Origin of the sequence: Thalassovita taeanensis (genome assembly GCF_900110775.1) — a bacterium.
In the GTDB taxonomy this organism is placed as follows: Bacteria; Pseudomonadota; Alphaproteobacteria; order Rhodobacterales; family Rhodobacteraceae; genus Litorimicrobium; species Litorimicrobium taeanense.
In genome coordinates, this window is record NZ_FOEP01000007.1 from 111571 (window position 1) to 166321 (window position 54751).

Sequence of the window (54751 nt, forward strand, 5' to 3'; positions counted from 1 at the left end):
CCGGTGCCTAGCGAGGGCATCAAAGTAGCGCAACTGTTTCATTGTTACATTGATCATAATTAATTCTTATCATATCGATTAATAAATACAAATTAAAATAATTATAAATCGGTGCTAGAGAAGGTCCATATTTGTTGTGGAGATTCGGAATCGCGGCGGAGGAGGGGCCTAGGTCGGCTGCTCGCGTTTCTTGGGTTTTTGAATCCCCGCGTTGCCAATCAAAAGCCAAGGAGAAGAACCATGGACGGAAACGATACTCGCACTGGAAAATGTCCTGTCATGCACGGTGGGATCACCGAGACGGGAACGTCCGTGATGGACTGGTGGCCCAACGCGCTCAACCTCGACATTCTGCATCAGCACGACTCCAAGCCGAACCCGATGGGCAAGGATTTCAACTATCGGGAAGAGGTGAAGAAACTGGATGTGCCTGCGCTCAAGGCCGATCTGAACGCGCTGATGACCGACAGCCAGGAGTGGTGGCCCGCCGACTGGGGGCACTATGGTGGCCTGATGATCCGCATGGCTTGGCACGCGGCTGGCTCTTACCGTCTGGCTGACGGCCGTGGCGGCGGCGGCACCGGCAACCAGCGCTTTGCGCCCCTGAACTCATGGCCCGACAACGTCAGCCTCGACAAGGCGCGGCGTCTGCTGTGGCCTCTCAAGAAGAAGTACGGGAACAAGGTCAGCTGGGCCGACCTGATCATTCTCGCAGGCAACGTTGCGTATGAATCGATGGGGCTGAAAACCTTCGGCTTCGGTTTCGGTCGCGAAGACATCTGGCATCCTGAGATCGACACCTATTGGGGCGCCGAAAAGGAATGGCTCGCGCCGAGCGATAGCCGCTACGGTAGCGTTGACGATCCCTCGACCATGGAGAACCCGCTGGCTGCCGTGCAGATGGGCCTGATCTACGTCAATCCCGAAGGCGTGAATGGCAAGCCGGACCCGATCATGACCGCAGGTCAGGTGCGAGAGACCTTTGCGCGCATGGCGATGAATGACGAGGAAACCGCTGCGCTGACTGCGGGCGGCCACACCGTTGGAAAGTGCCACGGCAATGGCGACGCCGACGCGCTCGGCCCGGACCCGGAGTCTGCAGCGATCGAAATGCAAGGCTTTGGCTGGGAAAACCCCAACATGCAGGGCAAGGCCGCAAATGCGGTCACCTCGGGCATCGAAGGAGCATGGACCGCCGAGCCGACCAAGTTCGACATGGGCTATTTCAAGCTGCTCTTCGGCTACGAATGGGAGCTGAAAAAGAGCCCGGCCGGCGCGCAGCAGTGGGAGCCGATCAACATCAAGGAAGAGGACAAGCCGGTCGACGCTACCGATCCTTCGATTCGCCACAACCCGATCATGACCGACGCGGACATGGCGATGAAAGTGGATCCCATATACAACGCGATCTGCCAGAAGTTCATGGCCGATCCCGAGTATTTTAACGACACCTTCGCGCGTGCCTGGTTCAAGCTGACCCACCGCGACCTGGGCCCCAAGGACCGTTACATCGGCCCCGAGGTTCCGCAAGAAGATCTGATCTGGATGGATCCGGTTCCCGCCGGTTCCACTGGCTATGATGTCGCTGCGGTCAAGGCGAAGATTGCCGCAAGTGGCCTGAGCACCGCTGACATAGTCAGCACCGCATGGGACAGCGCTCGGACCTATCGCGGCTCCGACATGCGTGGCGGGGCCAACGGCGCGCGTATCCGTCTGGCGCCGCAAAAGGACTGGGAAGGCAATGAGCCAGAGCGTCTGGGCAAGGTGCTGTCGGTTCTCGAACCGATTGCCGCCCAAAGTGGGGCCAGCCTTGCGGATGTGATCGTGATCGCAGGCAATCTCGGGGTGGAACGGGCGGCCAAGGCCGCGGGTTTCGACATCGAGGTGCCCTTCGCGCCGGGCCGCGGCGATGCGACCGACGAGATGACAGATGCCGATTCGTTCGACGTGCTTGAACCTGTCGCCGACGGCTTCCGCAACTGGCTTAAGAAGGACTATGCCGTCAGCCCCGAAGAGTTGATGCTGGACCGCACCCAGCTCATGGGCCTGACCGCCCCCGAGATGGTGGTCCTGGTTGGTGGGATGCGGGCGATGGGCACCAACCATGGCGGCACCAAGCATGGCGTCTTCACCGACCGCGAAGGCGCGCTGACGAATGACTTCTTCGTCAACCTGACCGACATGGCCAACACTTGGAAACCTGTGAGCGAAGGCACTTACGAGATCCGCGACCGCAAGACCGGCGCGGTAAAGTGGACGGCCACGCGCACAGACTTGGTCTTTGGCTCGAACTCGATCTTGCGGGCCTATTCCGAAGTCTACGCGCAAGACGACAGCGCCGAGAAATTCGTGAAGGATTTCGTCGCTGCCTGGACCAAGATGATGAACGCTGACCGGTTCGATTTGGCTGCGTGATCTGCACTAGATCTCTCCGCGCGACGCTTCGCGCGGAGAGATGCCGACGCTATAGTACTGGGCGCAGCCTTGTTTGAGCTGTGCGGTGCGGTCTTCGAAATGGGCATAGGTGCATGGCGACGCGGAAACCGACTTCCCGTCTTTGATGCGTTTCATTTTCTGGAGAGGAGGTCGCAAAATTGCACACAATCGGGTCGAACCTCGTACTTGAACGATATCCTAGGCGGTGAGAGAGTGAAAAGTTAACGAGCTAGGGGAAAGCGATGATCGGTTATTTCACACTCATATTGGTTTGCCAACTCATGGGAGAACTTGTCGTTGGCACGCTTTCTATCTCGATACCCGGCCCTGTTCTTGGAATGTTGTTTCTCTTCATTCTGCTTTTGATGATGGGGGAGTTGCCCAAGAGTTTGGGACAAACGGCAGATGGGCTTTTGCGCGCGATGTCGCTGCTTTTCGTGCCCGCCGGGACCGGCGTCATGATGCATTTCAAGCTGCTGGGCGAGGCGTTGGTGCCTCTTAGTGCTGCGCTTGTCGTCAGTACGGTTTTGACCATCATTGTCACCGCACTTATGATGCGCTGGCTGAACCGGGCTGGCTCGGATGCATAGCCTTCAGGAAACCTGGGTCTATCTGAATTCTTCGCCACTTTTTCACCTGACGCTGACGATGGTCGCGTTTCAGGTAGCAAGCTGGGTATTCGAAAAGGGCGGCCGCAATCCACTGCTTAACCCTGTATTGGGCGCTGTTATTCTGGTCGTTTCGGTGCTGCTTTTAAGTGGCACTGACTACGGCACCTATTTTGAGGGTGCGCAATTCGTCCACTTTTTGCTGGGCCCGGCGACTGTCTCTCTGGCAGTACCGCTATACCGACAATGGCATAAGGTGCGCGGCTCGGCATTAGCAATTGGGGCAAGCCTTTTGACTGGCTCTCTGGTCGCGATCCTCTCTGCGGTCGGAACGGCATGGCTTGCGGGTGGGTCGGAAACATTGATTGCCTCGATCGCCCCGAAATCTGCAACGGCCCCGGTTGCAATGGCCATTTCAGAGGATTTGGGAGGCCTGCCTTCGCTCACCGCTGTGCTGGTGATCGTCTCTGGAATTTTAGGTGCGATGTTTGGTCCGATGCTTTTGAACCTGATAGGCGTAAAGGACTGGAGCGCACGTGGGCTTGCCATCGGCACAGCGAGCCACGGTATCGGTACGGCTCGGGCCTTGCAGGTCAACGAAACGGCGGGGGCATTCTCGGGACTTGCGATGGGGCTAAATGCTATAGCCACGGCTGTGCTTGTGCCAATCCTTTGGCGGCTCCTGTTTTGAGCATATCAAGAAGTGCAGCATTCAGCAGAATGCCCGCTTGGTCCGGTCGCCGAGCTCGAGCGGCAGCGGGGGGCAATAGCGGCCGAGGACGCGTTCAGTCGGATACCGGACGGTTCTGCACCACCACCGGGGTCTCAAAGTACTGAAAGCGCGGCGTGCTGCCAAAGGTCTCGGCGACGCGGACCAAAAACGCCTCTCCGTGCGCCTCTTGCGCGTCGGCGACACTGTCCCAAGTATACACGCCGCCCGCGATGCCAGCCTTCGGGTCGTAGAGGTAGTTCTTGCGGTGCAGCTTTGGGTGCGCTCGCCAGATCTCGGCGCTCTGCTCAAAGAGTGCGACGACGCGCTCCCGCCCCATGTCCTTGTTAATCTCGAACGTTACGATCTCAGTGATCATCGTTGGTCCTCCTTGTCACGGAAGATGATGGCACGCGCCTTGGCGCATTGCCAGCCGCGAGGCAGGGTGCGCAGACCTTGGCATGCCTATCAGATCGTGCATTCGCGGCGAATGCTCGGCCTCATGGTCGGCAACGCGGCATTAACGCGAGCCAATGAATATTGACACCGGGCCAGTACCCTCATTTCTACTCGGTTCAACTGATAGATCATTGTTCATATCTTGACGCCCAAAAAACAATGAAATAGTACCGGTGATTGATGAGCGGGCGTTGTGTAATGGTAAGACCTTAGCCTTCCAAGCTAATGACGCGGGTTCGATTCCCGCCGCCCGCTCCAAAGCTTTCCAACTGACGTATCTGATAGGCTTGCCTCGGGCTCAAACCCCGACTGAGAGCGCGATTTTTGCCCCCCACACGATCAGCACGCCGCCTGCCAGAAGATCAAGCCAGCGCAACGCCGCAGGCGTAATCCTCGTGCGGGCAAAAAGTGCGGCATGGACCAGAAACAACCACCACAGGGCTGAGCCCAAGAAGACCCCCGCCACCAGAACATAGGCCGCATTTGCGCTGCCACTGGCGGCGCTGCCCAGACCAGCAACCAACCCGGCAAAGGCCAGTATCGTCATCGGGTTCGACAACGTCAGCACGTAGGTCGAGGCGAACGCGCCCAGCACCGAGCGGGCGGGCACATCGGCGGGTTTTGGCGCCGTCTTGGCGAAAAAACCACGCAGGGTCATCACGCCCAGAATGCAGATCAGAAGACCGCCAACAAGCTGCATTTCGCTTGCGTGGCGCATCAGCAGGCCAGTGGCGGAAAATCCGGCGGCGACTAGCAAGCCATATGTGGCGTCCGCTGTCGCGGCCCCCATGCCGGTGGCCATTCCTGCCGCGCGGCCCTGTGCCACGCTGCGGCGAATGCACAGCAGCCCGATCGGCCCGACCGGGGCTGCCACGGCAAGCCCCACGCCCACGCCTTTGAGGAAGACCTCGATCATTCGGACCTCCCCGCCAAGGGAAGCGCGGCGGTTTCCTTGGCTGTATCGAGTGTTATGATGGATTCGGTGCGCAGTACGGCGGGCAGGGGTTTGACAACCTGCGTCAGGAATGTCTGCAAGGCCGCGGTGTCCCGCACCCGCAACTTCATCAGATAGGAGTGTGGCCCGCTGATGTGGTGTAGTTCCTGCACCTCGGGTTGCGCGCTCAAGGCGGCGACGGCTTCGGCTTCGCCCTCGAACCGCATGTCGATCAGCACAAAGCCGCACAGCCCGATGCCGAACGTCGCAGGGTTCAGCGTAGCGCGCCAGCCGGTGATCACGCCTGTGCTTGCCAGCCGCCGGACACGTTCATTTGCGGCCGAGACTGACAGACCCACCGCCAGCGCGATTTCAGTACTTGAAGCGCGACCGTCTTCTTGAAGGAGGTCGCAAATTTTGCGGTCTGTTTCGTCCATTGCCGTAACCTATACTGAAGCATTTCGAATCCTCAGGAATATTGCCTGTTGCATCCGAACTTTCAATAGCATTCCGGTTTGTGCGGCGTCAGGTCATATGCGCCATGCGAGCATGCGTTTTTCCACCCAACCGATGACGGCGGATGTCAAAACCCCCAGCGCAGACAGGATGACCACCCCGGCAAACAGCCTCTCAAGATCGTAGAGCGATCCGGCTTCGAGGATATAGGCGCCGATGCCATATTGCGCGCCCAGCATCTCGGCGGCAACAAGCAGGATGATCCCGATGGCAAGGCTGATGCGCAGCCCCGACAGGATGCCGGGCAGTGCGCCGGGCAGCACGATTTTGCGCACGATTGACCACCACGACAGACCAAAGCTTTGTCCCATTCGGATCAGCGTGCGATCTACATTATCAACAGCGCCATAGGTGGCGACCACGGTGGGGGTGAACGTCCCAAGTGCGATCAGCGCGTATTTTGATCCCTCATCAATGCCAAACCAGATCACGAACAGCGGCAATAGCGCGATTTTCGGGATCGGAAACAGCGCAGCAACCAACGGGACCAACCCGGCACGTACCATGCTGAACAGGCCGATGATCACGCCAACGCCAATCCCGATTGTCACCCCCAGAACCGAGCCGACGGCCAGCCGCGTCAGCGACGGGATCAGGTGCTTCCACAGTAGGCCGGTGTCATACAGGTCGCGGAACGTCGACAGCACATCCGAGGGGCGTGGCAGCGTCAGGTTGGAAATCCAGCCCGCCCGCGTGCCCCATTCGGCAATGGCCACCAGCGCCAGAAATACCGCCAGTCCGACAAAGCGGATACGCTCGGGTTTGAACCCTCCGCCGCGAAAGGGAACCGGGGTTGTTGCAGCATTTGGGTCAGACATTTGACAGTTCCTTATCGGCGGCCTCTGCCTCTTCGCGCATCAGTTGCCACAGTCGGGCCTGATGTGCCTCCAGCGTTGGGTTGCCGGCGCGGCGCTGATCCAGCGGCATGTCGATCTCGACCACATCGCGGATGGTGCCGGGGCGGCGCGACAGAACCACGATCCGGTGACCCAGCCGCACGGCCTCGGCCAGATTGTGGGTGACATAGACCGCAGTGAACGGTGTGCGGGTCCAGAGCGAAACAAGGTCGTCCATCAGCAATTCGCGGGTCTGCGCATCCAGCGCCGACAACGGTTCATCCATCAGCATCACCGCCGGGCTGACGGCCAGAGCACGGGCGATGGCCACGCGCTGTTTCATTCCGCCAGACAGCTGCTTGGGCAGGGCGTTTCGGAAGTCAGACAGCTTGGTGCGGATCAGAACATCGTCGATGATCCGGGCCGCTTTGGCGCCTTTGATCCCATGATCTTCTAACACCAGGCTGATATTTCCAGTCACGTCGCGCCATGGCAGAAGGGCGAAATCCTGAAATACATAGGTCAGTGGGTTCAGGCAGCCGTCGGGCAGGGGGCCTGATTGCAGCACTTTCCCCGCGCCTGGGCGCTCGAGCCCGCCAAGAAACCGCAACAGGGTGGATTTGCCACAGCCCGACGGTCCGACGATGCAGACGATCTGCCCTTCTGGGATGGTCAGGGACACGTCTGAAAGCACACGCACATCGCCATAGCGGTGCGAGACGGAATCGAGGATCAGCTGCATGAAAGTCTTTCGGTTGGGTGGTCAGGGCGGGGATGCGCCCTGACCGCAGGGTTTACATCGTTTCAACATAGGATGGGTCGACGAGCGTCTCCATCGTGATGTGGCCTTTGATCAGCCCTTCGGCGATAAACCAATCCAGTTGATCCTTGACCGAGGTGGTGTTCAGCGCAGCACCTGCATTGATCCGCATTGCGCCGTTAACGATACCCGGCTTGGCCTTGTCATAGGGGCGGTCGGCATAGACGTATTTATGCACGAGTTTGACCATCTCTTCGGCGGCGTCATCGCCTGCGGTTTTGTCGACCAGAGCGGCGTTGAAATCGGCGGCGCCTTTGGCAAAGGCGGCAAGGAACGCGGCGGATTTCGCACGCTCGTTGGCGGCATTGTTGGCCGAGGTGAAGACGCTGGTGACCTGATAGTCGGGAATGTAATCCGCGACATCGCCGATGATATGCACCGCGCCCGAACCGGCAAGCGGCTTGGCGATGTGGGGCACGATCGCCCAGGCATCGATCTGACCGGATTTCAGCGCGCCGATGACAGCGGGCACTTTTTGCAGCGGGATATAGTTCAGATCGATCCCTTCAGCGGCGGCCATCTTGGCCCCCATGTAGTGGAACGAACTGCCGGATTGGGTAATGCCGAATTTCTTGCCATCCAGCAGCTTTGGTGTGGTGATGCCCGCCTGATAGGCCGCATCGGACACCAGAATTTTCTGCCCGTCGATGCCTTTTTCTTCGCTCAGTGCGCCGCCGATGACTTTGGTCGCACCTTTTTCGGCCAGCGAGATCAGCCCACCCGAAATCGCAGTAACGCCGAAATCTGCGTCGCCGCTGGCAATGGCCACGGCCATCGGCTGTGCGGCCTGAAAGAACTTGAAATCAACTTCCAGCCCAGCTTCGGCGAAATATCCGCGCTCATAGGCGACAAAGCTTGCCGCATGGCTGGTGAAGGCCAGCGCACCAACGGTGACTTTGGTGTTGGCCAGTGCGGGCGTGCCCAGAACCGGCAGGGCCGCAGCCCCGCCCAGAAGCGCCATCGCGCCCCGGCGTGTCAAATGTGTCATCAGGTAATCCTCCCATAGAAATGAAAACGTCTTGGCGCGGCAGAGCCTGCCGGTTCGCCGGGCGTTTCCCTTGCCGCGCGATTGTGTCTTTTTGGCGGGGGAAATCAACCCTTCGCAAGCGGAGCGTTCATTGGGGGCGCGACACCCGCGCCGCTTGCCCATAGGGCTCATGTCGCATAAACCCGCGGTCGCAGGATCAGGAAGGAACGCACATGGCCCGCGGCACCACAGTAACCGGCGATCAGGATCGCGAGAAATCCAAACGTGTGGGCGCGCTGAGTGAACTCTGGCCGTTCCTCAAGCCCTATAAAATCATGGTCGTTCTCGCCGGGATGGCTTTGACGTTGACGGCAACCGTTTCGTTGGTGTTGCCGCTGGCGGTGCGGCGAGTGGTCGATAATTTCGGCACAGAAGATGGCGCTTTGCTTGACAAGTATTTCGCAGCCGCTTTGGCGATTGCCGCGTTGCTCGCGGTGGGCACCGGGTTGCGCTATGCGTTGGTGACCCGTCTGGGCGAAAGAGTTGTGGCTGATATTCGCAAAGCGGTTTTTGCCCGCGTGATTGGCATGAGCCCGGCGTTCTTCGAAAACATCATGACCGGGGAAGTGCTGAGCCGGATCACCACCGATACCACATTGATCCTGTCAGTGATTGGCAGTTCGATCTCAGTCGCGCTGCGCAATGTGTTGATTTTCGGTGGCGGTCTGGTGCTGATGCTACTCACCTCGGCCAAGTTGACTGGGCTGGTGTTGCTGATCGTGCCTGCGGTCGTTATCCCGATTCTGACGCTGGGGCGGCGCTTGCGGGTGCTGAGCCGTGAAAATCAGGACTGGATCGCGGAAAGCTCGGGCACCGCAAGCGAAGCCTTGTTGAGCGTTCAGACCGTGCAGGCATTCACCAACGAAACCGCCGCGCGCCGCGATTTTTCCGATGTGACCGAACGCAGCTATGTCTCGGCGCAGAAGCGGATCACGACGCGGGCGGTGATGACTGTGATCGTGATCTTTCTGGTGTTTTCCGGCGTTGTCGGGGTGCTGTGGATCGGCGCACATGACGTGCGTGCAGGCGGCATGAGCCCAGGGGCTTTGGTGCAGTTTGTGATTTATTCGGTGATGGTCGCAGGGTCGGTTGCGGCGCTGTCCGAAATCTGGGGAGAATTGCAGCGGGCGGCAGGCGCGACCGAGCGGCTGGTCGAGCTGCTGCAGGTCGAGGATGCGGTTACTGATCCCGCTGAGCCCGTGGCGGTGGCCGAGCCGGTCAAGGGACAGATCACCTTTGAGCAGGTCAGCTTCCGCTACCCCTCGCGGCCGAATGTTTCTGCGTTGGACGAGGTCGATCTGGTGATTCAGCCCGGTGAAACCGTGGCGCTGGTTGGCCCCTCGGGGGCAGGCAAAACGACCATCATCCAGACCATTTTGCGGTTTTATGACCCGCAAAAGGGGCGGATCCTGATGGATGGAATACCGCTGGACGCGATGGAGCGGGGGGCGTTCCGTCAGCATATGGCACTGGTGCCGCAGGATCCGGTGATTTTTGCCACAACGGCGCGGGAAAATATCCGGTTTGGGCGACCGGGGGCCAGCGATGCAGAGGTTGAGGTCGCTGCAAAAGCGGCCGCTGCGCATGACTTTATTTTGGCGTTGCCAGAAGGGTATGAGGCGCAGGTGGGCGAACGGGGCGTGATGTTGTCCGGTGGTCAGAAACAACGCATCGCCATCGCCCGCGCTATCCTGCGTGATGCGCCGGTTCTGTTGCTGGATGAAGCCACAAGCGCGCTGGATGCGGAAAGTGAGCGTGCGGTGCAGGCGGCAGTTGATGAACTGGCCAAGACCCGCACTACGATCATTGTTGCGCACCGTCTGGCGACAGTGAAGAAAGCCGACCGGATCATTGTGATGGATGGGGGCCGGGTGGTCGCGCAGGGAACGCACGATGCATTGGTGGCCGAGGGTGGGCTGTACGCGCGTCTGGCGCGGCTGCAATTCACCGACGGCGCAAGCCCGGCTGCGTGATCCATCATGGTACCTGCAACGCGCAGGTATGCCCTTCTGGAAGATTGGGGTCTGCCGGTGGCAGGCCCTTGTTTTTGCCCGATAAAGGACCTTGGGCGCATCTGTCTGCGCAGGCGCTCATTCAGGTGCGTCACATTCCGCAGAATTCCCCCTTGAGTAACGCCGTTGGGCAGCGGAATATTGGCCAAACCACTTAACCTTGGAGGGAAAAGCATGGGACTGTTCAATTTCTGGAAGAAATCCGGTAAAAACGTGGGCGGAGAGCCGACAGCCGAGGCGCTGAAAAAAGAAGTCGCCGATTTGGGTCTGGACACCGAAGGGCTGGAGATCAGCGTTGAGGGAGACAAGGTCAAGGTTTCGGGCGCGGCAGTGACTCCGGAAATGCGCGAGAAGGTCATTCTGGCGGTTGGCAATGTGGACGGTGTCGCAGAGGTTGAAGATGACCATGCCGATGACGTGATCTTTCACACTGTTGAAAAGGGCGATACGCTGTCTGCCGTTGCCAAAAAGACTCTGGGAAAATCCAGCCGCTACATGGAGATTTTCGAGGCGAACAAGCCGATGCTGAGCAGCCCCGACAAGATCTATCCCGGTCAAGTGCTGCGCATTCCGCGCGACGTCGAAGTCTGATCTGCGCCATCGGCGCCGTGATTAGTCGAAAAAGGGCGCCGATGCGCCCTTTTTTGCGTTTTGACGTTGCGCAAGACCGGGGTGCGTTCTCTTGCAACCGGCTGAAAAGCCTTTCACATTGCAGGTGAAGAATATTCGGCTCCGGGAGAGGGCCGCCAGAGGGAGGAGATCACATGGGCTTTGCATCCATTCAGGACACGATCGCAATCGAAAGCGAGATGCCGTGGGAGAAGCGTGATGTGCCGGCCACGCTGTATCAGCTTCTGACCCGGACCAAAGAAAAACATGGCGCGCGCAATGCGGTCAGTTTTCAGCTTTTGAGCGGAGAGAACGACAAGGCCGAGACGCTGAGCTGGAACGAGGTGCACGCGCGCACCTGCCAAGCGGCCAACATGTTCCGCGACCTGGGCATTGGCGAGAACGATGTGGTGGCTTGTGTTCTACCCAATTGCAACGAAACGATCCTTACCATTCTAGGCGGGGCGATTGCGGGGGTCGTGAATCCGGTCAATCCTCTGCTGGAGCCAGAGCAGATTGGTGCCATCCTGCGGGAGACCAAGGCCAAAGTCGTCGTTACGCTCAAAGCGTTCCCCAAAAGTGATGTGGCCCAGAAGACAGCCGAGGCGGTGCGCCATGCCCCCGGTGTTCACACGGTTCTGGAAGTGGACCTAAATCGCTATCTATCCCCGCCTAAACGCTGGATTGTGCCTCTGGTGCGCCCCAAAAATCCCGGAAACCACCACGCTGACGTGAAGGATTTCAACAAGGAATTGCGCAAATATCCGCGTTCGTTGTCCTTTGCCGACGCCACAGGGGATCGGGTCGCGGCCTATTTCCACACCGGGGGCACGACGGGCATGCCCAAAGTGGCGCAGCACCGGTATTCGGGCATCATCTATAACGGCTGGCTGGGCGGCACGCTGCTGTATACGCCGGAAGACAACGTGATTTGTCCGCTGCCGCTGTTCCATGTCTTTGCTTGCCATGTGATCCTGATGGCGGTGGTGTACTCAGGCGCGCATGTCGTGTTTCCAACCCCAGCGGGGTACCGTGGCGACGGGGTGTTCGACAATTTCTGGAAGCTGATCGAGCGTTGGAAAATCAGTTTTGTTATCACCGTGCCAACAGCGATTTCCGCTTTGATGCAGCGCCCGGTGGATGCCGATGTCTCGTCGGTCAAAACTTCGTTCTCCGGCTCGGCGCCGCTGCCGCAAGAGCTGTTCCGCCGCTTCGAGAGCGCGACTGGTGTGACCATCGTGGAGGGATACGGCCTGACAGAAGCGACCTGCTTGGTCTCTGTCAATCCAGTGCAGGGAATGAAGAAAGTCGGCTCGGTCGGGGTTCGTTTCCCCTATTCCGATGTGCGCATTTTGCGCGAAGTGAATGGCGAGCCAGTGGAATGTGCGACGGACGAAGTTGGTGAGATTTGCGTATCAAGCCCCGGGGTTCGGGCGGGGCACACGTATACCGAAGCCGACAAAAACGAAGGTCTGTACCATTTCGGAAAGTACCTGCGCACTGGCGATTTGGGTCGGATCGACGCTGACAACTACATCTGGATCACTGGGCGCGCCAAAGATCTGATTATTCGCGGCGGCCACAATATTGATCCGGCCGAGATCGAAGATGCGTTGCTTGCGCATCACGACGTGGCGTTTGCCGGCGCGATCGGCCAGCCCGATGCCCATGCCGGGGAAATTCCCTGCGCCTATGTCGAACTGATCGAGGGCGGGAAGGTCACGGGCAAGGAATTGCTGGCGCACTGCAAGATCCACGTGCACGAGCGCGCCGCCCAGCCAAAGCATATCGAAGTGCTGGATGGGCTGCCAAAAACAGCAGTGGGCAAGGTTTTCAAACCCGATCTGCGCAAGCGCGCCATTGCGCGGGTCTATAATGCCGCGTTGGCCGAGGCCAAGCTGAACGCACAGGTCGTTTCGGTGGTCGACGACAAGACCCGCGGTCTGGTTGCGCAGGTCCGCAAAACCGGTGTGGTGCATGAAGACGAGGTGGGCCATGTGCTGGGCGCGTTCACACGTCCATGGACATGGGCAGAGTAGGCGTAAAACTGCGCCATTTCATATTTGTGCGGCTTCGCCCTCGCGGTTGGGATCAGGTGTGATCAAGTTAGGATGTCACCCAATCCTCGCTTTCAGATACTCGACCGCGAGCGCGAGAGTGGCTATCTTCGGATAGTCGCTCTCGGGAATATCGACGCCAAGCCGTTGGTGCAAAGCCGTGACGAGGTTGAGAAAGTCCATCGAGTCAATTTCAAGGTCGTCCTGAAGGTGATCGTCTGGGCCAACGCTGTCGGCGTCAATGTCCGGGGCAATTTGGGTCAGCTCTCCGAGGAAGGCTTTGCGGATGTCGGCGTCGGTCATAGGGCCTCCGGTGTCTGCAATGCCGCTTCAATTGCGGCTAGAAATTTGGCGCCGCGACGTCCGTCACTGACACGGTGATCGGCGGACAGCGTAACGATGACCGTCGTGCGGGGCGTGATTGTGTTACCGACGATCCATGGTCGGCGTACCGGCGCGCCGAAGCCGACGATGGCGACCTGCGGTGGATAGATAACAGCCGCCATGGCATCGGCGCCAGCGTCCCCCATTGCCGAGATCGTGATCGTGCCATCAGTCATCTCGGATGAGCGGAGCCGCCCGGTGCGCGCGCGCGCCACGAGGTCTCTCATCTTGGCCATCACATCGTCTAGGGGAAGGGTCTCCGCATCGTGCAGAGCGGGTGCAATGAGCCCGCCGCCCCTGAGGGCGATGGCTACTCCGGCGTGGACGGCGTTGACGGGGTGAAATCCCTCGGCGTCGTAGTTGCCATTCATTTCAGAGATCATGGCGGCCGCAAGTGCGGTGGCCTTGACGAATAGCGCCCCCATCAACAGACGCGCGCCCGGCGTACGCTTGGCGTTGGTTGCGGTAAGCCAGTCGGTGGCGGGTTGCAGGTCGATGGTTTGGGTCAGGTAATAGTGCGGAATTTCGCGTTTCGACCGGGCCATTGCATTGGCGATGGCGATGCGCATTGCGGCCATGTCGAGCCCCGGCTTGGCAGCGGCTTTGGTTGAAGCCACTTGGGAAGGGGCAGGTGTGGCAGCCTCGACATCGGCCAAAAGAACCGCACCGCCGGGGCCCGAGCCTCTGAGCGCTGAGAGCTCGATGCCGCGCTCTGCGGCAAATATACGCGCGGCGGGGGACGAGGGCGGAGTGTCGCCAGGGCGGGGCGCGACCGATATAGGTTCGGACGCTCGTGACGGCGGGGCAGGGGCCGCTTCGAGGGGCTGTGCGGGCGTCAGGGGAATGGCGTTCTCCTCGGGCCGCGTGGTGCGTGGGGTAGGGGCCGCAGGCGTTTCGACAAAAGCCGTGGCTTCCTCGCCTTGGGCGCGGAGCGTGGCAAGGGTCGCTCCAACGGGAAGTGTGGCCCCAAGCTCTGCGTCAAGTCTTTCAACGGTGCCTTCTTCGAAACATTCGATCTCTATCGCGCCCTTTTGGGTTTCGACCACGGCAACCACATCGCCACGTTTCACGATATCGCCTGGCTTGATCATCCACTCGATAAGCGTGCCCGCCTCCATATCGGCACCGAGCGAGGGCATTGTAAAAGCGCCCATGACCTCAGGCCTTTCCCAGCGTCGCTTTTGCGGCGCTGACAATGGCGGAAATCTGCGGGATCGCCGCGTCTTCCAGATGCTTCGGATAAGGGATCGGCACTTCGGCCGAGCAGACCCGACCAACCGGCGCATCAAGTCGCCAGAAGACACCTTCGGTGATCCGCGCCGAGACTTCGGCCGCAAGCGAACCCGAGCGCCAGCCTTCATCCACCACCACCGCACGGCGCGTGCGGGCGACCGAAGTCAAGATCGTCTCATCGTCGAGAGGGCGCAACGTGCGCAGGTCAATGACCTCGGCTTCGATACCGTCCTTGGCAAGCTCCTCTGCTGCCTCCAGCGTCTTGAACAACGAGCCGCCGTAGGTGATCAGTGTCAGATCCGTGCCCGGGCGGCGGATGGCGGCCTTTTCGATGTCCACCGCGCCTGCGTTCGTGGCGATCTGACCCGACATGTTGTAGAGCATGACGTTCTCGAAGATCAGCACCGGGTCCGGGTCGTTGAGCGCCGTCAACAGCATGCCGTGCGCATCTTCCAGCGTGGCGGGGGCCAGAACCCTCAGCCCCGGAATGTGCGCATACCACCCCTCAAGCGAATGCGAGTGCTGCGCGGCAAGCTGTTTGCCCGCGCCAGTGGCCATGCGGATCACCACAGGGGCCCCAAACTGGCCACCCGACATGTGACGGAGGGTGGCGGCGGTGTTCAGGATCTGATCCAGCGCCAGCATCGAGAAATTAACGGTCATCAGCTCCACGATCGGGCGCATGCCCGCTGCCGCTGCGCCGATGCCTGCGCCGGTGAAACCAGATTCCGAAAGCGGCGTGTCGCGGATGCGGTCTTCGCCGAATTCGGCCATCAGCCCCTTGGAAACTGCATAGCAGCCGCCATAGGCGCCGACGTCCTCGCCCATTAAGAAGACACGGTCGTCACTTGTCATCGCCTCGCGGATCGATTGCTTCACTGCCTCGCGATAGGTCATTTCGACATATTCGACCGGCGTCGGCGCAACAGAGGGCGCGGCGGGGCGTTCTTGCGCCATGACGTGTTTTGTCAGGGTCTCGACCGGTTCCCATGCGCCCGTTTCGGCGAACGCCACGGCTTCTGCGATCTCTGCGTCGATCTCGGCCTCGAACTTGCCGATGTCCTCAGCATGGATAAGGCCGTTTTCCAGAAGCCAAGCTTGGAACCGCACGATCGGGCCCTTCTTGCGCCAATTTTCTACTTCCGCCTTGTCGCGGTAAAGCTGGGCGTCGAACATCGAATGCGGGCGGAAGCGATAGGTGCGCGCCTCAAGGAAATAGGGGCGGCCGGTTCGCCTGATCTGCTCAACCGCGCGACGGGTTGCGGCCTCCATCGCGACCACATCCATTCCGTCGATAGCTTCCGATTCAATGCCATAGGCGGCGGCCTTGGCGTGGATGTCGATCTGCGACTCGGTGCGGGCCAGCGCCGAACCCATCGCGTATCCATTGTTTTCGCAGACAAAGAGAACGGGCAAGTCCCAAAGCTCGGCAAGGTTCATCGCCTCGTGGAACTCACCTTCAGCAACCGCGCCTTCGCCAAAGAAACAGGAGGTGATATTTGCATCGCCACGCATTTTATCAGCAAGCGCCAGACCCGCAGCGAGCGGCAGACCGCCGCCGACAATGGCATTGCCACCGTAAAAATTGGCCCCCGCGTCGAACAAGTGCATCGAACCGCCACGACCGCCCGAACAGCCGTTGGTCTTGCCATACATCTCGGCTAGGATCGGCCCCATTGGGATGCCACGCGCCAAGGCGTGGCCGTGCTCGCGGTAGGTGGCCACAATACGGTCGGCTGGTCCAAGCACCGGGATCACGCCCACGGCGACCGCCTCTTCACCGTCGTAAAGGTGCAGGAAGCCCCGAATTTTTTCGCGCGTGTAAAGTTCTGCGCATTTGTCCTCGAAGCGACGGATGCGGATCATACCCTTGAGCAGGTCGCGGACATGCGCACGCGTCAGATGTGGCTTGATCTCGGTATTCATTTCTCGTCCGCCTCCAGCGTGGAAATATCGCCTTCTGGCAGTCCGAGTTCTCGGGCCTTGAGCAGGCGGCGCATGATCTTGCCAGAGCGGGTCTTGGGCAATTGTTTGCGAAAAACAATCTCGCGCGGGGCAACTGCGGCGCCAAGCTTTTTGCGCGCAAACCCCCGAATGCTCCGCTCCAACTCGGCGGACACCTCGAAGCCGGGATTCAGCGCCACATAGGCTTTCACCACCTCGCCCGCCGTTTCATCTGGGATGCCGATGACAGCGGCCTCGGCCACCGCCTCGTGTTCGATCAAGGCGCTTTCCACCTCGAAGGGGCCAATCAGGTGGCCGGAGGACTTGATCAGGTCATCGGCGCGACCAACGAACCAGAAAACGCCGTCCTTGTCCTGCATGGCAAGGTCGCCTGAAAGGTACCAGCCATCAACGAAACATTTATCATACCGAGCCTTCTCGTGGAGATAAGCGCGCATCAACGACGGCCAGCCGGGACGCAGCGCCAACTCGCCGATCTCGCCGGGCTTGCAGTTGCGTAAACTATCGCCCTCCTGCGCAACGATCCCGGCCTCAATACCGGGAAGAGGCCTTCCCATTGACCCCGGGCGGATGTCCATGTCGGCGGTGTTGGCGATCATGATGCCGCCGGTCTCAGTCTGCCACCAGTTGTCGTGGAAGGGATGCCCAAAGACCTCTTGCCCCCAAAGAACACCCTCGGGGTTGAGCGGTTCGCCCACACTGGCCAGAAAGCGCAGGTGGGAGAAGTCATAGCCCTGCGCCGCCTTCTTGCCAGCACGCATCAGCATGCGGATGGCGGTTGGGGCCGTATACCAGACTTGGACCTTTTCATTTTGCAGAATGCCGTACCAGCGCTCAAGGTCGAACTCTGCCTCGTCAACGATCATTGTGACCCGGTTCACCAAGGGCGAAATGATGCCATAAGATGTTCCCGTGACCCAGCCGGGGTCGGCGGTGCACCAGTAAATATCGCCCGGTTTAAGGTCGAGAGCGAAGCGGCCCGTGGCCGCATGGGCAATAACGGCGCCATGGACGTGGACCGCGCCCTTCGGGCGACCCGTCGTGCCCGAGGTAAAGTGGATCAATGCCATGTCGTCTGCCGTCGTCATCGCCGTTTCGAACTGATCTGAAGCCGCAGCCATCGCCGGGCGCAGCGCCACGCAGCCCTCGGGCGCAGGGGCGTCATCAAGGATGAGTATAAGTCGTAGCGAAGGAAGGTCACGGATCCAACTGGCGACTTTCTTGCGATAGAGCGCTGCAGTCGTGACAAGGACATTGCCTTCGCCGATCTCCATCCGCGCCTTGATCGGCTCGGGGCCGAATGCGGCAAAGAGCGGGGTGAAGGTCATCCCTGCTTTTAACGTACCAAGGGCGGCGGCATAAAGCTCGGGCACCCGGCCCATCAGCGCGTAAACACGGGCTCCCGGCGCCAACCCGTGTTGAGCCAATACGTTGGCGAAGCGCGCCGCATCAGCAGAAAGTTCGGCATAGGTAAGGTCGCGCCGGTCGTTGTCTTTCCCTAGCCAACGGATCGCAACCTGCCCCCCGTGGCCTGCCGCGACATGCCGGTCAAGCGCCTCATGCGCGATGTTTAGCCCGCCGTCTGGCAACCCGTCCAACGTGGCGCGGGCCTGTTCCCAAGTGAACGCGGCGCGCACCTGATCGGTAAGGTTCGCCGCTGCACGGGTGAAAACGTCCTTGAATATTATCGGCCAAGTCATGATCCACTCCCCCATTGTTAGCCTATTCAGCGGGGAGCCGTGGCACCTTGACGTAGGTCAAGAACCGGCATTGTTGTCAACTGATCACCGAGTACCCGGCCGCAAACCGGACGCTGACGTGGGCAGAAAATTGCAGCCTGCTGATCTTCGACACGAAGGCGGTTAGCGATATCGAAACGGAAGCAACGCTATTCAGAATTTGAGGACAGGTGGCATTGAACGCGCAGAAAGGCGAAGACAGGAGCAGCGGGCTGGAGCCGTTTCGGGGGGGCATCTATCTGGTGCCGTGGGTTTGCACGCAAGTGGCTTGCCTTTGAAGCATCAGAGCGAGATGGGCTGGGACACACGCAAGGTGCTGTCGTGGCGGCTCTCAAACACGCTGCATGCTGAGTTCTGTGTCGATGCAATGAATGCGGCCACCTACAAGTCTGGTCCGACCGAGATTGTGAACACAGATCAGGGCCGCCAGTGCACGCCCTGTATGCGGCAGGAACGGTCGTGGCGATCAGGCCCCGACTATCAATGGGTGGAGTACCGGTCCTCGACAATATCTTTATGGAACGGCTCTGGAGACTCCCGAAGTATGAATGCGTCAATCGAACGATTTGGGAAACCGGGGTAGAGGCCAGGGCCGGTGCAAATATAACTGCTCAACCTACGCCAGATATTGTCCAACATTTGCGGAGTAGCTCAGACGTCGAGCGACAACACAGTTTGTTGTCAGTCGATACCGTTTGCTTGTTCCATTAGCGCGCGGATATGACGAGAGAAAATCCAAGTGGTGGGCCCCCCTATCGCAGAGCCAAGGATCATCGACCACGTTGCTGACAAAACCGGCAACCCGACCCAAGAGCCGATCAGAGAGGCAAAGAAGACATTTACCGACATGGCTCCAGCGCCGAAGGGGAAGAGCAACAGGGCAATTTTAGCCACGGACATGCTCCGCTGGTTCATGATCGCCGGACCAGCCGATGCACCGCCCAAAGCGCGGCGACCAGAGCCAGCGAGGCCAGTGCGAACCAGAATTCAGCGGTTGCGGATTGAGCTTGTGGGACCGGACGATCGAAGGTGTTGGCCAAGACCGTACCGGGAAAAACAGTTATGATCATGGATAGGATGCGCATGGGCTATGTCTCCTGTGTGAGCGAACGATAGATGTCAGGCAGCGCGCGCGTGAGGCGCTGCGGCTGTGGGAGCAGGGAAAAACTGCCTCGGCCAAAAATGCGGGCGAACCAATCTTGCCCGTCCTCGTCAATGATGACGCCGTGGACGGTTTGCCCGGCTCTGCGGGCCTCGCGGATGGCCATGTGGCTGTCTTCTATGCCGTGCTGACCCTCGTAGTGATCCAGATCATTGGGTTTGCCATCCGTCAGAATGATAAGCAGTTTCCGCGCGGCCGACTCTTCTGCCAGCAGCGCGGACGTGTGCCTGACCGCAGCCCCAAGCCGCGTATAGTGCCCGGGCCTGAGCGCGCAGATATTGTTGATGATCTCGGGGGACATCGGGGTTTCGAACCCCTTGCAGCGGGTCATGAACACACGGTCGCGTCGCAGTGACGAAAATCCCCATATGCCCAGACGGTCGCCGCTGGCGTCGATCCCGGTGGCAAGAGCGGCCAGCGCATCGCGGGCCACGTCGATGACGCTGGTATCGCCCACGGCGGCCTCGGTCGAGCGTGAGGTGTCAACGAGGAAGGCGACCGCAAGGTCACGCTCGATCTGACGGGCGCTTTGATAGATCCGGTCACTGGTGCGGCCCGTCGCACGAAGCTCGACCTGAGCGGCGATCAACGCGTCAAGGTCCAACTCGGCCCCGTCGATCTGCCGCGGGCGTAGGATACGGCGCGGGCGCAGTGCTTCGAACTGTCGGCGCACCTCACGGATGTGGCGGGCGTTGGGACGGAAACCGGAGGACGGGTCGGGATGCGCGTCGGTTTCCAGCACGCGGCAATGGTCGTCCATGTAGGCACGTGTGCGGTGGTTCCATTCAGGGTAAGTGAAGCTGCCGGCAAGCCGCTCGTGTTCGGCATCAGTGGGCGACAGGTCAAGGTGCATCCGCAGCCGCGTGGCGGTACGGCGATCATGCTTGGACAGGGTGATGTTGTCTTGATCTTCGGCGGCCTTCTGGGCGTGCTCATCGTCATTGTCATCGACGCTGCGGTTGATGTTCATGCTCTCGACCCAACTCAGGATCGACTCAAACCGGTGCATGATAAAGCTGTCCTTGCGGTTGGCCTCTGACGCGTCCTTGCGCAGCCCGATTTTGCGGGTTGTCGTGGCCGCCCCGGTAGGTGGCGCCTGGGCGTCGTCCTTGATGTCGTCTGCTGCGGCGCCCGAGCCGGGGGAACTGAAACGCAGCCATACCGGCACAGGTGCAAACGGCAGATAGCCGCGTATTTGCGGTGATGGCTCCGTACCCTCTAAGCTGTGACCATTGAGTTGGTTCCGGATCATCTGTTCCAAGGCGGCCTCGTCCGCAGGGCGGATCACGTGCGGCCGCATCAGCAAGGCTTGCGCACAGAGCCTCGCATGGGCCTCGCGCAGGCCCGGGCAGGCGGCCCACGCGCGGTCGGCGGCGTCGGTGTTGGCTCTAACCTGGGCGCGATCGGCGGCGCGAGGATTTTCCTCCACGTCTGGAACTGCAACAGTCAACGCCGCGAGAGCTGTGAGCCACAGATAAGCCGCCTTGTTCAATGCGCGGCTGTCGAAACAATCGAAACGCGGCGGGAGTCGCAGGCGCTCACCATCGAAACTGGGCACATGCTGTGTTTCGCATCCGGTGCCGATGCGGCGTTTCACGGGGCGACGGTGGTCGCAGGGCACTGCGGGAGCCTCGACAATTTCAACGCCTGCACTTCCACCCAAGGCGCGGAACAGGACCGACAGGCTTGGGCGCAGCGCGGCAAGATCAACCGCCGCATCCTCGAAAACGGGTCGCGCGCCGATCCCGCTGGCATAGTCGTGCCAGAGTTTGCCGACGGTTTCCTCCGGCTCCATCAGGTCAAGAAAATGCAAGGCCATGGCGCTATCCGAATACAGTGGTTACGAGATCGCGCAGGGCGTCCTGCACGTCCGCATCGTCACTAAGCGGTTCGATGATCGCGGCCTCGATGGCTTGGGTGACTCCCATGCCACCCTGCATCAGCGTCGCGGCATAGATCAGCAGCCGAGTGGAAACGCCTTCCTCAAGATCCATCCCCGAAAGTTGGCGAATACAGCCGCCGAGCCGCACCAGAGGGGCGGTGCGATTGGCGTCCAGCCCGGATTCCTGAACCACGACCGCGATCTCGGTCTGGGGATTGGGAAAGTCGAAAGTGATCGACAGGAACCGCTGCCGGGTCGAGGGTTTGAGCCGTTTCAGCACGTTCTGGTAGCCGGGGTTGTAGGAGGCGACCAGCATGAATTCCGGCGGCGCGACCAACTCTTCGCCGGTGCGATCGATCATCAGTGTGCGGCGATTGTCGGTCAGTGGATGCAGCACAACGGTCACGTCTTTGCGTGCCTCGATCACTTCATCCAAATAACAAATCGCTCCTTCGCGTACGGCACGGGTCAGCGGGCCATCGACCCATTCGGTTTCGCCACCGCGCAAAAGGTATCGGCCGATCAGATCTGCTGCTGACAGATCATCATGGCAGGCGACGGTATAAAGCGGGCGGTCGGTGCGGGCTGCCATATGTTCGACAAACCGGGTTTTTCCGCAGCCGGTCGGCCCCTTCAGAAGAAGGGGCAAACCATTGATTTGGGCGGTTTCGAACAGCTCGCATTCACCTGCGGTTGGTTGGTAGTGCGGGATGCTTTGTGTCTTGGTCAGGGCGTTCATGGTCATTCTCCCGGTGCGGTTGCGGCGGAACCCGGCGTGATCACCTCGGCCTTTCGCACGACCAGTTGCGAGTAGATGAACAAGAGCGCCCCGATGACAACCGCCGCCCCCGCGCCAAAGCGCATCAGGTAGAAGATCGTCAGGCTGTCCTGCACATCCATGTAGTAGTCACCGACCACGCGCTGCATATGCGTCTGGATGGTGCCGGCGAAGGTTAGCACGAAGGTCATGAAGGCCATTCCGCCAGTCATTAGCCAGAAACTCGCCATGTTGAGCACCTGATTATAGGGCGCGCGATTGCGGAGCAGGGGCATGGCGTAGCTGATGATCGCGAGGTTCATTGCCACATAAGCGCCGTAGAACGACAGGTGCCCATGCGCGGCGGTGATTTGGGTGCCGTGGCTATAGAAGTTCACGCCATGCAGCGTATGCAGGAACCCCCAGACGCCCGCTCCGAAGAACGCGACGGTGCTGGACCCCAGCGACCACAAAAGTGCGGCTTGGTTGGGGTGGTTCCGTTTGCCTCTCCAGACCATGACGAAAGCAAAGCTCATCATCAGGAAGAAGGGGATCACCTCGAAGGTCGAGAAAATCGAGCCGACCCACTGCCAATACCCCGGCGTTCCGATCCAGTAGAAGTGGTGCCCAGTGCCTAGGATGCCGGAGAAAAGCGCGGTGGCGACGATGACATAGAGCCATTTTTCGACGATCTCGCGATCCACACCGGTCAATTTGAGCAGGATGAAGGCCAAGACCGAAGCCATCACAAGCTCCCATGTTGCCTCGACCCACAGATGGACGACAAACCACCAATACATTTTGTCCAGGCTGAGGTTCTCAGGATTGATGAAGGCAAAGACCCACAGGAGCGACAGAAGCCACAGGCCCATCAACAGGACGTTGGTGATCGCCGTCTTGCGCCCGGCCAGCACCGTCATCGAGATGTTGAACAGGAAGATCAGCGCCGCAACAAGGATGCCGAATTTGACCCAAAGCGGTTGTTCCAGAAATTCGCGCCCACCGTGGATGCCGACAAGATAGCTGCCGACGGCGCCAAGCGTGCCGACAACCAACAAGACCAGTTGGATATAGGCAAGTTTGGTCGAATACAGCTCTCGTTCAGCTTCCTCGGGCACAAGGAAATAGGCCGCTCCGAAAAAGCCAAGCAGGATCCACACGATCAGCGCGTTGGTGTGGATCATACGGATGATGTTGAAGGGCAGGAGCTCGGATAGGAAGTTCGGCGAGACATAGATCCAGCCTGCCAGAAGCCCGCCCAGCACCTGAATGGCGAAAAGCGCCAGCGCACAGACGAAATAGGCCAGTGCCACTTTTTGCGATTGATATTTCATGAGGTTTACTCCTTAGCCTGCGTCATTGGGCGGCCAGCCCTGCGTGTCAGTTTGGTCAGCCCAGCGAAGGAATTCCGCCAGCGCGCGCATATCTTCGTCGGAGATGTCAAAAAAAGGCATCTGGCGGCGGCCTTCGATGTCGCTAGGCTGCGCCTTCATCCATCCATCAAGCACCTCGTGGGCACCTTCGGGATCGTCCAGAACATCCCAACGGGTCATGACGTTGCCAAGTTCGGGGGCGAAATAGGCCCCTTCGCCATGCAGCGTGTGGCAGTTGATGCAGCTGTGGCGTTCCCAGACACGCTTGCCTTGCGCGACCTCGTCGGTCAGCTCCATTCCCGCCGTCGAGGTTGTCACGATGTAGCGGTGGCTTTGAACGGTCAGCGCAATAAAGACGACCACGAAGAATAAAGATCCCCCGTAGAAGACGTTGCGCGCCCGCGATTTTGTCAGGATCTCGGCCATGCGTCGGCCTCCTTTTCGGTTGCGAATGGAGGAAGCCATAGCTTTGGTTGGCGCGCCGAAGTTTGTGCAAGCGCAACGAACTTTGAGAATGACGGCGGTAATTTAAGACAGACGTTGGTTGGGAGGCTTCTATGTCAAACCCCGAAATAGAAGACCCCGATTTGCCGGTAGGCGATATCATGCACATTTGGCCCCGCACCGTTACGGTGTTCCTGAAGCACGGGATGCTTTGCGTCGGTTGCCATGTCGCCCCGCTTCATACGGTCAGCGAGGCTTGTTTGGAATACGGTCTGGACGAGGACAGTTTTCGCGCCGAACTTTGGACCGCCGCCGGGGAAAAGATCAGCTGTCGGTGAGGATCACCAAACGGTGCGGATCTTTGACAACGATGTGTTTGCGGCGGCTTTCGACAATGCCGTCTTTCTGCCAGGCACTGAGCAAGCGGCTGACGGTGTGCAGGGTCGTGCCAGTCATTTCCGAGATGTCCTGACGCGTGATCGGAAAGTCAATCTCTATCCCGTGTTCGGTTTTGCGCCCGGTCTGATTGATCAGCCGCAACAACGCGTTCGCGATCCGCTGCTCGACATGCAAGGTCGCCATTTCAGCGATCCTGTTGTGCATCTCTCCAAGCCGATCACCGACAGTTTTGTATGTTTCGGTCGCGAACCCGTCATAGTTGGTGACGAATCCATCCCACAAACGCGAAGGCCAGCACAGCACCACAGATTCCACCGCAGTCATCGCCGTCGCCGGATAGGTGGTCCGCTGTAGCGCTTTTGCGATGCCGAACAATTGGCCGCTGGGAATATGCAATGCGATCACTTGCTCGCCTGCGGGTGTAAGACGGACGACTCGGACATACCCGTCAAGCAGAAGGAAAAACCGATCTGCGGCGTCGCCTTCGTCAAAGATCGCAACACCGGCGTCGAAACGTTTGGCGGTCGCGTGATCCAGTATCTGGCTGATCTGATCGCGCGGCAGCCGCGAAAACGGCGGAAGGGGCGACAGAAGGCTCGGATCAAGTTTCGGCACGTTTCCTCTTTTCTCTCGGCTGAACAATCTGTTGATCCACGATAGACCTCACGTTCCAAGGTGCACAACCAAATTGCACTGGCCCGTGGTTTTTGCTCAAACGCTCAATAATATTCGATATTTTCGATGCGAATTTTGTTTGTGCAAGATCAAAGAACGGGCCGCGTCACGGGTCTACCACTCCTTCCAACGACAACCGAAACACGGAAGGAATTCGGCATGTTTGGGAAATTCGCAGCAACTTTGGCAATCGGGCTCGCCTTGGCAAGCGCGGCCCCGGCTGAGACGTTTGAAGTTCAGATGCTCAACAAGGGCGAGGCCGGGAAAATGATTTTTGAGCCCGCGTTTCTGCGCGTGGCAAAAGGCGACAGCGTAAAGTTCGTCGCTGCCAACAAAGGCCACAACGCCGAGGCCATCGAAGGGATGATCCCGGATGGTGCTGCGGTTTTCAAGGGCAAGATCAACGAAGAAATTGATGTCACGTTTGATGTCGAAGGGCTCTATGCCGTGAAATGTAAACCGCACTACGCGATGGGCATGGTGATGACCATCGCAGTTGGCGACGACGTTGCAGTGCCGGACACCTTCTTTGAAGGCCGCGTTCCCAAAAAGGCGCTCGAACGGTTCGAAGCGCAAATTTCGGGACTTTGAATTATCGGCGGCGGTGCGAGGCGCATCGCCTTACCACAACTACACCAAGCTAACCCAAGGAGGTTACAATGACCAAATTCGTAAACCCCGGACTGCTTCCGACGAGCCGCCGCAATGTCTTGCGCGGGTCCGTTCTTGCGGGCGCCGCAGCTTTTACCGGTTCTATGGCCGCAGCTGCTGGTGCGCCTCGTCGTGCGCCCTTGGCATCCCAGCCGCAGGTATCGGCGGGCGCCATCAAAGTACAGGCTGATGCAATCGCCAAGGCCGCCCCGGCGGACCTTGCGGGGTATGAGCGTGTCCGGCAAGAGCTTGTCGCGCCACCCTTTGCCCCCAAGCACGATCAGGTTGCGGTCGGTGGACCGAAGATTGTTGAGATCGAAATGATCACCGAAGAGCGGCTGATGGTCGTTGACGAGGATACAGGCGCCAGCATCTGGGCACTGACCTATAACGGTTCGGTTCCCGGTCCGTTGATCATTGTGCATCAGGGCGATTATGTCGAGCTGACGCTTCGCAATCCATCCGCCAGTAACATGGAACACAACATCGATTTCCACGCCTCGACAGGGGCGCTTGGGGGCGGTGGCCTGACCCATGTCTATCCGGGTGAAGAAACGGTGCTGCGCTGGAAAGCAACCAAGCCGGGGGTCTTCACCTATCACTGTGCACCGGGGGGCGCGATGATCCCATATCATGTCTGCCACGGCATGAACGGCACGGTTATGGTTCTGCCGCGCGACGGTCTGAAGGACGGCGCCGGCAATCCGCTGGTCTATGATGAAATCGCCTATATCGGTGAGCAGGATTATTACCTGCCGATGGACGAGAACGGCGAATATCGCACATATGAAGCCGCAGGTGACGATTATTCCGACAGCATTGATGCGATGCGGACACTGATACCGACGCACTCCGTGTTCAACGGCGCCGTCGGAGCGCTGACCGGGGAAACCGCCCTGCGCTCGAAAGTTGGGAAAACGGTTCTGATGATCCACAATCAGGCCAACCGCGACACCCGCCCGCACCTGATTGGCGGCCATGGCAACTTCATATGGGAAGCTGGATCGTTCAGCGACGCACCGCAGACCGGCCTTGAAAGCTGGTTCATTCGCGGCGGGTCCTCTGGAGCGGCGCTCTACACCTTCGAGCAGCCCGGCGTTTATGCTTACGTCAACCACAATCTGATTGAGGCCGCACTGCTTGGCGCGACAGCCCACTTCGTTGTGGAAGGCGCGTGGAATAATGCCCTCATGGAGCAAGTAGTCGCCCCGCGCGCATCCGAAGCCTGAGGTTGGACCAATGAGCAAAGCGCCCGCCAAACTGATCTTTCCGATCCGCCCCATTGTCGCTGGGCTGAGTGTGATGGTTTCGGCGAGCGTGATTTTCGGGGCTGCGTCGATTTTTCTTCGCGGCCCCGATGCTGACTATATTCCACAAATGGCACTGATCCCCGTCGCCAGTTCAAGTGGCGGAGAGCTGTTCGTTCAGGCGCGCGAAGTGACCATTTCTGAATGGAATAGATGCCACGCCTCGGGCGATTGCACTTTGCAACTGCGCCCTCCCGTTGGCCACACTGGCGCCGACTATCCGGCTACTGGTCTCAATTGGGTCGACGTGAATGAATACCTAACATGGATCAATAAAAAATCCCGGCACACCTTCCGATTACCAACGTCAGGTGAATGGACGGCCATGGCCGCATCGGTGATGCCCAAAAAACCCGACCCAATCTTTACGGACCCCGAACTGACTTGGGCCTCGACCTACCTTACCGAGGGGTTGGTCAGCCGCAAACTTGAACCAAGCGGAAGTTATTCGCAGACGGTTGAAGGGATCGGCGATCTTGACGGAAATGTATGGGAATGGACGCGGGACTGTTATGCTGGTGCCAGTGAAGGTCAGCGCCTTGATCCAAATGTTTGCCCAGCCTTTTTTGTCGGCGGCGAACATGAGGCGGTTATCCCGTTCCTTGTGCGCGATCCCGCTCGGGGCGGGTGCGCAGTCGGTGCGCCGCCACCGCATCTTGGAATGCGTCTGGTCAGTGACAGTCCACTCCCGGCGCACTAGGGAAGTGGCGAAACACCGAACATAGCCGGGTGCAGCGCGATCAATACCATGTAGAGCGCCACGCCACAGCCAACGCGGATGAGAAGCCGCGCCCAGGATCGTGGTGTGGGGACAAGCGGGCCGCGCTGCACATCGGTCCAGAGGCATTGCCAACCCGTTGCCCCCATCTCGCGGCGCTTGCGCCTGTCGACGATCCACATTCCCATGAATGAAAAGCCCGCGAAGGTACCGAACAGCATGACATGTGCCAGATCTCCGTTCGGTATCAGATGCGCCATGGACCAAATGGCCAACGCTGCAAGCATCGGATGTCGGAGCCATCGAATGACACCGGGATTGTCGCAAGCGAAGATGTCATTGCGTGCGCCGCCAAAGGAAAACGGGTTCGGCCGCCGGAATGATATGGCGAGTATCAGACAGACAAGCGCCATCGCTGCCAAAGCCGCATGATTTTGCCAAGCCGCACGCCCCCACAATTCGATATATGGTGCCCGGCCTGCCGCATGGATCAGCCATCCCAGCGCAGCCAATGACAGCGCGGAATAGGCCAGTGTGAAGCCGCGCGCGCCTAACCGTGCCACCAGCCGCGTCTTGACCGGTGGCCTTAGCGGAATGCTGTGTGTAAAAAGAAACAGGGCAAATGCCGCCGCGAATACCAACCAGCCCATTAGCTAACCTTGTTTTTTGGTGTCATCAGGAGTGGACCATAGACAAGAGCAAAGCCGATGAACGCAAGGCACCAAAGCGCTGCGGATATGGAATAAAGCTCGAAGGCCGAAACCGACCATATACCTGCAGCAACCCGCGCAAAAACCGCCCCGAAGAGCGCGAGATAGACACCGGTCGTGGCACCCCCTGCTGTCAGCGCCCGTCCGGTATGTCCAAGTGTGGCGCGGGTCATGACAGCCAATGTCATCATCCCGATTGCGCCCGCCATCCACAGGTGCTGCGCTGATCCCGGTGCCACCAGATCAGGGCGCAGGATTGAGGCGCCAAGCGCAAGCGCCCCCAACGGCACAAAGGCATAGGCCAGATGCAAAACCCAAACCAGCGGCTCTGACGTCGTCCTATGTCCGGACCAGCGCGAGAGGCGGGCAAATTGGGCAAGCCCCACAAAAATCAGCGCGAAGGCGGTCAATGCATCCAACGGCCTCGCAACCCAAAGTGACAGCCCGGCAAGCGATAAAAGCAACACAGATTTGTCAAATCGCTGCATCGGTGGGATGGGGCGCGAAGGGTCGGAACGTTTGACCAACCAATTCCTTGTGAATGAGGGAACGATCCGCCCCCCAATAACGCTGATCATCATAATGCCTGCGGCTAGCCCGATCCGCAGTCCTATACCCTGCGACGGGGTTCCGCCACGGGCAGCCTCCCAATGGAAAATGGCCCCGCCGATGATCAGAAACACGACCAAGGCAAGCACGATCAGATTTTTCCAATTCCGTCCGGCAATGATCTCTCGGGCCAGCATTATCGCCAGTGAAGTCATGCAGGACAGATCAATCAGGAAAACCACGATCGGCGGCAGATACTGCGAAAAAGTGACCGCCAGCCGCCCCGCGACCCAAAGCCCTGCCAGAAAGGCAAGCCGCCATCCGACAACGGGCAAACGCCCGGTCCAGTTTGGAACCGCTGTGAGCAGAAAACCCGCCACCACCGCTACTAGGTATCCGAAAATGAATGCATGCGCGTGCCATGACACGGGGTCAAACGCAGTGGGTAGCTGAACGCCACCCGACAGCATACCAATCCACAGCACCATCGCGACTGCCGCCCAGATTGCAGCAAGCAAGAAAAAGGGGCGAAACCCGAACGATAACACCGCAGGCCCAGTCCAGGCCCGAATCTGTGCTGCAGAAGTCTTCATTCGCGCCGCTCCCAATCGGTGCCTCTGTTGGCCTAGCGCATAGGCGCAGCAGAAAGCCTCTGAGAGGGTGTGTGACGGAATTGCGATGACTGTTCCTTGCTCTTTCGCAATGAACGGTCGGGATGAGGGAAAAATTCAAATTCAAGAAAGCCCACGGCAAGACATCTTGAGAACAGCATATCCTCTGAAGGATCCTGACCAGTGCCACAACGCTGATGCTTTGCGGGTGGCGCACCTGTTCGCTTGAAAGCCATCATGCAACTCGTGCAAACAAACGGCTCCTTGTTTGAGCGATCATCATGGCTGTTCGGTGACGATGGTATCAAGGTTGCGGCCCGTCCATGGAGATTATGACATCAGCCTCAGTCAGGGTTACGGTCCATCCGGGAACACTGAACTGCGAGTCCTGATTGGTCTTCATGATCTCGTGCTGGCCGTATTTAGCGATGGCTCCATTCAGCGCCGCACCACAGAGGCTGGCGTCCGGCCTGTTCGACAGCCGCCGTGCCAGCCCCTTGCGGGCGGCACAGTTCATGATTGCCACCAGACACAGGAACCCGTCCCATCCAGCGTGTCTGATGGCAAAAGCACGGAAAGCCTGACCTCGAATGGCTACACTTTGGTCGCACACCCAAACCGCTCTTTCAGCCGCGAATGCCGAGGATGAACACAATGCGGGAACTCATATCTTTCCCGCCGATTGACCCGATGCTATCTGTTATTCCAATTTGAGCCGATTTTTTTCAATAATTTCAATCATAGGATGGGCTTCACATGCCCAACAACTATAGTCTTCAGGGCTTCGGCATCGAATTCATAGGTACCGATCAGCCCGTCTCCTTCTAGGCGCGCACCTTTGCAATCATCGGTCGCAGCGGAGAAGCGCCCGAACTGATGTATAGCTGCACCGGCAACAGCGCAGACGACACCACGGCTGAGTTCAATAGCCAAGGCATCATTTGGAGCGCGAGCGGCGGTAAGGACCTACTGCGAGACTACAGTGGTAGCGACCAGATTGACGGCGATGACGGCAATGACGAGATCACCCCCGGCACCAACACTGGCATAGACGTCGTCCATACCGGCCTTGGTAGGCGACATTGTGGACTACTCGACCTCGACCTACGGGTTTCAGGAACTCAGCTATGCGGGCGATGCCGTTCCGGTCGACGTATATATCGACGGCGAGGAAAATATCGGTGACATTCAGCAGGGGCCCATCACCATTGATATTGACCGTTACTATAGCGAGACTTATTATTTCGACCTTTCAATGCGCAACTCCTACGACGCGCTGATCAACGTCGCTACAGCGATGGATACGATCAGCAATCCGCTGGGCGGGCTCAGCATCGTCGGCACCTCGGGTGATGACTACTTCTCAGTTTCCAGCAAGATCGGTCAGTAGGTCAACTTCACCGGCGGTGACAGGATCGATTCTTACGACAGCGTGGGCGAAGGCTTGATGCGCCTGACATTCATCGGGGCGCCCGGCGGGGCCCAGGTGGACCTGAACACCGGCGTGATCGCCAACGACGGCTACGGCACCGCGACGATCATCGGCCAGCCTTGGGAGCTGCGCGGCACAGCGCAGGCTGATATGTTCACTGGATCGCTCCGGGATGAATCCTTTATCCTCGAAGGCGGCGAGGGCTTAGACCAGCTTCGCTATGACCTGACCGGTGTGGAAAATCTGAACGTCGATCTGGAAGCGATTCAGGCCACAGGTCTCTGGGGTGGAGTTTACTCATAGCATCAGCAATATCGAAGGGGGGGCACGGCAGCGCGGATCACGACGTGATCAAAGGCAACGCGGCGAACAACCAGCCGAGTGGCGCAGAGGGGAACGACGAATTGCTTGGGGGTGCCGGGAGTGACACGATCATCGGCGGATATGGTGCGGACTCGATTCATGGCGGCGATGGAGATGATGTGCCGACCGGTTCTATCATCTGGGTACTGCCGACCACGAGTCTGATTGGGTTCAGGACAATACAGCGGCGGATGGAGATGTGCTGATATTTGGTGGCGCGGCCACCCGCGACGAATTCCAGTCAACGTCTCCGAAACGGCGAGCGCGGGGACGGCGGGCGTTGAGGAGGGCTTCGTGATTTTCCGCCCCCACGGGTCAGATCTTGTGGGCGCTTGTCGATGGCGCGGCGCAGGAGGAACTCAACCTGGTAATTGTTGGCACGACCTATGATCTATTAATGTGATCCTGCGCTTTGTTGCACAAATCACCTGATGAGATTCACCTTGTGAACGCAACAAGATAGCGTGCGGTAACGAGAAACTGGACACTATCGACTTACGAGACCGAGAACTGGCTAGGCTATGATAAAGCGCTGAAGACGCTCAGATCTCTGCCCCCAGCACGTTGGGGGCAGAGATGGTTGCCGCGGGTAAACGGCAAATGTCAGACTGATACGCCACCTGACTGTTGGTGAGTTTGGTACATATGGGCGGAGTTATCGCTTCGCGCCGCCGACATGTGGCCAGTGCCGGGCGGATGAGGTTTCTAGATCGTAGGCAAGACGCGATAGCGACAGGGTCCGGGTGTAACGGTCCTCTTTGGGCAGGATGTCGGGGATCGCCGCCTGCGAGGTGGGCGTGAACGCGGCAAAGGCGGATCGGAGCACGAAGATCAGCAGGTAGACCTGCCAAACCTCGCTGACGAATGGCAGACAGAGCGAAACCGGTCATTCGTGAAAGTGCTAAAGCCACCGTGAGAACCACCCCGGATGCCCCACGTCAAACTCCAACCATTATGCGATCGGCTTGGTGTCTCGGTCATTGCGTCAGCCGATCAGCCTCGTCCATCAACCGGACGACGTCCTCATCTGATGTTTGGCCGAAATCCACATAGTGTGCACCGACCGCGATCAGCCTCTGCGGCTTTAGCAAACACACGATCTCGTCGACTTCGGAGCGGAATTCCTCAAGCGTATCCGGCGCGGCGACTGGCACTGCCAATACCAGTTTTGCCGGTTTGCGCAGCCGCACTGCTTTGAGCGAGGCGCGCATCGTCGCTCCGGTTGCGATGCCGTCATCAACAACGATGGCCGTCCGCCCCTCGATTGGGATCGACCCACGACCCTTTAGATAGAGGTCACGTCTGCGCCGTATCTCTACCAATTTGGTCTGCGCCATGCGGTCTATGTCGTCGTGCGAGAGCTCGGCATGTTCGGCGACGGCCTCGTTGATGGCGAGTTGGGGATGGTCACCATTTACGATGGCCGCCACGGCGAGTTCTGGTTGTGTCGGCACACCGATCTTGCGGACCATCACAAGATCCATCGGCGCTCGAAGCGCTCGCACGACCTCGATCGCGACGGGCACGCCGCCGCGCGGCAGCGCCAGAATGACCGGATCACCATAGCCCTTGCGGACAAGCTCGGCGGCGAGTGCTTTTCCAGCCTCCGTTCGGTTGACAAATTCGTTCATGATCCCCTCTCCGCCTGTGTGAAATGCTCTTCGAACCAAGTCCCGGCCAAGTTGACGACCTGCTCCAAGGTTCCGGGCTCTTCGAAAAGATGCGTAGCACCGGGCACGATTTCGAGCTTCCATGTGCAGGTAAGCCGTTCCGCTGCGGCCTCGTTTAACCCGATCACCTGATAGTCATCACCACCGACAATCAGAAGTACGGGCGCGTGAACCCGCGCCAGCGCATCGTCCGCCAGATCGGGGCGCCCCCCACGCGAAACCACAGCCACGACATGGGACGGCGCACGCGCCGCCGCAACCAGCGCAGCCGCCGCTCCGGTGCTTGCTCCGAAAAGCCCGATCGGTAGCGCCGGAATGTCCAGATTGGCCTGCGCCCAAGAGATCGCGTCGATCATCCGCGTGCTCAACAGCTTGATATCGAATACGTTCGAGCGATCCTGAGTCTCCTCCTCTGTGAGCAGATCGAAAAGAAGCGTGGCAATCGCTCGCTTCTCCAATTCTTCGGCGACGAAATTGTTTCGAACGCTCAGGTGGCTGCTGCCTGCACCATGGGCAAAAATCACCAACCCCAAAGGTTCCGGTGGCAGGCGAAGAAACCCCTCGAGCCCCTTCGACCCAACGGAAACAGTTCGTTTGCGTGACACAAAGATAGACATCCAAATCTCCAGAGATAATCGCGTTTCTGCCATCATTCAGCGCAAGTATCGTCGGAATGGGAGCACCCGGCATTGACGTCAATCAACGCCAAAGCGAATGTTTTAAAAACATGAAGACAATTTAAAGCCCACCTTCGGCACGCTCATCTCAGACTATCAAATGCTGCCATCCATGCTTGCCGTAGTGACGATCCACCAGCAAAGTCTACAAAGCAGCTATCCCCATAGAGGAGATGCAACATGGATCGCTTCACCGGCGGTTGCCTGTGCGGCAAAGTTCGGGTCGTGGCTCAGGGCCGCCCATATCGGGTCGGCATTTGCCATTGTCTGGAATGCCGCAAACATCATGGTGCCCTTTTCCATGCGTCGGCGGTTTTCCCGCGGGAGGCAGTGATCATAGATGGCGAAACGCACGACTACGCTGGACGGTTCTTCTGCCCTCTATGTGGCTCGTCCGTTTTCTCATGCACTTCAGATGAAATCGAAGTGCATCTTGGATCCCTCGATGCACCCGACCAACTGATACCATCATATGAACTCTGGACCGTTCGCCGCGAGTCTTGGTTGCCGTCTTTTCCGCTCAAAGGACGATACGAACGCGGTCGCGACGACACTGGTCGTTCTGAGGGCTGAAGCGCATTGTCAGCCCAGACCGGGATATACCCGGCCATCCGGTGCTATGTTGCGGGCTCTCTTGAGCGGACATCTGTGATCATTTCTACAGTTCTACAGTTCTACAGTTCTACAGTTCTACAGTTCTACAGTTCTACAGTTCTACAGTTCTACAGTTCTGCAGACGGAATGGCGGCTGAGCGGGATGAAATCGTCACTGGGCCAAGTTTGCGCGACAGCTCAAGAGCCGTTGGTCGGTCGCTTCATGGCCGCCGCTAGGGCCGACCCCAATGAGCCCTGACTTGTCCCCGCTGGTGGCCGCGCCGTTGCGGATTTCGCCACGCGGGCCGGTTTTGGTTTTTCAGCGTCGCGTCGACCCGGTGATGAGGCGGCGCTGTTGTCTTTGCGCATGGTCAGGCCGATGCGCTTGCGCGGCACGTCGACTTCGGTCACCCGGACACGCACTACGTCACCGGCTTTCACAACCTCATGCGGGTCCTTCACAAAGCGATCCGCAAGTTGGCTGACATGCACCAACCCGTCCTGATGTACACCGATGTCGACGAAGGCTCCGAAGGCCGCAACGTTGGTTACGGTACCTTCCAGCGACATGCCGGGCTTGAGGTCTGTGATGCTATCGATACCCTCGGCAAAGGTGGCGGTCTTGAAGGTCGGGCGCGGGTCGCGGCCTGGTTTTTCCAGTTCCGTCAGAATATCGCGGATGGTGGGCAAGCCAAAGCTGGCGTCAACAAACTGTTCAGCCCGCAGGCCCGCAAGCGCGCTGCTATCGCCCATGATCGCGCGGATGTCACGGCCACAGGCCTGCACGATCTTGCGCGCAACACCATATGCCTCGGGGTGAACTGATGACGCGTCAAGCGGCTCGGTGCCATCTGTGATGCGCAAGAAGCCCGCGCATTGTACAAACGCCTTTGGCCCCAGCCCAGACACCTTGAGCAGCGCTTTGCGGGTGGCAAAAGGGCCGTTGGCATCACGGTGCGCGACGATGGCCTGCGCCAGCGAGGGCCCCAGCCCCGCGATATGCGCCAGCAGCGGGGCGGAGGCCATGTTAAGATCAACACCGACTGCGTTCACCGCATCCTCGACCACGGCGGCAAGGGATTGCGCGAGACGACGCTGATCCACGTCGTGCTGATACTGGCCAACGCCGATGGCCTGCGGCTCAATCTTCACCAATTCGGCCAAAGGGTCTTGCAAGCGGCGGGCGATGGACACCGCCCCGCGCAGCGACACGTCAATGTCGGGGAATTCCTGCGACGCCAGTTCGGACGCGGAATAGACCGAGGCACCTGCCTCAGAGACGATGACCGGCGTGGGGCGCGGACTGCCTGCGGGTAAGCGTTTGATCACATCCGCGACCAGCCGTTCGGACTCGCGGCTTGCGGTGCCATTGCCAATGGCGATCAGCGCGATGCCGTGGCGGCGGATCATCTGGGTCAGGGTTTCTTCAGCGCCACGCAGGTCGTTGCGAGGCTGGAAGGGATATATCGTTGCGGTGTCCAGCAGCTTGCCTGTTTCATCCACAACGGCAATCTTGCACCCCGTCCGGATGCCGGGGTCGAGTCCCAGGGTTGCGCGCGCGCCAGCGGGAGCGGCCAAAAGCAGGTCGCGCAGGTTGCGGGCAAAGACATCGATCGCGGCCGCATGGGCGCGGCGGCGCAGGTCGGTCATGAGATCCATAAACATCGACAGGCTGAGCTTGGTATTCCACGCCCAGCTTGCAGCCCCTCGCAACCAAAGATCGCCCGGGGCCTCACCAGAAATCCCGATCTCGGTGGCGATAATGCGGACAACCCGTGGAAGACCGGCTTCGGGCTCGGGGGCGATGTTGATGGTGACGATTTCTTCCTTGGCAGCCCGCAGGATGGCCAAGGCACGGTGCGACGGGATCGTGGCCCATTTCTCGCTATGATCAAAATAGTCCGAGAACTTCGCCCCAATCTGCTCTTTTCCGGCGGTCACTCGGGCGGTGATCAGGGCCTCTTGCTGCATGACTTGGCGCAAGCGCCCCAGTAGGGCGGCGTTTTCGCCCAGTTCTTCGACCAAGATATCCCGCGCACCGGTCAAGGCGTCTTTTTGCGTAGGGACGGCATCACAGATATATGCCTGCGCCAGCACGGCGGGATCAGCGGCGCGGTGCGCGAGAATCGAGCGCAACAGCGGTTCCAGACCGTTTTCGCGGGCGATCATCGCTTTGGTGCGCCGCTTGGGTTTGAAGGGAAGATAAAGGTCCTCCAGCACCGCTTTGGTGTCTGCGGCGGCGATATTGCGGGCCAGCAAGTCGGTCAGTTTGCCCTGAGATGTAATCTCCCCAAGAATACTTGCCCGCCGCTTTTCCAGATCGCGCAGATAGTCCAGCCGCTCGGCCAGCCGACGCAACTGCGTGTCGTCCAGACCACCCGTTGCCTCTTTGCGGTAACGCGCGACAAAGGGGACCGTATCGCCGCCATCAAGCAAAGCGACCGTGGCGGTGACCTGCTCAGGACGCGCGCCGATGTCTGCGGCAATATTGCGGGCAATGCGATCTGCGGCGACGGTCATGGCGAGCTCCTTTTGGCTGTCGGATTCCCGTGATAGCGTCGCAGGCATCGGCCGCCAAGCCCTCGTTGGTTTTCTGCTGTTTTGCTTCATCGTCAACGGGCGACATCATGCCGCTGTTCGCGTGTTTGCGAGATTGATCGGAAAGCATCTCAATGGAACCGAACACATCCGGCCTTGCCGCGTCGCGTGTGACATACGCTCGTCGCCTGATCCGTTCGCGCTTCAATCGTTTGATCTCGGTGGCGTGCTCAGCGCCTTCAGTTCGCCGTTGTGGCGGCCTAAAAAACTGCACCTTCCAAGTGTAAAGCGCCTTGGTGCTAATCCCCAGCCGTTCGGCGACAGACACCGTCAACGGCTCTATCAACCACCTGAAAGGCTCAGGGTGGTTGTGGTATACGATGACTGTCTGGCAGGCGGAATATCGACTGACCGCGTTGGACTGCGTGTTCGTTAGGTGTGAATTTGCGAATTTCACGGCAGCGGGGCAGATTTTGGAAAAAACAGAGAAAGAAACAGGTTTTATCCCGTGAGATCCCAGTCTTGGGCGGTCAAGGTTCCAAGTTGGACTGGTTAGGTTCCAATTTTGACCGAACATCACACTAGGGAGTACTGGCTGGGGTGGTAGGATTCGAACCTACGATACACGGTACCAAAAACCGATGCCTTACCGCTTGGCTACACCCCAACAGTGTGGCGCTAATTACGCTGGACCGTCGCAGGGTTCAAGCCCCGAAATCAGAAAAAATGCGGTTCTATTCGCGGGGGGCATCGCGTTGCAGAAGATCGTCCTCGCGGGTGGTTTCACGTTCCTCTTTGACGATCTGTTCCAATGCCTGCTCGGCCGTGGCTTCGACATTCAATGCAGGAAGGGACGGAGCGGTGGAGGGCGGGATGTCGCGCGGGGGCGCCGCAGGCGTGTCGCTGTGGGTGATCAGTCGATAGGTGGGTTCGGGCATTTGGATATTGGCCTGCGTGAAGGCCGCCATCACCAGACGAATCGCTTCGGAGCGGGCGACGAGCAGCCCGGTGGCGGTCTGATCAATCCAGGCTGTCAGGCGCAGATTGATGGTACTGTCACCCACCGTTTCGATCCAGACAGCCGGGGCCGGGGTGTCCAGAACAAAGGGCAGCGCGGTCAGAGTGTCCTGTGCCAGAGGCAATGCCTGTGCCAGATCGCTGTCTGGGGCGACAGCGAGGTCGAAGGAAAATCGCCGCTCGGCATTGCGGGTATAATTTACGATCCGCGATTTGAAGACTGTCGCGTTGGGGATACGGATATGGTTGCCGTCATAGGACAGCAGGATCGTGGCCCGGCTGGTCAGGCGGATCACCTTGCCTTCATCGCCACCAATCTCGATCGCATCATTGGGTCGGAACGGCTGCCTGATCGACAGCATGATCGATGCGATGAAATTTTCCACAGTGTCCTTGACTGCAAAACCGATAGCGAGGCCGATGATCCCCGCCGCGCCAAGGATGGTCGAAAGCAACGCCGTGGCCCCAAGAATATCGAGCGCCACAACGATACCGCCCATCAGAAAAACCAGACGCACCACCTGCCGGTAGATGTCTGCAATAAAGCTGTTGGGGGCCAGCCGGTCCCACGGGCGTTTCATCCGCGCCAGCAACATCCCCATCATTAGAACAGCAGCAAACGCCAGAATGGCCACCGCCAGCAACGGCAGATAGGAAACAAACTGCGTCATGCGGGTCTTGAACCGCTGCATCGCTGGGTTCAGGCGCTCGACCACATCGGTGGTTTCTGTCACCTCATTGCGAATGGCAACGACCCCCGCCACCCGGCTGATCAGCTCGTTCAGGCGTTGCGCCGCGGCGCCGTCCAGCGTTGTGCCACGCAGCGTGACAATGCCCGAAGACACAGTGACTGTGACATCATCATACCCTTCAAGCTCGTTCAGGATGTCGCGGATCCGCACGGCAATGGCGGCGTCCTGTGTGGCGCTATCCTCGACTGCGATCGTGCCTGAAGGCTGCTCGATCTCTTGCGTGGCCAGAGATTGCGTCAGGGCCGGTGTGCCCAACAGAAGCGAAAGCAGAAGCAATATAAAGCGCATGTGAGTAACTTGGCTGTGAAACATGCCTCCAGCCTAGCCGCCCGCAGGGGCGGGCGGAAGAGGGGATCGCGAGGGGCCGCGTCAGTCGCGGATCTCGTCCGGCGCCACGCCCCACAGCCGCGCCTTTGGGGCCCAGCCGCGAAATCCGCCTGCCGAAACTTTACACCAGTCGGGCGTGCAGTCTTCCAGCGCGGCAATAACGCCCATCTCCAGGCGGGCGGTGGTTGCCGTGGCCTCGTCGGGGCGTACGTGCAGGTCCAGCATATCTTGATCCACAATCACCGTGCGTACACCGGACAGCAGCGAATAATGCACCCAGCCACCCGCACCGTCGCGGTCACGCACCTGCCGCCAATGGCCATATTCGGCAGTGATTTCCACCGGCATGTCCTTGCGTTTGAACACCCAGTCGATGCGATGGGTCAGGCTGGGACCGCGCCGCACATTCGCCTCAGAGGATTTCACCGAGACAAATCGGGGCAGGGGCAGATTGGTAACCGGCCCACGATCCTGAGCCAGTGCCGGGACGCTCAGAAGCAGGCCGACAAGGACGGCCCCGAGAAGAGGTGTTTTCATGATCTTTGCCCGTGCATTGCTGCTGTGCCCGTGAATTTTCGCTTGGGGTTCTTGTGCCCCGGCTTTTCATCCGCCACTCTGCCAGCAACGCGGACGATTTGAAAGAAGGGGGAGAGGCATTATGGCATCTGGACGTCTGAGTGTTGTTGTTACGCGACGCTTGCCTGAGGTTGTTGAGACACGGCTAACAGAACTGTTCGACGTGCGCCTGCGCGAGGATGACCGCCCGATGTCCCGCGATGAGCTGCTTCAAGCGGTGCGCGAGGCCGATATTTTGGTGCCAACGCTGATGGATCGGATCGATTCCACGCTGATCGCGCAGGCAGGGGATCAACTCAGGCTGATTGCGAATTACGGTGCCGGTGTTGATCATATCGACGTCAACACCGCCCGCCAGCGCGGTATTCTTGTCTCGAACACCCCCGGTGTTCTGACCGACGATACCGCCGACATGACCATGGCGCTGATTCTGGCCGTGACACGGCGCATCCCCGAAGGGCTGGCCGTGATGCAAAGCGGCAAGTGGCAGGGTTGGTCGCCAACTGCCTTTCTTGGCGGGAGGGTCAGTGGTCGTCGTCTGGGCATTCTGGGCATGGGGCGGATCGGACAGGCGGTGGCGCGCCGGGCCAAAGCGTTCGGGATGCAGGTCCATTACCACAACCGCAGGCGCCTGCGCCCCGAGACCGAAGAGGCGCTTGAGGCAACATATTGGGAAAGTCTGGATCAGATGGTGGCCCGCATGGACGTGCTGAGCATCAATTGTCCGCACACGCCTGCGACGTTCCACCTGATGAACGCGCGGCGGCTGAAGCTGTTGAAACCGACAGCGGTGATCGTGAACACGTCACGCGGTGAGGTGATCGACGAAAACGCCCTGACGCGGATGTTGCAGGCCGGGGAACTGGCCGGGGCGGGTCTGGATGTGTACGAACACGGCACCGAGGCCAATCCGTATCTGCGCGAGATGACAAACGTGGTGATGCTGCCGCACATGGGTTCAGCCACTGTCGAAGGACGGATCGAGATGGGCGAGAAGGTGATCATCAACATCAAGACCTTCGCCGATGGCCATCGCCCGCCCGATCAGGTCGTGCCTGCAATGCTGTAAGCGCTCAGCGGCGTTCGCAGCGAAAACCGGACCAAGGGCGTGCCGATCAGCCTTGGCGCTGTTTGGTATGCCGATACGCAAGGAGCGCTGCGATGAAACTGTGGATTCTTTCTGTTGCTCTCGGGCTTGGTCTAAGCGGAGCACCAGTGGCCGAGCAGGCTGCGGATGCGATCGCGCCAGAAGGCGCGGCAGGCGGCGTGCAACTGACGATTTCGCCGGATGTGGCGCAGGCGCTGGCGGCGAAACAGGCGGGCGTTCCGGTGGCTGCCGAGGATTGGATGATTGCGGCGGCCAATCCACTGGCGGTTCAGGCGGGCGCGCGGGTTTTGCGCGCGGGTGGAAGCGCAGCAGATGCAATGGTGGCTGTACAGCTGGTGCTGGGGCTGGTTGAGCCGCAGTCCTCTGGCTTGGGCGGCGGGGCGTTTCTGGTCTGGTATGATGCGGCGACGGGGCGGTTAAGCACGCTGGACGGGCGCGAAACCGCGCCGTTGGCCGCACGACCGACGTTGTTTCAGGACGATCAGGGCGAACCGTTGAAATTTTTTGACGCGGTTGTGGGGGGGCGATCTGTCGGAACGCCGGGCACGCCTGCGCTTCTGGCCGAGGCGCACCGTCGCTGGGGGCGCTTGGACTGGTCCTCGCTTTTTGACGATGCGCGTGGTTTGGCGACCGATGGTTTTGCCGTCTCGCCACGTCTCGCGGCTTTGGTCGCTGCCGATGCAGATCGTTTGGCGCGGGATCCGGCCACGGCGGCGTACTTTCTGCCGGGTGGGGCCCCCGTGCAAGCCGGTCATTTGCTGCGCAACCCGGACTATGCAGACACGTTGCGGGCCTTGGCCGAGGGCGGAGAGGGCGCATTTTATACCGGCCCGATTGCGCAGGATATCACGGCGGCGGTGCAGGGGGCCCCGGGCAATCCCGGCGTGCTTGGCCCGGTCGATTTGTCGATTTACCGCGTCGTTGCCCGTGATCCGGTTTGCGCCAGCTATCGCATTTATGAGGTGTGCGGTATGGGGCCGCCCTCGTCAGGGGCGGTGGCTGTGGGGCAAATATTGGGCCTGCTGGAGGGGGTCGACCTTGCCGCGCTTGGTCCCGGCAGTGCCGAGGCGTGGCGGTTGATCGGCGATGCCAGCCGTCTGGCTTTCGCGGATCGCGGGCGCTATCTGGCGGACAGTGATTTTGTGCCCGTGCCGGTTCAGGGTCTGCTGGCCCCGGCGTATCTGACGGATCGCGCAACGCTGCTGCGCCGCACCGATGCCTTGTCAGAGGTCACGCCCGGCAGGCCGGACTTCGATCACACGCTGAACTTGGCGGATGATGAGGCGATCGAGCTGCCCTCGACTTCGCACATCTCGATCGTGGATCGCGATGGCAATGCGCTGTCGATGACGACGACAATCGAGAATGGGTTCGGGTCACGGCTGATGGTGCGCGGGTTCCTGTTGAACAATGAACTGACGGATTTTTCCTTCCGCTCGCACAAAGACGGTGTGCCGATTGCCAACCGGGTCGAGCCGGGTAAGCGGCCGCGCTCGTCCATGGCGCCGACGATTGTGATGCAAGACGGCAAGCCGGTGCTGGTGATCGGATCACCCGGTGGTAGCCGGATCATCGGCTATGTGGCGCAGGCGATTGTGGCGCATCTGGACTGGGGAATGGATGTGCAAGAAGCCGTGGCGATGGGACATTTGGTTAACCGTTTTGGCACTTACGACCTTGAGACGGGAAGCCGCGCCGAAACCTTGGCCGCGTCGCTGGAAGCGATGGGGTTCAAGGTTGGTCTGCGCGAGCTGAACTCGGGCCTGCACGCAATTTCTGTGGGGCCGCGGGGTCTTCGCGGCGGGGCGGACCCGCGCCGCGAAGGGATTGCCATAGGCGACTGAGCGCCGCCTTATCCCTGATGCTTGATGAAGCTGCCGTTGTTCAACTCGTTGAACGCCTGCTGTAATTCGGCCCGCGTGTTCATCACGATCGGCCCATGCCAAGCCACGGGTTCCTGAATGGGCCTGCCTGAGATCAGCAAAAAACGGATACCTTCGTCGCCTGCCTGAACCGTCACCGCGTCGCCGGTGCCAAACCGCACCAGCGTGCGGTTGCCAGTCTGATCGCGGATGTTCAGCTCGTGCCCAGCGTATTCCTTTTCCACTCGCACCCCAACCGGGCCCGAGGCATCGCGGAAACTGCCGCTGCCTGCAAACACATAAGCCAGCGCGTTCGAATAGGTATCGACCGGCAGAACCTTGCGCTTGCCCGCCGGGATCGACACGTCCAGCATCATCGGCTCGGCGGCGATGCCATCCACCGGGCCAGTCTTGCCCCAGAAATTCCCGATGATCACCTTGACCACGGTACCGTCATCATCAACCTCGACCGGAATATCACTGCCGGTGATGTCCTGATAGCGTGGTGTGGTCATCTTCAACCCCGAGGGCAGGTTCGCCCAAAGCTGAAACCCATGCATCCGGCCCTGAGTGTCGCCACTGGGCATTTCCTGATGCACGATGCCAGATCCGGCGGTCATCCATTGCACCGACCCCGGCCCAAGAAGGCCTCGGTTTCCAAGGCTGTCGGCATGCTCCACCTGACCTTCGAGAACATAGGTAATCGTCTCGATCCCGCGATGCGGATGCCAAGGGAACCCTTTAGAGTACAGCCGCGGATCGTCATTGCGGAAATCATCCATCATCAGGAACGGGTCGGTCAGGGTTGGATCCCCAAAGCCGAAAACACGCTGCAAATGCACGCCTGCGCCTTCAATGGCGGGCTGGGCTTGGGTGGTGGCGGCAACGGGGCGGAAGGTCATTGCGGTTTCTCCTTTGTGTCGAGGATAAAATGGCGCAATACGCGGAAAAGAAAACAGGCCCGCGCGAACGGGGCCTGTGCGTTTTTTAGCAAAGTCATTGGCTGGTCTGAGCGCGGGATTGAGTATTTCGACCAGAAAGAAGCTAAGGCGCGTTTACTTATAGACCTGATCGGGACCGGGGAAGGCGCGGGATTTGACCTCGGTCGCGTAGTCGCTGACCGCTTGTTCAATCGCGGGGCCCAGATTGCCATAGACCTTGACGAATTTGGGTGTCCATTCGTTCAGTCCCAGCATGTCCTCCAGCACAAGAATTTGCCCGTCACACTCTGCGCTGGCACCGATTCCGATGGTGGGAATGGCGATCTGTTTGGTGATGCGGGTAGCCAGCGGCTCGACCATGCCTTCCAGTACTACGGCGAAGGCACCGGCGGCGGTTACGGCGGCGGCGTCGGCCTCAAACAGGGGCCAGCTGTCTTCGTCGCGGCCCTGAGTTTTAAAGCCGCCCATCGTGTGGCTGGACTGCGGGGTCAGGCCGATATGGGCCATCACCGGGATGCCGCGTTCGGTGAGAAAGCGGATGGTGTCGGCCATGCGCGAGCCGCCCTCCAGCTTGACCGCGCCGCAGCCGGTTTCCTGCATGATGCGCGCGGCGTTGCGAAAGGCAATTTGTGGGCTTTCCTCATAAGAGCCAAAGGGCATATCGACCACAATCAGCGCTTTTTGCGTGCCGCGCACGACTGCCTTGCCGTGGGTGATCATCAGGTCCAGCGACACGCCCAGCGTGCTGTCCATCCCGTGCATGACCATGCCAAGGCTGTCGCCCACGAGGATGAAATCGGCATATTTATCAACAATGGCGGCCGTATGCGCGTGATAGGACGTGAGCGAGACAATCGGCTCGCCGCCTTTACGGTTGGCAATCTGGGGCACTGTGGTGCGGCGGATTTTGGACTGGGCGCTCATGCTTGTACTACCTTTTGGTCAATCAGAAGAATGTCGCCAAAAGCGACGGAGATCATCACCGCGACCGGGCCTGCCAGGCGTCCCGACAACTCGGTCAGAGTGTCGGCTGCGACCGTATCCAGCCCTTCAAGTGTGGCGCGGGGTTCTGCGGCGATGGTCGCGGTGATTATGTCGCGAAGATCGCCGACCGTGGCGCCGGGGTGGGTGGCTGACGCTTCTGCGGCGCACAGGGCGCGGTTCAGGATCGTGGCGGCGGCGCGATCCTCGGGCGAAAGGCGGACATTGCGCGATGACATGGCCAAACCATCAGCCTCGCGGACGGTGGGGCCGCCAAGGATGCGCACAGGCATGTGCAGATCCTGCACCATACGCTTGATCACCTGAAGTTGCTGATAATCTTTTTCGCCAAACACCGCGACATCGGGCTGCACGATATTGAACAGCCGCGCCACAACCGAGGCCACGCCGCGGAAATGGCCGGGACGGATTTTGCCATGCAGGATATTGGCCATGCGGGTGGTTTCGACGATGGTTTCATTGCCCGGCGGGTACACTTCGGTGGCTTCGGGGAGGAACACGGCGGCGACGTTCACGGACGTGAGCAGGGCTAGATCACGGGGCTCGTCCCGCGGGTATTGATCCAGATCGGCAGTCTGACCGAACTGCGTAGGATTAACGAAGATCGATACAATTACGGCGTCGCATTCTGCCTGTGCTTTGGTGATCAGCGACAGGTGCCCATCATGCAAAAAACCCATCGTGGGGACAAAGCCAATGGTTTTACCCGTGGCGCGCAGGGCGGCTGTGGTGGCGCGGCACTCTTGAATGCTTCGGCAGATTTTCATTGCGCGGTGTATCCTCCCCAAGAAAACACCGTAGTTCTACGGTATGCGTTGTGGCACGACAAGGGCCAAGGCGCTGCGCCGTGGGTTTTGTGTGGCAGTGTCGGTTTCGCGCTATCATGGGTCGGCTGGGCTGTGCGTTTTTCGCCGCGATCAGTAAACATCTGGCCAAACCCTTTCCAACGGAGTCGCCCGCAAAATGAAGACCCATGTCAAAGCTCTGGTTGTCGGTGGTGGCGCTGTCGGCACCTCGGTCGCGTATCATCTGGCCCGCGCGGGCTGGAGTGATGTGATGCTGTTGGAGCGCGACGAGCTGACCTCGGGCTCGACCTGGCACGCGGCGGGGCTGCTGCCGCTGTTCAACATGTCATTTGCCACCACGCACATCCACAAATACTCGGTCGATTTTTACAAAACGCTTGAGGCCGAAACCGGCCTGAATGCCGGGTTTTCGGTGGTCGGCAATCTGCGTATGGCGCAGACGAAGGCGCGTATGGATGAATATATGCTCTATGCCACCACGGCGGACACCTGCGGTGTGCCGTACCAGTGGATGACGCCGACCCAGATCAAGGAACGCTGGCCGCTGGTGCGGACTGATGATCTGGAGGGCGCGATTTATCACCCCACCGATGGCTATATCAACCCGGCTGATGTGACCATGGCAATGGCCAAAGGGGCCCGTCAGCGCGGCGTGATGATCGAACGCAAGTGGCAGGTTGATGGGTATGAGTGGACCGGTAGCGAATGGTGGGTGACCTGCACGAAGATGGTCGAAAAGGGCGGCAACCTTGTGCCCTCGGACGAACAGATCATCATCACCGCCGAGCACGTCGTGACCGCCACTGGCAATCACGCGCAGCGCACCGCAAATCTGTTGGGGATCAGGATGCCCGCCATCCCGGTCGAGCATCAGTTCATCGTCACCGAACCTGATCCGGCGCTGGTGGAATACCGCAAAAATGGCGGGGAAGAGCACCCGGTGCTGCGCGACGCCGATGCCAAATGGTATGTGCGCGAAGAGCGTGGCGGCTGGATCCTTGGCCCCTATGAGCGTGGGGCGCCTGCACGGTTCCAATACGGGGTGCCCGACAGTTTCCGCGCCGATCTGTTCCCGCTGGATCTGGAGCGGATCGAAGAGGAATACATGGCGATGATCCACCGGCTTCCGACCTCAGAAAACGTGGGGCTGAAGGATGATTTCAACGGCCCGATCTGTTATACGCCCGATGGCAACCCGCTGGTCGGTCCTGCGCCGGGGCTGCGCAATATGTGGTTGGCGGAAGGGTTCTCGTTCGGGATCACGGCGGCGGGCGGCACCGGGTACTATCTGGCGCAACTAATGGTCGAGGGCGAGGCCGAGATCGACATGGCCAGCCTTGATCCCAAACGCTATGGCAGCTGGATGACCACGGATTACGCCGTGGCCAAGAATGAAGAGGCTTACGAGCATGTTTTCATCCTGCACCACCCGGATGAAGAGCGCCCTGCGGCGCGGCCTTTGCGTACTTCGCCAGCCTATGATCGTCAGGCGGCGCGCGGCGCGCAATTTGGTCAGGTCAATGGTTGGGAGCGCCCGAATTACTTTGCACCGCAAGGGTTTGACGATCACGCGGCGCGGTCGTTCCGTCGCGGTGGATGGTGGCAACATGCGGTCGAGGAAGCCAAAGCGATCCGTGAAGGCGTGGGGCTGATCGACGCCACCGCCTTTACCAAACACGTTGTCAAAGGCCCCGGTGCCACGGCGTTTCTGGATTGGTTCACCTGCAACAAACTGCCGAAAGTGGGCCGGATCAATCTGACCTATGCGCTGACCGGGGCGGGGACGACGCATACCGAATACACCATCGTGCGGCAGTCCGAGGACGAGTATTATCTCGTGTCTGCCGGAGCCTGGACCGATTACGACGCCGATTTCCTGCGTAAGGCAGCGGCGGATATGGCCGCCGAGTTCGGCTATATCGAGATCCAGAATGTCACCACGCAATACGGGGTTTTCGCCATCGCCGGGCCGAAATCGCGTGCAGTTCTGCAAGAGGTGATCCGCGATGCCGCGCCGGAAACCGCGCTGAGCAACAAGCGTTTCCCGTGGCTGTCTGCGCGCCGGATCGAACTGGGTATGTGCCCGGTCAATGCCATCCGCGTGGCCTATACCGGCGAGCTGGGATGGGAGCTGCATCACCCGATCGAGATGCAGAACTATCTGTTTGATCTGCTTGAAAAGGCAGGAGAAAAGCATGGGATGAAGCTGGTTGGTGCACGGGCACAAAACTGGCTGCGGCAGGAGAAGTCCTATCGCGCGTTTGGCAACGAGCTGGGCCGTGATGCGACCCCTGCCGAGGCTGACCTGCCGCGCTTCATTGACCTGACCAAAGAGTTCCACGGTAAGGCCGCGATGCAGGCCAAAGGCATCCGCAGCACTTGCGTGACGTTGCTGATCGACGGGCCGGATGATGCCGACCCTTGGGGCCGCGAAGTGCTGTTTGAGGCCGACGGCACGCGTGCTGGGCGGTTGACCTCGGGCGGGTATTCAGTGGCGTTCGGCAAGAGTATCGGCATGGGCTATGTCCGGCCCGATCTGGCGGTGCCGGGCACAAAGCTGAAGGTCAAGATGTTTGATCAGATGTGGGATGCCGAGATCACGGTCGACAGCCCATATGATCCCAAGAACGAAACGATCCGCAAGGATATCTGAGTGGGGATACGGGCGCGAAAAAGGGCAGGGCCGAGGCGCTGCCCTTTTGCTGTTCTGGGGCTACTTCGCCGATAGTTCGTCGAAGCATTCCAAGGCTTTAGCGGCGTACATCATGGCGGGGCCACCGCCCATCTGGATGGTCATGGCCAGCACGTCGCTGATTTCTTCGCGGGTGGCGCCAGCGCGGATCAGCGTGTCGACATGCAGGGCAATGCAGGCTTCGCACTGGGTCGAGACGGCGATGCCGAGGGCAATGAACTCTTTGGTTTTAAACTCTAGAACGCCGCCTTCTTTGACAGCCTTCCCCAGCGCACCGAAGGCGCGGGTGGTGTCGGGGATGGTTTTATTGATGGCTCGCAGTTGGTTACGGGTGTCTTCGAGTTTGGTGGTCCACGTCATTCTCAGTCTCCTTATATGTCCCGGACCGGGAAAACATGCTGCGGCGCAGCGGGCTTTGATCCTGATCAGATTGGGCGACGGGCGATGAAAGAAAGATTGTTTGCGGGCATTTCGATCACTTGCACCAGATCCAGCCAGGCCGCGTTCAGCCAGTCGATCACATCCCAATCATCCTTATAGCCAATCTCGGGATCCTGCGCGCGCAGGCTGGCGTGGAACGTGGCGTCGCCGTCCGAGGTGACCTCTCCGTCCCGCAGAAACGGGCCATAGAGGATCAGAATACCGCCGGGCGCCAGCGCTTTTGCGGCCTCGGATACCACGGTTCGGGCTTCGGGGCCGGAGATCAGGTGCAGAAGATTAACAAGTAAAATCAAGTCTTTATTGTCATTCTCTGCGGCCCATCCGGGGGCGGTGGCGTTCAGGGAAATGGCGGGCAGAACGTTGCCAAGACCGGCGGCATGAGCATCAATCGAGGTGCGGCGCTGGGCGTCGATATCGCTGGGTTGCCACGTCAGATTTGGCAGGCGTTTTGCAAGCGCCGTGACATGCTGCCCGGTGCCCGAGGCAAGTTCGAGCGCGTGGCCGGTTTCGGGGGCGTGATGGGCCACCAGATCGCAGATAAAGCCAATATTGCGGGCGGCCGAGGGGGCGTGCATCCGGCCATCATCGGCGGAAGCGGGGGCGTCGGGCAGGGAAAGTTTGCGTGTCATGGGGACGTGGTGCCACGGGAAAGCGGCCTGCACAAGGGATGCACAATACATGCACATCCCATGCATATCGCAGGTGCAGCATTTTGGGGCGCCTTAGCCGTGACCGAGGGCGGTGGCGCGCTGATAGGCGGGGCGGGCGCGGATCATTTCGACGAAGCCCGCGAGAGCCGGAAAATCATCCTGCCGTTTCTGGCGCATGGCGAGTTCGGCCGGGAAGCTGAGCATGATGTCGGCGGCAGAGAGATCATCGAGCACAAAATGGCCGGAGGGGCGCACGAGGTTGTTCATGTAGCGGTAGTGGCTGTCGAGTTCCGCCTCGATCCGCGGGGTCAGCGGCGCGCCCGCCTCGCCCAGCCGCCCGACGTAGAGGCCCAGCAGGATCGGGGTCATGGCGGAGCCTTCGGCGAAGTGCATCAGCTCCAAGTGGCGGATGTAGGCTTTGGTGCCGACAGGCGGGATCATGTCGGGGGCGAAACGGGCGCAGAGCAGTTCGGTGATCGCGGCGCTTTCGGTAATGAGGGAGCCGTCAAGTTCGATCATCGGGGATTTGCCCAGAGGGTGCAGCGCGCGCAATTCGGGCGGGGCCAGATTGGTGGCGGGATCACGGGTATAGGGCACGACGTTGTAGGGTTGGCCCAGTTCCTCGAGCAGCCAGAGGATGCGGTGCGAGCGGGAGCGGTTGAGGTGGTGCAGGGTGATCATAAGCGGCGCCTTTCGCGGCTGGGGTCAGGCGAAAGGGTAGGCTGAATGGCGAGTGTTGGGAAGGTGGGTTTGGTGGGGGGCGAAGCGGCCATTGACTTTTCATGATAGCAGGTTCGTAATCTGTCTTTTGAGCCATTTGGGCGGCGCATTGATGGAAAAACAACTTGTGCTGTACTTGGATAATTGCGTTTTCAGCAAAATTCTTGAGCCGGGAAACGCAGGCTTGCGGCGATACTTCTCGAATATACCGCACCGTCTTGCATTTTCCGATATACACCTTACCGAGATGCGCGGAAATCGGGACGAGTATGCAAAGCTACTTGACGATCTGAATGCTGTGTTCGTCCGCAATCCCGGAGCCATTCACAATCGATACCACCCAATTTCGTCTCTGGATTCAGGCGAACCATTCCGCAGGTTTTCGGAGCATCTTGAGTTTGCGCCCGCTTTCGATGCCTTTGAAGCAATACTATCGTTTATGCAGCATCTTCTTGGTGGGCGCCGAGAGAGTAAGATGCAAGACATCGCGGTTTCGGCTGATGCCCGTATCAAGAGTTCTTTAGCCGAGCTGCTATCCTCCGCTACGGGTGGCGTTTTTGAAGGGATGATAGCGAATTTTTATCCCCGTATCGATGAGGTCACCCAAAATATATCTTCCTTGGACGTTGATAGTGGATGGAGGTGGATTGATGCACATGCAAGAGTCGCGCGAGAAGGCGATCCAATGAGAGATATGCACCCTTTGGAAAAGGTTAACTATTTATTTTCATTACTTGATCCGACGGAGAGCATGCAGTTAGTAGAGTTATTTCCCAAGGGTTTTGCACGCCACAAAGTCCTTAAAAATGGAGATATGGCAGGCTTTGCTTTCATGCTATTTTCTTTGGGCCTTACAAAGCGCAAAGGAATTTTTAGCGGATCACGACAAGAGAAGAAATTCGTTGCCCAATTTCGCGATGCTATGCATATCGAAGAAGCCTCGCGCTGCGACTGCTTCATTACATTCGATCAAGGGGCTTTCGAACTGGCTTCTGCGAGCTTTGCGTATGCGGGTTTTTCAACGAGAACGATTCTTCTCAAAGGGGCGGAGCATAAGTCCACATAGGGCTTGGTGCATATTTATACGCTTGGTAGATTTGCCTCAAAGAGTTGCGGTCTTTTGCGGTATTGCAACAAAAAAGGCCCCGCGTGATGCGGGGCCTTTTGTCGTTTCGAGGCGATCCTTAGTTGGGGATCGTGCCTTCGATGCCTTCGACGTAGAAGTTCATGCCAGCAAGGGTGCCGTCATCGGCGGTTTCGCCGTCGGCCAGCCAATCAGAGCCGTCCTGCTTTTTCAGCGGGCCGGTGAAGGGGGCGTAGGCGCCGGATGCGATGGCGTCTTTCAGGGCCAGGGCTTCGGCTTTGACGTCAGCGGGAACGGCAGAGGAAATCTCGCCGATGCCGACCATGCCTTTGCCGATGCCATCCCAGGTGTCGACGCTTTCCCAAGTGCCATCCATGACGGCCTTGGTGCGCGCGATATAGTAGGGCGCCCAGTTGTCGATGATCGAGGAGACGCGGGGCATGGGGCCGTATTCGGCCATGTCAGAGGCCTGACCGAAGGTATAGACGTTGCCAGCGGCCTGAGCGGCGGCCTGCGGTGCGGTCGAGTCGGTGTGTTGCAGGATCACGTCGGCGCCCTGTTCGATCAGAACCTTGGCGGCGTCGGCCTCTTTCGCGGGGTCAAACCAGGTGTAGGCCCAGACGATTTTGAACTGGACGTCGGGGTTCACCTTCTTGGCGTGGATATAGGCCGAGTTGATGCCGCGGATCACTTCGGGGATCGGGTAGGAGCCGATATAGCCGACGATGTTGGATTTGGTCAGGTGACCGGCGATGGTGCCCTGCACGGCGCGGCCTTCATAGAAGCGGGCCGAGTAGGTGGAGACGTTGGTGTCACGCTTGTAGCCGGTGGCGTGCTCGAACTTCACCTTCGGGAATTTCTTGGCGACGTTCAGGGTCGGGTCCATGTAGCCAAACGAGGTGGTGAAGATCAGCTTGGCGCCATCGAGGGCCATCTGGGTCATCACGCGCTCGGCGTCGGGACCTTCGGGGACGTTTTCGACAAAGACGGTTTCGACCTTGTCGCCGAACTCGGCTTCGACGGCGAGGCGGCCCTTGTTGTGCTCATAGGTCCAGCCGCCATCGCCGACGGGGCCGACGAAGACGAAGCCCACTTTGGTTTTTCCACCATGGCTTTCGGCCATGGCGCCAGTGGCCAGGCCAAGCGCAATCGCGGCGGTGGTCAGAAGTTTGGTCAGTTTCATTCAGGTTCTCCCTGTTTTGGTTAGAATGATGGCCTCATTGCGAGGCGTGGAAAGAGCGGCCGAGGGCGGCAGGGGCACTGCTGCGGTCGGCCGACATGATGACCAGCACAAGGATGGTGATCAGATAGGGGGACATTGCCAGATACTCGACCGGGATGGCAACGCCTGCGGCTTGCAGGTTCAGCTGCAGCACATTGACCCCGCCAAAAAGGCAGGCGCCCAGCAGCACGCGCCAGGGCTTCCAGCTGGCGAAGACCACGAGGGCGAGGGCGATCCAGCCGATGCCGGCGGTCATGCCCTCGGTCCATTGGGGCACGCGGATCAGGCTGATATAGGCGCCGCCGAGGCCCGCGCAGGCACCGCCAAACAGGATCGCCAGCACGCGGATGCGCACAACTTTGTAGCCAAGCGCGTGAGCGGCATCGTGGTTTTCGCCGACCGCGCGCAGGATCAGCCCGGCGCGGGTGTATTTCAGCACCGCCCAGGTGGCGGCGGTCATGGCGAAGGCCAGATAAACGACGGGATCCTGGGTGAACAGGATCGGGCCAAGTACGGGAATATCGGCCAGCAGGGGGATATCGACCTGCGGAAAGGCGGGCGGTTTGACGCCCTGATACCCCTGGCCAAGCAGCGCCGACAGGCCAAGCCCGAAAAGCGTAAGCGCAAGGCCCGAGGCGACCTGATTGGCCAGCGCATATTGCGTCAGCAGCGCGAACAGCAGCGACAGCACCGCGCCACCCACCGCCGCCGCCGCCAGCCCCAGCACCGGCGATCCGGTGTTGACGGCAATGGCAAAGCCGCAGATCGCGCCGGTGATCATCATGCCTTCAACGCCAAGGTTCAGCACCCCGGCTTTTTCCACCACCAGCTCGCCGATGGCGGCCAGCAGCAGCGGCGTGGCGGCGACGATCAGCGAGGCCAGCAGCAGGATCGGGTTGATCGAGGAAATGTCCATCATGCCACCTCACGCTGTTTCAGTCGGATACGGTAATTGGTCAGCACATCCACCGCGAGCAGGAAGAACAGCAGCATGCCCTGAAACAGCTGGATCGCGGCCGAGGGCAGGCCCAGGTTGGATTGTGCGATCTCGCCGCCGATGTACGTCAGCGCCATCAGCCCCCCGGCCAGCAGGATGCCCACCGGATGCAGGCGGCCCAGAAAGGCCACGATGATCGCGGTAAAGCCATAGCCGGTGTTGAAATTGATGCTGACCTGCCCCGAGGGGCCCGCCACCTCGAACAACCCGGCCAGCCCGGCCAACGCCCCCGAGGCGCCAAGACAGATCAGGATCAGCCGGGCAGGCACAACCCCGGCAAAACGCGCGGCGCGCGGGGCTTGGCCGGTCAGACGGATGTGAAAACCCAGCATATGCCGGTTCAACAGGATATAGGAAAAGATCACCGCAATGAACGCCGCCACCACGCCCCAATGCATGCCGGTGCCCGCGATCAGCTCGGCGTTATGGGCTGATGCGTATTGTTGCAGGTTGCGGCTGCCGGGAAAGCCAAAGCCTTGCGGGTTTTTCAGCAGCCCCAAGGACATGGAGGCCAAAAGCTGCTCGGCCACATAGACCAGCATCAGCGAAACAAGGATTTCATTGGTGCCGAAACGCACCTTCAGAACGGCCGGGATCATCGCCCAGACCATGCCGCCAACCGCCCCCGCAAGCACCATCAGCGGAAAGATATACCAGCCTTCGATCGGGTAAAATGCCAGCCCGACGCCCGCGCCGCAAAGGGCGCCGACGATATATTGCCCCTCGGCGCCGATGTTCCAGATCCCGGCGCGAAACCCAAGGCTCAGCCCGATGGCGATCAGCACCAGCGGTGCGCCTTTGACCAGAAGCTGCGGCCGGTAGTAAAACGCGAATTCCGAAAACAGCGGGTCCCAGAAAATCGTGCGGATCGCCACCAAAGGATCCTCGCCCAGAAACGCAAACAGCGCGCCCCCGGCGATCATCGTCGCAATCACCGCCACCAGCGGCGTCAGATAGGTCCACAGCTGCGACGGCTGCGGCCGTTTCTCAAGCCTCAGCATGGCACGATCCCTGTTTCTTTCTGATAAAAATACTCACTGCGCAGCGGGTCAGACATGTGCGACCTCCATGCCATGGGCGCCGCCCATCATCAGGCCGATCTGCTCGACGCTCAGCCCGCGTGCGGGCAGGATTTCGGACAGGCGGCCTTCGTTCAACGCGCCGAAGTGGTCCGAGATTTCCATCAGCTCGTCCAGATCCTGACTGATCACGATCACGGCGGTGCCGCCCGCAGCCAGATCCAGCAGCGCTTGACGGATCGCAGCGGCGGCGGCGGCATCCACGCCCCACGTGGGTTGGTTGACCACCAGCACGGTGGGGCGTTGCATGACCTCGCGGCCGATGACGAATTTCTGCAGGTTGCCCCCCGACAGCGCCCGCGCGGCGTTGCCGGGGCCGGGGGTGCGCACGTCGAAGCGTTCGATGATCGCCTCGGCGAACGCGCGCGCTTTGCCCCATTTCAGGAAGCCGTTCGCTTCAAGCCCTTCGCGCACCGATCCGGTCAGCATGGCGTTTTCGGTCAGGCTCATGTCGGGGGCGGCGGCGTGGCCCAGCCGTTCCTCAGGCGCGGTCAGCAGGCCAAGGCGGCGGCGCGCCACCGGGCCGAGGGCGCCGATCGGCTGACCTTCGAGTGTGATCGCGCCCGGCGTGCTGATCAGTTCGCCTGACAGCGCGCCCAGCAGTTCATCCTGCCCGTTG

General features: G+C 59.8%; 57 protein-coding genes, 2 tRNA genes and 1 pseudogene (2 of these 60 running past the window's edge). 20 read left to right on the plus strand and 40 right to left on the minus strand.

Annotation, left to right across the window (positions count from 1 at the left end; all coding sequences use genetic code 11):
• Positions 1-57: the 5' portion of a hydrogen peroxide-inducible genes activator gene (locus BSF79_RS11430; protein ID WP_090270024.1), read on the minus strand. Its footprint begins 885 nt before the window's first position; only the first 57 of its 942 coding nucleotides appear in the window; its start codon is at positions 55-57; the stop codon falls past the left edge of the window.
• 183 nt (positions 58-240) lie between these two features.
• On the opposite strand from BSF79_RS11430, the gene katG reads away from it, so the two are divergent.
• A complete protein-coding gene (gene katG, locus BSF79_RS11435; RefSeq protein ID WP_090270025.1) occupies positions 241-2415 on the plus strand; it encodes a catalase/peroxidase HPI in 2175 nt (724 codons plus the stop codon).
• 6 nt (positions 2416-2421) lie between these two features.
• Here the strand turns inward: katG and BSF79_RS19770 are convergent, their stop codons facing one another.
• On the minus strand, positions 2422-2571 hold the full coding sequence (locus tag BSF79_RS19770) for a hypothetical protein (RefSeq protein WP_175545315.1): 150 nt from the start codon (positions 2569-2571) through the stop codon (positions 2422-2424).
• Between the two features lie 107 nt (positions 2572-2678).
• On the opposite strand from BSF79_RS19770, the gene BSF79_RS11440 reads away from it, so the two are divergent.
• Both BSF79_RS11440 and BSF79_RS11445 read left to right on the plus strand, forming a co-directional pair.
• Complete coding sequence (locus BSF79_RS11440; RefSeq protein ID WP_090270026.1) at positions 2679-3026, plus strand: CidA/LrgA family protein; 348 nt, start codon at positions 2679-2681, stop codon at positions 3024-3026.
• The gene (locus BSF79_RS11445; RefSeq protein WP_090270027.1) at positions 3019-3735 is read left to right on the plus strand and encodes an LrgB family protein; all 717 of its coding nucleotides are present in this window, start codon (positions 3019-3021) and stop codon (positions 3733-3735) included. The genes BSF79_RS11440 and BSF79_RS11445 overlap by 8 nt, the downstream gene beginning before the upstream one ends.
• A 94-nt stretch (positions 3736-3829) precedes the next feature.
• Here the strand turns inward: BSF79_RS11445 and BSF79_RS11450 are convergent, their stop codons facing one another.
• Positions 3830-4132 (minus strand): hypothetical protein, encoded by a 303-nt coding sequence (locus BSF79_RS11450; RefSeq protein WP_090270028.1) that lies wholly within the window; start codon positions 4130-4132, stop codon positions 3830-3832.
• A 264-nt stretch (positions 4133-4396) separates the two neighbouring features.
• Between BSF79_RS11450 and BSF79_RS11455 the strand changes: the two genes are divergently transcribed.
• Positions 4397-4470: transfer RNA gene (locus BSF79_RS11455), tRNA-Gly, on the plus strand.
• 40 nt (positions 4471-4510) lie between these two features.
• Here the strand turns inward: BSF79_RS11455 and BSF79_RS11460 are convergent.
• The 5 genes from BSF79_RS11460 to BSF79_RS11480 all read right to left on the minus strand — a co-directional run bounded on the left by BSF79_RS11460 (position 4511) and on the right by BSF79_RS11480 (position 8306).
• Positions 4511-5128 (minus strand): LysE family translocator, encoded by a 618-nt coding sequence (locus BSF79_RS11460; RefSeq protein ID WP_090270029.1) that lies wholly within the window; start codon positions 5126-5128, stop codon positions 4511-4513.
• Positions 5125-5583 carry an Lrp/AsnC family transcriptional regulator gene (locus tag BSF79_RS11465; RefSeq protein WP_090270030.1) on the minus strand — a complete coding sequence of 153 codons (459 nt, stop codon included), beginning with the start codon at positions 5581-5583 and terminating at the stop codon, positions 5125-5127. Before BSF79_RS11465 ends, BSF79_RS11460 begins: the two co-directional genes overlap by 4 nt.
• Positions 5584-5676: 93 nt before the next feature.
• On the minus strand, positions 5677-6480 hold the full coding sequence (locus BSF79_RS11470) for an ABC transporter permease (protein WP_090270031.1): 804 nt from the start codon (positions 6478-6480) through the stop codon (positions 5677-5679).
• Entirely contained in the window at positions 6473-7240 is a 768-nt protein-coding gene (locus BSF79_RS11475; protein ID WP_090270032.1) for an ABC transporter ATP-binding protein, read from the minus strand. Before BSF79_RS11475 ends, BSF79_RS11470 begins: the two co-directional genes overlap by 8 nt.
• Positions 7241-7292: 52 nt before the next feature.
• Positions 7293-8306 carry an ABC transporter substrate-binding protein gene (locus BSF79_RS11480; protein ID WP_090270100.1) on the minus strand — a complete coding sequence of 338 codons (1014 nt, stop codon included), beginning with the start codon at positions 8304-8306 and terminating at the stop codon, positions 7293-7295.
• Positions 8307-8518: 212 nt separating this feature from the next.
• On the opposite strand from BSF79_RS11480, the gene BSF79_RS11485 reads away from it, so the two are divergent.
• The 3 genes from BSF79_RS11485 (at position 8519) to BSF79_RS11495 (ending at position 13005) form a co-directional block, all read left to right on the plus strand.
• Complete coding sequence (locus tag BSF79_RS11485) at positions 8519-10318, plus strand: ABC transporter transmembrane domain-containing protein (RefSeq protein ID WP_090270033.1); 1800 nt, start codon at positions 8519-8521, stop codon at positions 10316-10318.
• 213 nt (positions 10319-10531) lie between these two features.
• Positions 10532-10948, plus strand: coding sequence for a peptidoglycan-binding protein LysM (lysM, locus tag BSF79_RS11490; RefSeq protein WP_090270034.1), 417 nt, complete (start codon positions 10532-10534; stop codon positions 10946-10948).
• A gap of 173 nt (positions 10949-11121) precedes the next feature.
• The gene (locus BSF79_RS11495; protein WP_090270035.1) at positions 11122-13005 is read left to right on the plus strand and encodes an acyl-CoA synthetase; all 1884 of its coding nucleotides are present in this window, start codon (positions 11122-11124) and stop codon (positions 13003-13005) included.
• 75 nt (positions 13006-13080) lie between these two features.
• Here the strand turns inward: BSF79_RS11495 and BSF79_RS11500 are convergent, their stop codons facing one another.
• From BSF79_RS11500 to BSF79_RS11545, 10 genes are all read right to left on the minus strand, one after another.
• Positions 13081-13326 carry an acyl carrier protein gene (locus BSF79_RS11500; RefSeq protein ID WP_090270036.1) on the minus strand — a complete coding sequence of 82 codons (246 nt, stop codon included), beginning with the start codon at positions 13324-13326 and terminating at the stop codon, positions 13081-13083.
• The gene (locus BSF79_RS11505) at positions 13323-14561 is read right to left on the minus strand and encodes a dihydrolipoamide acetyltransferase family protein (RefSeq protein ID WP_090270037.1); all 1239 of its coding nucleotides are present in this window, start codon (positions 14559-14561) and stop codon (positions 13323-13325) included. The genes BSF79_RS11500 and BSF79_RS11505 overlap by 4 nt, the downstream gene beginning before the upstream one ends.
• Positions 14562-14565: 4 nt before the next feature.
• The gene (pdhA, locus tag BSF79_RS11510; protein ID WP_090270038.1) at positions 14566-16566 is read right to left on the minus strand and encodes a pyruvate dehydrogenase (acetyl-transferring) E1 component subunit alpha; all 2001 of its coding nucleotides are present in this window, start codon (positions 16564-16566) and stop codon (positions 14566-14568) included.
• Positions 16563-18305 carry an acetate--CoA ligase gene (gene acsA / locus BSF79_RS11515; RefSeq protein WP_090270039.1) on the minus strand — a complete coding sequence of 581 codons (1743 nt, stop codon included), beginning with the start codon at positions 18303-18305 and terminating at the stop codon, positions 16563-16565. Before acsA ends, pdhA begins: the two co-directional genes overlap by 4 nt.
• 720 nt (positions 18306-19025) lie before the next feature.
• Complete coding sequence (locus BSF79_RS11520; RefSeq protein WP_425443240.1) at positions 19026-19244, minus strand: NnrT protein; 219 nt, start codon at positions 19242-19244, stop codon at positions 19026-19028.
• An 11-nt stretch (positions 19245-19255) separates the two neighbouring features.
• Positions 19256-19429: a protein NnrT gene (locus BSF79_RS11525; RefSeq protein ID WP_090270041.1), complete on the minus strand. Its 174-nt coding sequence runs from the start codon at positions 19427-19429 to the stop codon at positions 19256-19258.
• A gap of 3 nt (positions 19430-19432) precedes the next feature.
• Complete coding sequence (locus BSF79_RS11530; RefSeq protein WP_090270042.1) at positions 19433-21325, minus strand: nitric oxide reductase activation protein NorD; 1893 nt, start codon at positions 21323-21325, stop codon at positions 19433-19435.
• Between the two features lie 4 nt (positions 21326-21329).
• The gene (locus BSF79_RS11535; RefSeq protein ID WP_090270043.1) at positions 21330-22127 is read right to left on the minus strand and encodes a CbbQ/NirQ/NorQ/GpvN family protein; all 798 of its coding nucleotides are present in this window, start codon (positions 22125-22127) and stop codon (positions 21330-21332) included.
• A gap of 2 nt (positions 22128-22129) precedes the next feature.
• Positions 22130-23479 (minus strand): cbb3-type cytochrome c oxidase subunit I, encoded by a 1350-nt coding sequence (locus BSF79_RS11540; protein WP_090270044.1) that lies wholly within the window; start codon positions 23477-23479, stop codon positions 22130-22132.
• A gap of 12 nt (positions 23480-23491) precedes the next feature.
• Positions 23492-23944, minus strand: a complete 453-nt coding sequence (locus tag BSF79_RS11545; RefSeq protein ID WP_090270045.1) for a c-type cytochrome — start codon at positions 23942-23944, stop codon at positions 23492-23494.
• A 131-nt stretch (positions 23945-24075) separates the two neighbouring features.
• Here BSF79_RS11545 and BSF79_RS11550 point away from each other — a divergent pair, with 131 nt between their 5' ends.
• Complete coding sequence (locus BSF79_RS11550; protein WP_090270046.1) at positions 24076-24300, plus strand: DUF1858 domain-containing protein; 225 nt, start codon at positions 24076-24078, stop codon at positions 24298-24300.
• Here the strand turns inward: BSF79_RS11550 and BSF79_RS11555 are convergent.
• Entirely contained in the window at positions 24287-24976 is a 690-nt protein-coding gene (locus BSF79_RS11555) for a Crp/Fnr family transcriptional regulator (RefSeq protein ID WP_090270047.1), read from the minus strand. The two genes, BSF79_RS11550 and BSF79_RS11555, sit on opposite strands and share 14 nt — an antisense overlap.
• Before the next feature lie 219 nt (positions 24977-25195).
• Between BSF79_RS11555 and BSF79_RS11560 the strand changes: the two genes are divergently transcribed.
• From BSF79_RS11560 to BSF79_RS11570, 3 genes are all read left to right on the plus strand, one after another.
• Positions 25196-25627 carry a pseudoazurin gene (locus BSF79_RS11560; protein ID WP_245776385.1) on the plus strand — a complete coding sequence of 144 codons (432 nt, stop codon included), beginning with the start codon at positions 25196-25198 and terminating at the stop codon, positions 25625-25627.
• A 68-nt stretch (positions 25628-25695) separates the two neighbouring features.
• A complete protein-coding gene (gene nirK, locus BSF79_RS11565; protein ID WP_090270048.1) occupies positions 25696-26916 on the plus strand; it encodes a copper-containing nitrite reductase in 1221 nt (406 codons plus the stop codon).
• Positions 26917-26926: 10 nt separating this feature from the next.
• The gene (locus tag BSF79_RS11570) at positions 26927-27694 is read left to right on the plus strand and encodes a formylglycine-generating enzyme family protein (protein WP_090270049.1); all 768 of its coding nucleotides are present in this window, start codon (positions 26927-26929) and stop codon (positions 27692-27694) included.
• Here the strand turns inward: BSF79_RS11570 and BSF79_RS11575 are convergent.
• From BSF79_RS11575 to BSF79_RS11585, 3 genes are all read right to left on the minus strand, one after another.
• The gene (locus tag BSF79_RS11575; protein ID WP_090270050.1) at positions 27691-28362 is read right to left on the minus strand and encodes an NnrU family protein; all 672 of its coding nucleotides are present in this window, start codon (positions 28360-28362) and stop codon (positions 27691-27693) included. The two genes, BSF79_RS11570 and BSF79_RS11575, sit on opposite strands and share 4 nt — an antisense overlap.
• Positions 28362-29564: an NnrS family protein gene (locus BSF79_RS11580; RefSeq protein ID WP_090270051.1), complete on the minus strand. Its 1203-nt coding sequence runs from the start codon at positions 29562-29564 to the stop codon at positions 28362-28364. Before BSF79_RS11580 ends, BSF79_RS11575 begins: the two co-directional genes overlap by 1 nt.
• A 322-nt stretch (positions 29565-29886) precedes the next feature.
• Entirely contained in the window at positions 29887-30195 is a 309-nt protein-coding gene (locus BSF79_RS11585; protein ID WP_090270052.1) for a hypothetical protein, read from the minus strand.
• Between the two features lie 456 nt (positions 30196-30651).
• On the opposite strand from BSF79_RS11585, the gene BSF79_RS11590 reads away from it, so the two are divergent.
• Genes BSF79_RS11590 through BSF79_RS20085 form a run of 3 tightly spaced genes read left to right on the plus strand, consistent with a single transcriptional unit; the run spans position 30652 to position 31583 of the window.
• Positions 30652-30972, plus strand: a complete 321-nt coding sequence (locus BSF79_RS11590) for a hypothetical protein (RefSeq protein ID WP_139246433.1) — start codon at positions 30652-30654, stop codon at positions 30970-30972.
• A 57-nt stretch (positions 30973-31029) separates the two neighbouring features.
• Positions 31030-31317 carry a hypothetical protein gene (locus tag BSF79_RS11595; protein ID WP_090270054.1) on the plus strand — a complete coding sequence of 96 codons (288 nt, stop codon included), beginning with the start codon at positions 31030-31032 and terminating at the stop codon, positions 31315-31317.
• Positions 31318-31361: 44 nt separating this feature from the next.
• Complete coding sequence (locus BSF79_RS20085; protein WP_245776386.1) at positions 31362-31583, plus strand: calcium-binding protein; 222 nt, start codon at positions 31362-31364, stop codon at positions 31581-31583.
• A 497-nt stretch (positions 31584-32080) separates the two neighbouring features.
• Here BSF79_RS20085 and BSF79_RS11605 read toward each other — a convergent pair.
• The 3 genes and pseudogenes from BSF79_RS11605 to BSF79_RS11615 all read right to left on the minus strand — a co-directional run.
• Positions 32081-32260 (minus strand): annotated as a pseudogene (locus tag BSF79_RS11605) (MFS transporter); the annotation flags it as partial.
• Between the two features lie 94 nt (positions 32261-32354).
• Positions 32355-33008, minus strand: coding sequence for a phosphoribosyltransferase (locus tag BSF79_RS11610; protein ID WP_090270055.1), 654 nt, complete (start codon positions 33006-33008; stop codon positions 32355-32357).
• On the minus strand, positions 33005-33664 hold the full coding sequence (locus BSF79_RS11615; RefSeq protein WP_090270102.1) for a dienelactone hydrolase family protein: 660 nt from the start codon (positions 33662-33664) through the stop codon (positions 33005-33007). Before BSF79_RS11615 ends, BSF79_RS11610 begins: the two co-directional genes overlap by 4 nt.
• A gap of 240 nt (positions 33665-33904) precedes the next feature.
• On the opposite strand from BSF79_RS11615, the gene BSF79_RS11620 reads away from it, so the two are divergent.
• A complete protein-coding gene (locus BSF79_RS11620) occupies positions 33905-34297 on the plus strand; it encodes a GFA family protein (protein ID WP_090270056.1) in 393 nt (130 codons plus the stop codon).
• Positions 34298-34516: 219 nt separating this feature from the next.
• Here the strand turns inward: BSF79_RS11620 and BSF79_RS11625 are convergent, their stop codons facing one another.
• Both BSF79_RS11625 and BSF79_RS19775 read right to left on the minus strand, forming a co-directional pair.
• Positions 34517-36838, minus strand: coding sequence for a Tex family protein (locus tag BSF79_RS11625; protein WP_090270057.1), 2322 nt, complete (start codon positions 36836-36838; stop codon positions 34517-34519).
• Positions 36777-37190, minus strand: coding sequence for a hypothetical protein (locus tag BSF79_RS19775; protein ID WP_217650062.1), 414 nt, complete (start codon positions 37188-37190; stop codon positions 36777-36779). Before BSF79_RS19775 ends, BSF79_RS11625 begins: the two co-directional genes overlap by 62 nt.
• Before the next feature lie 46 nt (positions 37191-37236).
• Between BSF79_RS19775 and BSF79_RS20230 the strand changes: the two genes are divergently transcribed.
• Positions 37237-37368 (plus strand): hypothetical protein, encoded by a 132-nt coding sequence (locus BSF79_RS20230; RefSeq protein WP_281248640.1) that lies wholly within the window; start codon positions 37237-37239, stop codon positions 37366-37368.
• An 80-nt stretch (positions 37369-37448) separates the two neighbouring features.
• On the opposite strand, the gene BSF79_RS11630 is transcribed toward BSF79_RS20230, so the two are convergent.
• From BSF79_RS11630 to BSF79_RS11640, 3 genes are all read right to left on the minus strand, one after another.
• A tRNA-Gln gene (locus tag BSF79_RS11630) sits at positions 37449-37523 on the minus strand.
• Between the two features lie 67 nt (positions 37524-37590).
• Entirely contained in the window at positions 37591-38913 is a 1323-nt protein-coding gene (locus BSF79_RS11635) for a mechanosensitive ion channel family protein (protein ID WP_090270058.1), read from the minus strand.
• Between the two features lie 81 nt (positions 38914-38994).
• Complete coding sequence (locus tag BSF79_RS11640) at positions 38995-39489, minus strand: SH3 domain-containing protein (RefSeq protein WP_090270059.1); 495 nt, start codon at positions 39487-39489, stop codon at positions 38995-38997.
• A gap of 121 nt (positions 39490-39610) precedes the next feature.
• Here BSF79_RS11640 and BSF79_RS11645 point away from each other — a divergent pair, with 121 nt between their 5' ends.
• Together BSF79_RS11645 and ggt are read left to right on the plus strand one after the other, a co-directional pair.
• Entirely contained in the window at positions 39611-40597 is a 987-nt protein-coding gene (locus BSF79_RS11645; RefSeq protein ID WP_090270060.1) for a 2-hydroxyacid dehydrogenase, read from the plus strand.
• Positions 40598-40689: 92 nt separating this feature from the next.
• Positions 40690-42480 (plus strand): gamma-glutamyltransferase, encoded by a 1791-nt coding sequence (gene ggt / locus BSF79_RS11650; RefSeq protein WP_090270061.1) that lies wholly within the window; start codon positions 40690-40692, stop codon positions 42478-42480.
• 8 nt (positions 42481-42488) lie between these two features.
• Here ggt and BSF79_RS11655 read toward each other — a convergent pair whose 3' ends face one another.
• The 3 genes from BSF79_RS11655 to panC all read right to left on the minus strand — a co-directional run bounded on the left by BSF79_RS11655 (position 42489) and on the right by panC (position 45208).
• A complete protein-coding gene (locus BSF79_RS11655) occupies positions 42489-43400 on the minus strand; it encodes a pirin family protein (protein WP_090270062.1) in 912 nt (303 codons plus the stop codon).
• A gap of 153 nt (positions 43401-43553) precedes the next feature.
• Complete coding sequence (panB, locus tag BSF79_RS11660) at positions 43554-44363, minus strand: 3-methyl-2-oxobutanoate hydroxymethyltransferase (protein WP_090270063.1); 810 nt, start codon at positions 44361-44363, stop codon at positions 43554-43556.
• Positions 44360-45208, minus strand: a complete 849-nt coding sequence (gene panC / locus BSF79_RS11665; RefSeq protein WP_090270064.1) for a pantoate--beta-alanine ligase — start codon at positions 45206-45208, stop codon at positions 44360-44362. Before panC ends, panB begins: the two co-directional genes overlap by 4 nt.
• A 196-nt stretch (positions 45209-45404) precedes the next feature.
• Here panC and BSF79_RS11670 point away from each other — a divergent pair, with 196 nt between their 5' ends.
• Positions 45405-47900 (plus strand): GcvT family protein, encoded by a 2496-nt coding sequence (locus BSF79_RS11670; RefSeq protein ID WP_090270065.1) that lies wholly within the window; start codon positions 45405-45407, stop codon positions 47898-47900.
• A 60-nt stretch (positions 47901-47960) separates the two neighbouring features.
• On the opposite strand, the gene BSF79_RS11675 is transcribed toward BSF79_RS11670, so the two are convergent.
• The 3 genes from BSF79_RS11675 to BSF79_RS11685 form a co-directional block, all read right to left on the minus strand.
• A complete protein-coding gene (locus BSF79_RS11675; protein WP_090270066.1) occupies positions 47961-48299 on the minus strand; it encodes a carboxymuconolactone decarboxylase family protein in 339 nt (112 codons plus the stop codon).
• Positions 48300-48364: 65 nt separating this feature from the next.
• Complete coding sequence (locus BSF79_RS11680; RefSeq protein WP_090270067.1) at positions 48365-49009, minus strand: DUF938 domain-containing protein; 645 nt, start codon at positions 49007-49009, stop codon at positions 48365-48367.
• A 93-nt stretch (positions 49010-49102) separates the two neighbouring features.
• Positions 49103-49711, minus strand: coding sequence for a glutathione S-transferase family protein (locus BSF79_RS11685; protein WP_090270068.1), 609 nt, complete (start codon positions 49709-49711; stop codon positions 49103-49105).
• Positions 49712-49862: 151 nt separating this feature from the next.
• Between BSF79_RS11685 and BSF79_RS11690 the strand changes: the two genes are divergently transcribed.
• Positions 49863-50816 carry a hypothetical protein gene (locus BSF79_RS11690; RefSeq protein ID WP_090270069.1) on the plus strand — a complete coding sequence of 318 codons (954 nt, stop codon included), beginning with the start codon at positions 49863-49865 and terminating at the stop codon, positions 50814-50816.
• Between the two features lie 118 nt (positions 50817-50934).
• Here the strand turns inward: BSF79_RS11690 and BSF79_RS11695 are convergent, their stop codons facing one another.
• The 4 genes in view from BSF79_RS11695 to BSF79_RS11710 are tightly spaced (at most 48 nt apart) and all read right to left on the minus strand, a layout consistent with a single transcriptional unit that may run on beyond the window.
• Positions 50935-52017 (minus strand): BMP family ABC transporter substrate-binding protein, encoded by a 1083-nt coding sequence (locus BSF79_RS11695; RefSeq protein WP_090270070.1) that lies wholly within the window; start codon positions 52015-52017, stop codon positions 50935-50937.
• Positions 52018-52051: 34 nt separating this feature from the next.
• Positions 52052-52972 carry an ABC transporter permease gene (locus BSF79_RS11700; RefSeq protein ID WP_090270071.1) on the minus strand — a complete coding sequence of 307 codons (921 nt, stop codon included), beginning with the start codon at positions 52970-52972 and terminating at the stop codon, positions 52052-52054.
• On the minus strand, positions 52972-54054 hold the full coding sequence (locus BSF79_RS11705) for an ABC transporter permease (protein WP_090270072.1): 1083 nt from the start codon (positions 54052-54054) through the stop codon (positions 52972-52974). The genes BSF79_RS11700 and BSF79_RS11705 overlap by 1 nt, the downstream gene beginning before the upstream one ends.
• Before the next feature lie 48 nt (positions 54055-54102).
• On the minus strand, positions 54103-54751 hold the end of the coding sequence (locus BSF79_RS11710; RefSeq protein WP_090270073.1) for an ABC transporter ATP-binding protein. It continues 869 nt past the right edge of the window; the window shows 649 of its 1518 coding nt (coding positions 870-1518); its start codon lies off the right edge, out of view; its stop codon occupies positions 54103-54105.

Bases quoted from the DNA above. Each gene is read 5' to 3' on its own strand.
- BSF79_RS11570 (WP_090270049.1), top strand. From the start codon at position 26,927: ATGAGCAAAGCGCCCGCCAAACTGATCTTTCCGATCCGCCCCATTGTC.
- BSF79_RS11500 (WP_090270036.1), bottom strand. From the start codon at position 13,326: ATGACCGACGCCGACATCCGCAAAGCCTTCCTCGGAGAGCTGACCCAA.
- BSF79_RS11695 (WP_090270070.1), bottom strand. From the start codon at position 52,017: ATGAAACTGACCAAACTTCTGACCACCGCCGCGATTGCGCTTGGCCTG.
- BSF79_RS11680 (WP_090270067.1), bottom strand. From the start codon at position 49,009: ATGACACGCAAACTTTCCCTGCCCGACGCCCCCGCTTCCGCCGATGAT.
- BSF79_RS11535 (WP_090270043.1), bottom strand. From the start codon at position 22,127: ATGAACGCCCTGACCAAGACACAAAGCATCCCGCACTACCAACCAACC.
- BSF79_RS11620 (WP_090270056.1), top strand. From the start codon at position 33,905: ATGGATCGCTTCACCGGCGGTTGCCTGTGCGGCAAAGTTCGGGTCGTG.
- BSF79_RS11615 (WP_090270102.1), bottom strand. From the start codon at position 33,664: ATGTCTATCTTTGTGTCACGCAAACGAACTGTTTCCGTTGGGTCGAAG.
- BSF79_RS19770 (WP_175545315.1), bottom strand. From the start codon at position 2,571: ATGAAACGCATCAAAGACGGGAAGTCGGTTTCCGCGTCGCCATGCACC.
- BSF79_RS11495 (WP_090270035.1), top strand. From the start codon at position 11,122: ATGGGCTTTGCATCCATTCAGGACACGATCGCAATCGAAAGCGAGATG.
- BSF79_RS11545 (WP_090270045.1), bottom strand. From the start codon at position 23,944: ATGGCCGAGATCCTGACAAAATCGCGGGCGCGCAACGTCTTCTACGGG.
- pdhA (WP_090270038.1), bottom strand. From the start codon at position 16,566: ATGAATACCGAGATCAAGCCACATCTGACGCGTGCGCATGTCCGCGAC.
- BSF79_RS11445 (WP_090270027.1), top strand. From the start codon at position 3,019: ATGCATAGCCTTCAGGAAACCTGGGTCTATCTGAATTCTTCGCCACTT.
- BSF79_RS11580 (WP_090270051.1), bottom strand. From the start codon at position 29,564: ATGAAGACTTCTGCAGCACAGATTCGGGCCTGGACTGGGCCTGCGGTG.
- BSF79_RS11550 (WP_090270046.1), top strand. From the start codon at position 24,076: ATGTCAAACCCCGAAATAGAAGACCCCGATTTGCCGGTAGGCGATATC.
- BSF79_RS11640 (WP_090270059.1), bottom strand. From the start codon at position 39,489: ATGAAAACACCTCTTCTCGGGGCCGTCCTTGTCGGCCTGCTTCTGAGC.
- BSF79_RS20230 (WP_281248640.1), top strand. From the start codon at position 37,237: ATGACTGTCTGGCAGGCGGAATATCGACTGACCGCGTTGGACTGCGTG.
- BSF79_RS11485 (WP_090270033.1), top strand. From the start codon at position 8,519: ATGGCCCGCGGCACCACAGTAACCGGCGATCAGGATCGCGAGAAATCC.
- BSF79_RS11705 (WP_090270072.1), bottom strand. From the start codon at position 54,054: ATGCTGAGGCTTGAGAAACGGCCGCAGCCGTCGCAGCTGTGGACCTAT.
- katG (WP_090270025.1), top strand. From the start codon at position 241: ATGGACGGAAACGATACTCGCACTGGAAAATGTCCTGTCATGCACGGT.
- BSF79_RS11560 (WP_245776385.1), top strand. From the start codon at position 25,196: ATGTTTGGGAAATTCGCAGCAACTTTGGCAATCGGGCTCGCCTTGGCA.
- BSF79_RS11645 (WP_090270060.1), top strand. From the start codon at position 39,611: ATGGCATCTGGACGTCTGAGTGTTGTTGTTACGCGACGCTTGCCTGAG.
- panB (WP_090270063.1), bottom strand. From the start codon at position 44,363: ATGAGCGCCCAGTCCAAAATCCGCCGCACCACAGTGCCCCAGATTGCC.
- BSF79_RS11595 (WP_090270054.1), top strand. From the start codon at position 31,030: ATGCGCCTGACATTCATCGGGGCGCCCGGCGGGGCCCAGGTGGACCTG.
- BSF79_RS11480 (WP_090270100.1), bottom strand. From the start codon at position 8,306: ATGACACATTTGACACGCCGGGGCGCGATGGCGCTTCTGGGCGGGGCT.
- BSF79_RS11525 (WP_090270041.1), bottom strand. From the start codon at position 19,429: ATGCGCATCCTATCCATGATCATAACTGTTTTTCCCGGTACGGTCTTG.
- lysM (WP_090270034.1), top strand. From the start codon at position 10,532: ATGGGACTGTTCAATTTCTGGAAGAAATCCGGTAAAAACGTGGGCGGA.
- BSF79_RS11700 (WP_090270071.1), bottom strand. From the start codon at position 52,972: ATGGACATTTCCTCGATCAACCCGATCCTGCTGCTGGCCTCGCTGATC.
- BSF79_RS11540 (WP_090270044.1), bottom strand. From the start codon at position 23,479: ATGAAATATCAATCGCAAAAAGTGGCACTGGCCTATTTCGTCTGTGCG.
- BSF79_RS11530 (WP_090270042.1), bottom strand. From the start codon at position 21,325: ATGGCCTTGCATTTTCTTGACCTGATGGAGCCGGAGGAAACCGTCGGC.
- BSF79_RS11685 (WP_090270068.1), bottom strand. From the start codon at position 49,711: ATGATCACCCTGCACCACCTCAACCGCTCCCGCTCGCACCGCATCCTC.
- BSF79_RS11465 (WP_090270030.1), bottom strand. From the start codon at position 5,583: ATGGACGAAACAGACCGCAAAATTTGCGACCTCCTTCAAGAAGACGGT.
- BSF79_RS11475 (WP_090270032.1), bottom strand. From the start codon at position 7,240: ATGCAGCTGATCCTCGATTCCGTCTCGCACCGCTATGGCGATGTGCGT.
- BSF79_RS11450 (WP_090270028.1), bottom strand. From the start codon at position 4,132: ATGATCACTGAGATCGTAACGTTCGAGATTAACAAGGACATGGGGCGG.
- BSF79_RS11675 (WP_090270066.1), bottom strand. From the start codon at position 48,299: ATGACGTGGACCACCAAACTCGAAGACACCCGTAACCAACTGCGAGCC.
- BSF79_RS11505 (WP_090270037.1), bottom strand. From the start codon at position 14,561: ATGGGCGCTTTTACAATGCCCTCGCTCGGTGCCGATATGGAGGCGGGC.
- nirK (WP_090270048.1), top strand. From the start codon at position 25,696: ATGACCAAATTCGTAAACCCCGGACTGCTTCCGACGAGCCGCCGCAAT.
- BSF79_RS11670 (WP_090270065.1), top strand. From the start codon at position 45,405: ATGAAGACCCATGTCAAAGCTCTGGTTGTCGGTGGTGGCGCTGTCGGC.
- ggt (WP_090270061.1), top strand. From the start codon at position 40,690: ATGAAACTGTGGATTCTTTCTGTTGCTCTCGGGCTTGGTCTAAGCGGA.
- BSF79_RS11635 (WP_090270058.1), bottom strand. From the start codon at position 38,913: ATGCGCTTTATATTGCTTCTGCTTTCGCTTCTGTTGGGCACACCGGCC.
- BSF79_RS11470 (WP_090270031.1), bottom strand. From the start codon at position 6,480: ATGTCTGACCCAAATGCTGCAACAACCCCGGTTCCCTTTCGCGGCGGA.
- BSF79_RS11460 (WP_090270029.1), bottom strand. From the start codon at position 5,128: ATGATCGAGGTCTTCCTCAAAGGCGTGGGCGTGGGGCTTGCCGTGGCA.
- BSF79_RS11625 (WP_090270057.1), bottom strand. From the start codon at position 36,838: ATGACCGTCGCCGCAGATCGCATTGCCCGCAATATTGCCGCAGACATC.
- BSF79_RS11655 (WP_090270062.1), bottom strand. From the start codon at position 43,400: ATGACCTTCCGCCCCGTTGCCGCCACCACCCAAGCCCAGCCCGCCATT.
- BSF79_RS11520 (WP_425443240.1), bottom strand. From the start codon at position 19,244: ATGTCCGTGGCTAAAATTGCCCTGTTGCTCTTCCCCTTCGGCGCTGGA.
- acsA (WP_090270039.1), bottom strand. From the start codon at position 18,305: ATGACTTGGCCGATAATATTCAAGGACGTTTTCACCCGTGCAGCGGCG.
- BSF79_RS11690 (WP_090270069.1), top strand. From the start codon at position 49,863: ATGGAAAAACAACTTGTGCTGTACTTGGATAATTGCGTTTTCAGCAAA.
- BSF79_RS11610 (WP_090270055.1), bottom strand. From the start codon at position 33,008: ATGAACGAATTTGTCAACCGAACGGAGGCTGGAAAAGCACTCGCCGCC.
- BSF79_RS11440 (WP_090270026.1), top strand. From the start codon at position 2,679: ATGATCGGTTATTTCACACTCATATTGGTTTGCCAACTCATGGGAGAA.
- panC (WP_090270064.1), bottom strand. From the start codon at position 45,208: ATGAAAATCTGCCGAAGCATTCAAGAGTGCCGCGCCACCACAGCCGCC.
- BSF79_RS11575 (WP_090270050.1), bottom strand. From the start codon at position 28,362: ATGGGCTGGTTGGTATTCGCGGCGGCATTTGCCCTGTTTCTTTTTACA.